This window comes from Micromonospora sp. SL1-18 (assembly GCF_047921505.1).
Lineage (GTDB): Bacteria > Actinomycetota > Actinomycetes > Mycobacteriales > Micromonosporaceae > Micromonospora.
On the sequence record NZ_JBLROA010000005.1, the window covers coordinates 55235 to 111263 of the forward strand.

Below are 56029 nucleotides of genomic sequence, written 5' to 3' on the forward strand. Positions count from 1 at the left end.
GGGTGCTGGAACGCGCGGTCCGGGACGCGGTGCCGGATTCCCCCACCGAGCTGCGCCTGCTCTACCGGGGCGAGCTGCTCCGGCTGGGCCGGGCCGAGCTGGACGCGATCCGGGACCGGGCCCTGCCGCGCGGCGCGCGCCGCAACGAGGTGCGACGGGGCGGCTTCGACGCCGTCCTCGCCGCCCTGTACGGACAGGCTCGCGGGCTGCGGATCGGCCGGCTGCCGGAGCAGCCCGCGTTCGAGGACGAGATCATCGAGCGGCCGGAGTTCCGCGAGTTCCTCAAGGCCTGGTGGCCCCGGCTGCACCCGCGGCACGTGCTCGGCTGGCTGGCCCGCCCCGAGCGGCTGCGCCGGTACGCCGGCGGGATCCTGGCGGCCGACGAGATCCGGCTGCTGACGCGGGCGTACCGGACCCTGGACGCCGAGGGGCCGACCATCGCCGACATCGCGCTGCTGGACGAGCTGGACGCGCTGCTCGGCAAGCCGGTGCAGCGGGCGAAGCCGAGGCGCGACCCGTTCCAGCTCGCCGGGGGCGTTCGCGAGCTGAGCACGTTCGCCGACCGGCAGCGGGCGGCCCGGGCCGCCGCCCGGGAGCGCCCGGAGGACTACCGCGACTACGCCCACGTGGTGGTCGACGAGGCGCAGGACGTCTCCCCGATGCAGTGGCGGATGATCGGCCGCCGGGGCCGGCTGGCCTCCTGGACCGTGGTGGGCGACCCGGCGCAGACCGCCTGGACGGGTGACGCGGGTGAGCTGACCCGGGCCCGGGACCAGGCGCTGGGGCAGCGCCGCCGGTACCGGTACGAGCTGACCACCAACTACCGCAACTCCGCCGAGATCTTCGCGGTGGCGGCGGCGGAGATCCGCCGCCGCTACCCGGACCTGGCGCTGCCGACCGCGGTGCGCTCCACCGGGGTGCCGCCGGTCGAGCGGATCGTGCCCGCCGCCGAGCTGCCGGCCGCGACCGTGGCCGCGGCCGGCGCGCTGCTGGCCGAGGTCGAAGGGACGGTCGGCGTGATCACGCCGGTGCCGCGCCGGGACGAGGTCGCCGGCTGGCTGGGCGACCTCGGCGGCGGCCGACTCCAGGTGGTGACCAGCCTCCAGGCCAAGGGCATGGAGTACGACGGGGTGGTGCTGGTGGCGCCGAGCGAGATCCGGGCCGATCAGGGTTCGGGCGTACGGACCCTCTACGTGGCGCTGTCCCGGGCCACCCAGCGCCTGACCACCCTCGACCCGGTCGGCTGACGACGGTCGGGCCCCGGCTCACTTGCATACATAGCGATGTGAGCATAAATTGGGCCCCGCCGGGGTGACGGGCGAAAGGGTGTGGGCGTGGGCGCAGGTCATGACCACAGCGGCACGGTCACCAACGCCGCACACCGCCACCGGGGTCGGCTCTGGGCCGCGCTCGGGCTGCTCGCCGCCCTCATGCTGGCCGAGGCGGGGACCGCGTTCGCCACCGATTCGCTGGCCCTGCTCTCCGACGCCGGGCACATGTTCACCGACGTGCTTGGCATCGGCATGGCGCTCGCCGCGATCACCGCCACCCGGCGGGCCAACACCGATCCGCAACGCACCTTCGGGCTCTACCGGCTGGAGGTGCTGGCCGCGCTCGCCAACGCGGTGCTGCTCGGCGCGGTCGCCGCCTACGTGTTCGTCGAGGCGGTACGCCGGTTCGGCAGGCCGCCGGAGGTGCTCGCCGGGCCGATGCTGGCCGTGGCGGTGCTCGGCCTGCTCGCCAACCTGGCCGCGTTCGCGCTGCTGCGGACGGGCGCGCAGGAGAGCATCAACGTGCGCGGAGCGTATCTGGAGGTGCTCGGCGACGTGCTGGGCTCGCTCGGGGTGATCGCCGCCGCCCTGGTCATCACGTTCACCGACTGGTGGTGGGCCGACCCGCTGGTCGCCGTCGCGATCGGGCTGTTCATCCTGCCGCGCACCTGGCGGCTCGGCAGGGCCGCGGTGCGCATCCTGGTGCAGGCCGCCCCGGAGCACCTCCAGGTGACCGCGGTGCGCGATCGGCTGGCCGCTGTGCCTGGGGTCGCCGAGGTGCACGACCTGCACGTCTGGACCCTCACCTCGGGCATGGACGTGACCTCGGCGCACCTGACCACGACGCCCGGCGCGGAGGTGGGCGAGGTGCTGGCCGCGGCGCGGGCCGCACTGCACGAGGACTTCCGGATCGATCACGCCACGTTGCAGATCGAACCCGGAGCGTCAACCGGCGCATGCGGACCTGTGGAGTGGTAATTAGGACAAACTTAAATTCAAGTGGCTATTGTGCATCTGTGCCGGCTTTAGCCCGATTCTCGGTCCCCGTCGCCGGGGGCCGGTCGGCGTACGGCCGGTAGGCTCGGTCGCGGTCTCCACCCGGCGGCGCGTTTCGGCGCCGGGGCGGCGGCCGTCGCCTAATCGCCAGCAGCACGGCGAGCCGGGGAACCACGTTCCTGGGGTGCATCCGCGTCAGCGGTAGGGATCTTCCGTCCCGAACCCGTCAGCTAACCCGGTCGGCGGTTGACGGAAGGACACGTGAATGCCACCTGTGGCACCTGTACGACGGACGGCCGCCCGGTTGGCGGCCCTGCTCGTCGCGACGCTCGCCCTCGGCGTCGCGGCCGCGCCGGTCTCCCCCGCCTCGGCGGCCGCCCCGACCGGCCTGCTTGCCGCCCCGCCCGGCGACGAGGGCGGCACCCCGGCGCTGCGCGCTCAGCTCGACGCGGCCAGCAAGGGCTGGCTGGACGCGCGGGCGGCGCTGAAGCGGTCGGTGCAGCGGCAGCAACAGCTCACCACCCAGCTCAAGACCGTCAACGCCGAGCTGGGCGTACGCGACGCCAAGGTCGGCGAGATCGCCGGGGTCGCGTACCGGACCGGGCGGCTCGGCACCGCCGCGGCGCTGCTCGACACCAGCAGCCCGGAGGGCTTCATGGACCGGGCCGCCACGCTGCAACAGGTCGCCGCGCACGAGGACCGCGCGCTGCGCAACCTGATCGACACCCGGGACCAGTCCACCCGCACCCAGGCCGCGCTCGACGGCGAGATCCGGGAGCAACGCAAGCAGGTCGCGGTGATGGCCAAGCGCAAGGAACAGGCGGAACACGCGCTGGAACTGGCCAACAAGAAGGCCGCCAGCACGAGCGGCGGGGGCAGCGTGCAGGGCACCTCGCGGGCCAACGCCAAGGCGGCACCGCGCAACGCCGACGGCTCCTGGCCCTCGGAGTCGTGCAGCGTGAACGACCCGACCCCGGCCAACGGCTGCATCACCCCGCGCATGATGCACGCGCTCCAGCAGGCCAAGGCGGCCGGGTTCACCCGCTACGTCTCCTGCTACCGGCCCAGCGGCTCGGGCGAGCACCCCAAGGGCCGGGCCTGCGACTTCGCCGCCCAGAAGGGCGGCTTCGGCGGGGTGGCCACCGGCGGCGACAAGACGTACGGCAACAACCTGGCCGCGTACTTCATCCGCAACGCCGACCCGCTCGCCGTGCTCTACGTGATCTGGTACAAGCAGATCTGGCTGCCCAGCAGCGGCTGGAAGGCGTACAGCGGCGGCAACGGCGACCCGTCCAGCGACCACACCAACCACGTGCACCTGTCGGTGTACTGAGGCTCGCCGGTGGCCCGCCGCCCGGCGGGCCACCTACGCCCACCGACGTACGTCGGAGGTCGCCGTGCGTCCGACGACGCGGGGCCGGCGAGGACCGAGCATCGGGGCATGAGCCGACTCTCACCCGCCGGACGCAAGGCCCTGCTCACCCTGCACCTGGTCACCGCGCTGGGCTGGCTCGGCGTCGACCTGGTGCTGCTGGCCCTCGGTGTCGCCGGCCTACGCGGAGCCGACCCCGAGGTGGTCTATCCAGCGGCGGGTCTGCTGGTCACGTACCTCTTCGCCCCGCTGAGCGTGCTGGTCTGGCTGGTCGGGCTGGCCAGCGCGCTGTTCACCCCGTGGGGGCTGCTGCGCTGGCGCTGGGTGCTGGTCAAGTTCGTGATCACCACGGCGATGCTGGGGTTGGTGCTGCTGCTGCTCACCCCGACCGTGCGCCGGCTCGGCGAGCTGGGGCCGGACCTCACCGCCCGGGACCGGCTGGACCTGGTCATCCCGCCGACGGTCTCCAGCACCCTGCTGATCGTCACGACCGTGCTGTCCACCTACAAGCCGTGGGGGCGGCTGCGCCCGGCCGCCCCGACGGCCCGACGTCCGGAGTTGTCGCGAACCGCCGGGCGGCGGAGCTGACTGAAGAGCCCGCGGGCTCTCAGTCAGCCGGCCCCTCCAGGGCGGCCCTGAGCCGACTGGCGAGGCCGAGGTGGGCCGCCCGGGCCTGCCGGAAGGCGTACCCGAACAGGGGCGCCGGGGCGGAGAGGGTGATCTCGACGTCGATACGCACCACGCCGCCGGGCTCGTCCAGCAGCCGGGTGTGGTTGCGGACGGTGGTGGCCGGCTGCTGGCGGGCCACCGTCTCCACCTCGTCCTCGGTGGCGACCAGCACGTCCGCCTGGTAGGTGACCGGGAAGTGCAGCGGCCCGAGCTCCAGCCGGTCGGTGATCGCGTAGCTGGCCAGGGCGCCGGGGCGGGGCGGCAGCGGACGGACCCGGACGATCAGCGGATGCAGCTCACCCTGCCGGGTCAGGTCGCTGAGCAGGGCGAGCGCATCCGCCCGGGTGCAGCGGGCCTGCACGGTGTAGCTGAAACTGTCGCTGCTGAGCACGCCGTACTCCCTTGCCGTCGGCGATCCGCACGATCGTCGCGTAACCGGGGTTCGGCTGGCAACGGTCGACGAAAGCGTACGGAACCGGGCGGCTCAGGCGCCGGGCAGTACCTCGGGAGTGCTGTCGGCGAGGTACGGCTCGGGAGCGCCGAAGAGACCCAGCAGGCCGGTGACCCAGAGCTGGCGGTGCACGAATCGGCTCGGCTCGGTGACAAGCAGCTTCACACCGCTGACCTCGGCGGTCTGGAAACCGGCAACCATCGCGCTGATGCCGACGGAGTCGAGGAAGGTGACCAGCCGCATGTTCAGCTCGACCCGGGACGGATGGCCCTTCGCGAGCACCTCGGCGATCGCTTCCCGCACTTCGTACGCGGTGTCGACGTCGATCTCGCCCCGCGGGGCGATCTGGACGACACCACCCGGTAACACCGACTGCACGATCGACAGGCTCACGCGAGCACCTCCACTCGCCCCTACGGGCGCCTCATCAGTACGCGGGCCGCGACCGAGAGTATTCCTCCGATGCCTCGGTCGCCACCCCTCGGGATGGGCAATTCGCGAACTGGGCACACCTGGGCATCCCAGTCCGGTTTCCTCCAGTTCCTGTTCTTCGCGTCGACAGACTCTCATACTCCAACGACCGACCGGGCAATGTCGATCCGCCGACCCAGGTTAGCGGCCCCGCGCCGGTCCGGCCCGGATCCGGTCCCGGCGCGTTCGGCTGGTTGGTCCCGCCGCACCCATCGACCACGCCTGACCTGGATGGTTTGCGGCGGCCCCGGGCGGGGCACTGCCCGGGTGAGCAGACCGTCCCACGATGCCCGACCGCCGGAGTCCGAAGTGGCCGCCGGATTCCACCCCCGAGGAGGTAACACCATGTTCGGAACTACCCTGCTGGAGCGCCGCGGCAAGCCCGAGCGGATCGCGGACCAGGCGTGGCAGCACCTGGCCTCCGCGGTCAGCTCCGCCGGGGACGGCGTCCGCGACGCCGCCCGCTCCGCCCGGCGCAACGGGTCGGGGCTGGCCGAGGGCGCCGGCGACCTGGTCGGCTCCGCCGCCGGCGAGGCCCGCCGCCGGGCCACCCACGCCGTCGACGCGCTCACCGGCCGCCGGCCGACGCTGCCCTGGGCGCTGCTGGTCGGCGCCGCGCTGGTCGGCGCCGCGATCGGCTGGGCCGCCGGCACCGCCGCCCGAGCCGCCGGAAGCCGGGTACGGGACGTCGAGGAGATCGAGTTCGTGGACGTGGACCGGCTGGACTCCCCGGACGGCCTGGACTTCTGACCCGCACCCGCCAACGGGGGTTCCGGCGAGCCTGAGGCACCGCAGTCGGCGCGGACGCGGCGGTGGCCGCCCCGCGGACGGGACGGCCACCGTACGGCCCGGTCAGCGGGCGACGGTCGCGGTGCAGGTGAGCGCGGGCACCGAGTTGGTCCCGCTCCAACTGGCGAGGAAGCCGAAGGTGGTGCTGGCTCCCGTGCCGAGGGCGCCGTTGTAGCCGGCGTCCTTGACCACCACGAGGCTGCCGTTCTGGGTGTACGTGCCGCCCCAGAGTTGGTTGATCTGCTGCCCGTTGGCGAAGTTCCAGGAGACCGACCAGGCGCTGGTCGGCAGGCCGTTGTTGCTGACCGTCACCTCGCCCTGGAAGCCGTCCGGCCACGAGTTGGTCACCTGGTAGGTCGCCGTGCAGCCGCCGGCCGGTGGCGGCGTAGTCGGGGGCGCAGTCGTCGGCGGCGGGGTGGTCGGCGGTGCGGTGGTCGGCGGCGGGGTGGTCGGCGGTGCGGTCGTCGGGGGCGCAGTCGTCGGCGGCGGCGTGCCGCCGAGCCGGTCCGCCACCAGGATGCCCCGCCCGTTGGTGCCGAGGTAGACCCGGCCGTGGACGCGCGGGTCGCCGGTCAGCGCCTCGCCGGCGTTGCCGTACTGGTGCTGGTCGTCGTTGATCCGCACCCAGCTTCCGCCGGCGTTGTCGGAGCGGTAGACGCCGTGCTGGCCGTCGACCGTGCCGATGACGAACAGCGCCGGGTACGTCTGCCCGGGCGCCGCCTTGCCGAAGCCGACGTTTATCGCGGTGCTCACGCCGGTGACCTTGGTGAAGCTGGTCCCGGAGTTGGTGGAGTGCCAGAGGCCACCCTCGCCGGCCAGCCAGACGTCGCCCTCCTTGCCGGGCAGCGCCTTGAACTTCACGCCGGTGGTGGGCAGGCCGGTGGCGGCGCTGGCCGTGAAGCCGGCCCCGCCGTTGGTGCTGACGTAGAACTTCCCGTTGCTGAACCCGTAGAACTTGTTCGGGTTGACCCGGTCGGACTCGACGGTGGCGTTGGCCGGGATGCCGGTCGACGCGGTCCACGAGTTGCCGAAGCCGACCGAGCGGACCACCTGCTGGCCGGCGTCGCCGGGCGCCCAGACGAACTGGCTGCCGTCGGCGGACACGGCCACTGTGCCGCCATTGTTAATCCCGCCCGGTTCGCTGCCCTGGAACCAGTTCGCCCCGCCGTCGGTGGAGAATGCGACGTGCCGGTCGTTGGGCCGGTCCGAGCTCTTGAAGTTGCCCGCCCGAACCAGCACCGACGGCTTGGTCTCGGCGTAGTCGAGGCTGGTGGTGCTGGTGAAGACCGGCTGGGTGAACATCATCGACGGCACCGCGGCCAGGTCGGTGTGCCGGAAGCCGCCGATGTCGCCGAGCCCGCTGATCAGCGGGGCGCCTGAGGGCGGGCTGATCAGGTCGAGTACGGCGGTCTCCTCCAGGCCCTTGACCATCGGCTTGACCGTGAACTGCCCACCGGTGTCCCACCTGGTCAGTTCGGTGGTGCCGTAGATGGTCGGAGTAGCCGAAGTACGCGTCGCCGCTGGACGACGGGATCGGGCTGATCTGCATCCAGGCGCCGGTGGCTCGGTTGAACTTCCACACGTCACCCTTGCCGCCGTCGTACGGGCCGCCGGTGTCGCTGGTGGCGATGTAGAGGTAGCCGCCCACCAGGTCGACGACGCCCTTGTGGGCGAGATAGCCGGTGGGCTGGCCGGGGATCCGCTCCCAGGTGGTACCGCCGTTGGTGGTGCGGTAGACCGGGTTCGCCTTGTCCGCCACGCCGATGTAGATGGTCTGCGTGGTGTTGCCGGCCGTGCCGGTGCTCTTGTCGAAGCTGACCCAGGTCAGGCCCTGGTTCTGGCTCTGGTAGCCGCTGCTGTCGTTCGGGTCCGCCCGGTAGTTGCCGACGCTCGGGAAGTTGGCCACCTTGGCCCAGGTCGCGCCGTAGTCGGTGCTGCGCCACAGGCCGTTGCCGCCCTCGGCACCGTAGTAGAGGATGCTGTTCTTGTTGGGGTCGACGGCCAGCCGCTCCCCCATGCCCCGGCCGGGCATGTTGCCGCCGTTCTTGAACGGCAGCGCGGTGGCCTGCCAGGTGGCGCCCTTGTCGGTCGAGCGCAGGATCGCGCCGTTGTTCGGGTCCCAACTGTTGGTGTACATGCCGACCGCGGCGTACACCCGGTTGGTCTGCACGGGGTCGGTGGCGAGGCTGACCACGCCGTTCCAGCCCCACTTGTCGGCGCCCACCCAGTCCAGCAGCGGCGCCCAGGACTGGGTGGACTGCTCCCAGCGGTACGCCCCGCCGATGTCGGTACGCGCGTAGATCAGGTTCTTCTCGGTCTGGTTGAAGACGATGCCCGGGACGAAGCCACCGCCGTCGATCCGGATGTTCTTCCAGCTGTACGGCTCGGACGCCGCGGCGGCGGCCGGGGTGGCGGGTGCGGCGGCGAACTGCACGACGACGGCCGCCGCGGTGGCGGCCAGCGCGGCCGCGCTCGCGCCGGCGAGACTTCTGCGCATCGGGCGGTTCCTCTCGGTTGCCCGTGGTGGGACTGGCACGTCGGATCGGGGGAGCTGCCCGGGCTCCCCGTCGGCAGGTCAGGCTCCCGCAGCCGAGGGACATTCACAGTAACCGTTGGGCCGTGAAATTTGGAAGCGCTCCCAACTGATTCGGGTCACCCCGGTCGGGTGAGGGCAGGTCACCCGGGCTCGGGACAGGATCGCGGGTGGTGGTGCCCGTGCGGGGTGGCGGGCGCCCGCGCCGCGAACCGATCCGGGAGGGAGGCCACCGATGGCCACCGCGACGATCACCCGTACCGACCAGGACATCCAGACCGACGTCCTCGACGAGCTCACCTGGGAACCCCGGGTACGCCCCAACGAGATCGGGGTGACCGTCAGCGAAGGGGTCGTGACGCTGACCGGCTGGGTGGACAGCTACGCCAAGAAGTGGGCCGCCGAGCGGGCGGCGCACCGGGTGTCCCGGGTTCGAGCGGTCGCCAACGACCTCGCCGTCCGGATCGCCACCTCCGCCGAGAAGAGCGACCCGGAGATCGCCACCGCGGCCAGCCGGGCCCTGGAGTGGGACGCCTTCGTGCCGATCGAGACGCTGGACGTGACCGTCGCCGACGGCTGGGTCACCCTGCACGGCGAGGTCGAATGGGAGTACCAGCGCCGCGCCGCCGAGCGGGCGGTCGGCCGGCTCACCGGCGTACGCGGGGTGAGCAACGGGATCACCGTCCGGCCGGGGACCCGCACCGACACGCGTGACCTGGCCCAGCGGATCGTGGACGCGCTCGCCCGCAACGGCGCCACCGAAGCCGAGGGGATCAGCGTCCGGGTGCACGGCGGCGACGAGGTGTTCCTGGAGGGCCTGGTGCACTCGATCCAGGAACGCGAGGAGATCGAGCGGGTCGTCTGGTCCGCCCCCGGCATCCATACGGTGCACAACCACGTGACCGTTTCGCGGTGAGACGGATGACCCGAGCCGGGTGATCCCGGCTCACCCCGTCGCGGACGAGGCTGGGAACCATGACTGATCCGAACGGGTTGATCACGCCCGGGCGCGAAGCGTCCGGGTGCCCCCGGCCGACGAGCCCGACCGGACGGGCCCTCGGGCGACCGGAGGTGGAGCGATGACGACGCCACTGCAGGTCACCAGCACCCGGCTGCACCTCCCGGTGACCGAGACGGACCACGTCCGGGGGCCGGCCGACGCGGCGGTCACCATCGTCGAGTACGGCGACTTCCAGTGCCGCTTCTGCGGGGCCGCGTACGCGAACCTGGCCGAGGTGCTGCGCCAGCGCGGCGACACCACCCGCCTGGTCTACCGGCACTTTCCCATCGCCAACGTCCACCCGTACGCGGAGGGCGCGGCGGAGGCGGCCGAGGCCGCCGGCCGGCGAGGGCGGTTCTGGGACATGCACGACTGGCTCTACCAGCACCAGGACCAGCTCGACCCGGTGCACCTGTCACTCGGCGTGGAGCAGCTCGGGCTGCCCCCCGACGACGTCGACGCGGAGGTGGGCGAACACATCCACGCGGACCGGATCCGGCGGGACTTCGTCAGCGGCATACGCAGCGGGGTGAGCGGCGTCCCGACCCTGTTCGTCAACGACGTCCAATACGACGGCGGCTACGACCTGGCGGACCTGCTGGCCGCCGTAGACGCCGCCGCCCCCGCCTAACCGCCCGGGTGGGGGTCGCGGGTGGGGGTCAGATCAGGCGGAGTTCGCGGGCGCGTTGGACCGCTTCCCGTCGCCGGGTCGCGTCGAGCTTGCGGTAGATGTTGCGGACGTGGGTCTTCACCGTGTTGACCGACAGGGACAACTCGCTGGCGATCTCCACGTTGGACAGGATGCTCTGCAGGTAGCGCAGGATCGTCAGTTCGCGCTCGGTGAGCGGCTCGTTCAGCGCCCGCTCCGGCCCGCCCGGCCGCTCGGCCGACTCGTCGGCCCGCCGCTCGTCCACCCCGCGTACCAGTTCGCTCACCGTCGCCCAGTGCGCCGTGCCGGAGTCAAGGTGCGCGGCGAGCAGATCGCGTACCCCAGGTTCGGCGTGGGTGAAGACCCGCCGGTAGCCCTCCGGCCCGGCCAGGTCGAGCACCTGCTCCAGGAGCCGCCCGGCGCGCCGCTCGTCGCCGCCGTCGCGGGCGAGGAGCGCGTCGAGCAGGCCGGCGGCGAGCCGGACCGGCAGCGGCCAGGACTGCGCGGCGGGGCCGGCCCAGTCGGGTAGCGCCTGTCCGGCGGCCCGCGAATCCCCGGCGCGCAGTTCCACCCGGGCCAGCGCCACCTCCAGCGCCGCCGCCTCCGCGCTCCCGGCGTCGCAGCCCCGCAGCGCGTCGGTGACCAGGACCCGGGTGGTGTCCACGTCGCCGATGCCGGCCCGCAGCTGCGCCTCGGCCGCGGTCAACCAGGCGGCCGGTTCCCGGCCCGGCACCCCCGGCCGGGCGTCGGCGACGGCCCGCAGGGCGGCCGCCGTCCGGCCGTCCGCGGCCAGCAGTTCGGCCCGGCAGAGCGCGGCCAGCGCCGCCGCCCCCGGCTCCGCGGTGGCCGGGCCGGCGAGGGCCAGGTTGGCCGCCGCCTCCGCCGGTTCGTCGCGGTGGCACGCCACCAGGGCCAGCGCGAGGTACGCGTACCCGCAGTCCAGCCGGGAGGACCAGCCCTGGCAGGCCGGCGTGTCGAGCGCCTCCCGCGCGGTGCGTTCGGCCGCCCGCAACCCGCCCCGGGCCGCGTCCAGCAACGCCGACCGGCTGGCGTCGACCAGCTCCGTACGCGAGCGCCCCGCCCGCCGGGCCGCGATCCGGGCCTCGGCGAACCGCTCCGCGGCGGCGGGGAACTCGCCCTCGGCCAGCGCCACCAGGCCGAGCGCGGTGCCGGCGACCGCCTGGGTGTCGGCGTCCTCCCCGCCCCCGGCCCGCGGGTCGTCCCCCGGCCCGATGGCGGTGCGGGTGGCGAGCAGCCGGGCAGCGGCTCGGCGTACCTCGGCGTGGTCCCCGGTGAGTCGGGCCAGGGTCAGCTCCAGCGCGGTGGCCAGCCGGTGGAACCGGTCCCGCCGCGGGGCGGGCAGGCCGCCGGCCTGCTCGGCGGCGCGCCGCAGGTGGTGGCCGGCCCGGTCGACGTCGCCGGCGTACGCCCGCTCGGCGGCGCAGGCCAGGGCCAGCTCCGGGTCCCGGCGGAGCGCGTCGGGGGGCGGCTCGGGCGGCGGTGGGCCGGCCGGCCCGTCCCGCTCGTACGGCGCCAGTTCCGGCCACCCGTCGATCAGCAGCTCGGTGGCCCGGTTCCACTCGCCTGCGGCCAGCGCGTGGCGCAGCGCCTCGGCCGGTCGGCCGTTGCCCGCGTACCAGCCGGCCGCCCGCAGGTGCAGGTCGCGCAACTCCTCGGCGGGGAGCCGACCCAGCTCGTCGCGGAGCAGGTCGGCCAGCAGCGGGTGGCAGCGGTACCAGGGCAGGGTGCCGCCGTCGTGCTGGAGGAACCCGCCGGTGCGGGCCAGGTCGGCCAGCAGCTGCCCGGCGTCGGCCCGACCGGTCACCGCGTCCGCGAGATCGGCGCAGACGGCGGCGGCTACCGCACTGTGCCGCAGCACCTCCCGGGCATCCGGATCCAGCGGGGCGAGCACCTCGTCGCGCAGGTACGCGGCGACGTCCGACCGGTCACCGCCGAACCGCTCGACGCCGCGGGCCGGGTCGGCCTGGCCGCGCAGCGCCAGCGCGGCGAAGCGCAGGCCGGCCGGCCAGCCGCCGGTCCGCTCCCGCAAGCGGGGCACCGCCGCGGCGGGCAGCGGCACCCCGTGCGCGACCAGCAGATCGGCCACCTCGTCGTCGGTGAACGCCAGTTCGTCCGGGCCGATCTCGGTCAGTTCCCCGGCCAGCCGCCACCGGTGCAGGGCCAACGGCGGGTCGGTCCGGGCGCCTGCCACCAGCCGCAGCCGCCCCTCGGTGTGGCGGAGCAGGAACTCCAGCCCGGCCAGCGCGGCCGGGTCGTGGATCCGGTGCAGGTCGTCCAGGACCAGCCGCACCGGGCGGTCCCGGGCGGCGAGCGCCGCCGCGAGCAGTTCGAGCTGGTCGGGACGGGGCGGAATGTCGGGCACCGGCGGCCGGGGCCCCTCGTCCGGTACGCCCTCCGCGGCGTCCCGCAGCGCCGCCGCCAGATACGACCAGAGCCGCTGCCCGGTGTCGCCCTCCTCCACCGCCACCCAGGCGGGCGACGGCTCGCCGCCGGCGCGCGCCCACGAGGCGAGCAGGGTGGTCTTGCCCCAGCCGGCCGGTGCGCAGACCAGCGTGACCGGCCCGGCCACCCCCCGGTCCAGCCGCTCCAGCAGCCGGGGCCGGACCAGCGCCGGCTCGGGCAGGGCCGCCGGGGCCAGCCGGGAGGCCAGCAGCGGGGGCGCCCCGGCCGCGGCCGATGATGCCGCCACGCCCACCTCCGGCACCGCCCCGCCCGGCCCGGCGGCACCGGCCAGCGCCGCGACGCCATCCCGCTCAGCCTCCTGCGACATCCGCCCCTCCCCATCCCTGTCCACCCCCGCCGCCCCTCCCCGCCCACCAGCGTTGATCAAGGAGTTTGCGTCTGAATGGGGATCAACTCAGGTGCAAACTCCTTGGTCAGCCGTGTCGTCGAGCGGGCGCCACGGGGGATGGGGGGGGTACCCGGCACGGAGCGGTTCACCCCTTCGAGGGGAGCTCCGGTCACCCGGGGCGGTCGCAACCTGGAGGCACGCGGGCGGCCGGCGGCGCGTGGCCGGCCGCCCGCCGAGGGGCGAGGACGGGAGGGGCAGGTGGCACGGATGGCACGGCTGGCCGGTGGCGGGATCACCCTCGCGGTGGCGGCGGGAGCGAACGCGGCGCGGGTCCTCGTCCGCCGAAGGGAACGTTGGCCACACGCGGTTGGCAGCGATCCGCGACCCGGACGGTGGCAGGTGGTGACCGTGGCGGGCCGGCCCGAGGAGGTTCTGCCGCGCGGACGGTGGCCGGAGCCGCTGCGCCGGCTCGAGGGCGCGGTCGAGGTGCACGCCCGGCCCGCGCCCGGCGGCCGGGGTACGGAACTGGCGGCCCGGCCGCTCGGCGGCGAGCTGCGGCTGCCCGGCCTGGCCGCCCACCTGGTCGGGGAGGATCCCGCCCGGTTCATCCGGCAGGTGCTACGGGAGGCCAAGCAGCTCGCGGAGACCGGGGAGGTGCTGCGGGCGGACCGCTCCCGGCTGGACTGCCCCGGGGTGGCCGGGTGAGGGCGCTCTGCTGGGAGGGCGCCGACGCGCTGGCGGTACGCCAGGTCCCCGACCCGGAGCTGCGCAACACCCAGGACATGATCGTCCGGGTCCGGCGGAGCGCCACCTGCGGAGCCGACCTGCCGCTGCTGGCCGGGCGAACCCCGTACCTGGCCGCCGGGGACGTGCTCGGGCACGAGTTCCTCGGCGAGGTGGTCGAGGTCGGCCCGGAGGTACGCCGGCACCGGGTCGCCGACCGGGTGGTGGTCTGCTCGGGGATCGCCTGCGGAGCCTGCTGGTTCTGCCGGCAGGGCCTCTTCGCCTGCTGCGACAACGGCACCACGGATGCGGCGGCGGCCGAGTCGGCGTGGGGTCAGCCCACCGCCGGCTGCTACGGCCATCCCGGCCCGCTGGGCGGCTTCGGCGGCAGCCACGCCGAATACGTGCGGGTGCCGTACGCCGACGTCGGCGCGTTCACCGTGCCGGACGAGGTCAGCGACGACCGGGCGGTGTTCGCCTCGGACGCCGCGCCGACCGGCTGGCTCGGCACCGAGCTGGGTGAGGTCACGCCCGGTGACGTGGTGGCGGTCTGGGGTGCCGGCGCGGTCGGCCAGCTCACCGCCGGGGCCGCCCTGCTGCGCGGGGCCGACCAGGTGATCGTCGTCGACGGCCACGACGACCGGCTGCGGATGGTCGAGCGGCACGTCGGCGCGGAACCGCTCGACTACCGGTACGTGGACGTCCCCGCCGAGCTGCGGGAGCGCAGCGGCGGCCGGGGCCCGGACGTGTGTGTGGAGGCGGTCGGCATGCCGGCCGAACCGCCGGGCCTGCTGGCCGGCCGGCTCGGTGGCGGCACGGACCGGCCGCTGGCGGTACGCGAGGCGGTGCACGCCTGCCGTAAGGGCGGCACGGTGGTGGTGCTCGGCACCTGGACCGGGTTCGTCGACACGTTTCCGCTCGGCGCGGTGATGAACAAGGGGCTCACCGTGCGCAGCGCCCGGCAGCACGGGCAGCGCTGGATCCCGATGCTGCTGGACCGGATGGCGCGCGACGAGCTGCGTACCGAGCACCTGGCCACCCACCACCTGCCGCTGGAGCGGGCCCCGGACGGGTACGCGCTGTTCCGCGACCGGGCCGACGGTTGCGTCCGAGCGGTCTTCTCGCCGTGACTCGCACCGCCGCGGGTGTCACACTCGGCGGGTGAACGACGACCGCCCGTACGACCTGGTCCTGCTCGGCGCCACGGGGTTCACCGGCGGCCTCACCGCCGAGTACCTGGCCCGGCACGCCCCGGCCGGACTGCGGTGGGCGCTGGCCGGCCGAAACCTGGGCAAGCTGGCCGGGGTACGGGACCGGCTGGCCGGGATCGACGCAGACCTGGCTGGGCTGCCGCTGCTGGCCGCCGACGTCACCGACCCGGCGTCGCTGCGGGCCGTCGCGGAGCGCGCCCGGGTGGTCGCCACCACCGTCGGGCCGTACATCCACCACGGGGAGCCGGTGGTCGCGGCGTGTGCCGCCGCCGGCACCGACTACGTCGACATCACCGGCGAGCCGGAGTTCGTCGACCTGATGTACGTGCGGCACCACGCCGAGGCGGTCCGCACCGGGGCGCGCCTGGTGCACGCCTGCGGCTTCGACTCGACCCCGCACGACCTGGGCGCCTGGTTCACCGTCAAGCAGCTCCCGCCGGACGGGCAGGTCACCGTCGACGGTTTCGTCCGGGCCGGAGGGCGCTTCTCCGCCGGCACGTACCACTCGGCGCTCACCGCGTTCTCCCGTACCGGGGAGGCCAACCGCGCGGCGCGGGCCCGCAGGGCCGCCGAGCCCCGGCCGGAGGGGCGCCGGGTCCGCGCCGTACCCGGGAAGGTGAGCCGGCCGCAGGAGATCGGCATGTGGGCGGTGCCGCTGCCGACGATCGACCCGCAGATCGTCCGCCGGTCGGCCGCGGCCCGCCCCGAGTACGGGCCGGACTTCCGCTACCGCCACTTCGCGGCGGTGAAGCGGCTGCCCACCATCCTGGCCGCCGGGGTGGGCCTGGCCGGTCTGGTCGGGCTGGTGAAGCTGCCGCCGGCCCGGCGCTGGCTGCTCGGCCGGCTCTCCTCCGGGCAGGGGCCGAGCGCCGAACAGCGGGCGAAGTCCTGGTTCCGGGTCCGGTTCGTCGGCACCGGCGGCGGCCGGACCGTGCACACCGAGGTGGCCGGGGGCGACCCCGGGTACGACGAGACCGCCAAGATGCTCGCCGAGTCGGCGCTCTGCCTGGCGTTCGACGACCTGCCGCCGACCGCCGGGCAGGTGACCACGGTGACCGCGATGGGCGACGCCCTGCTGGACCGGCTGGTGCGGGCGGGGATCACGTTCCGGGTGGTGGACGCTTGACCCTCGACCGGGTTGAGGGCCCAGGATCCGACGGCGTGGAGAGCGAACTGCGCAGCATCGGCGAGCTGGCCCGGGCCAGCGGACTCACGGTGAGCGCGCTGCGGTTCTACGACCGGTCCGGGGTGCTGGTGCCGGCGCTGGTGGACCCGGCCACCGGCTACCGCTGGTACACCGACGACCAGGTTGCCCCGGCCCGGCTGGTCGCCGGGCTGCGCCGGGTGGGGATGCCGTTGACCGGGATCGCCGACGCGCTGCGGCACCGGCACGAGCCGGCGGTGATGCACCGGCTGCTGGACGCGCACTGGCAGCGGCTGGAGGACGGCCTCGCCGACGCCCGCCGTGAGCTCTCCCGGATCCGTGCCCTGATCGATCCGGAGGAGATCACCATGACCACTCGTCTAGTGCTGAACCGCGCCGACCTGGCGGCCGCCGTCGACGCCGTCCGGTTCGCCGTCGGCACCGACCCCGAACTGCCGGTGCTGGCCGGCGTGCTGCTGGAGGTCGAGGCGGACGGCGTACGGCTGGTAGCCACCGACCGGCACCGGCTGGCCGTCGCCCGTGCGGCCGGGAAGGTCGACGGCCCCGAGGTCCGCGCGTTGCTCCCGGCGGACGCGGTGGACGAGCTGCGTGCCCTGCTGGACACCGGCGAGGGGATCACCCAGGAGGCCCACCTCACCGTCGCGGCGGACCGGGTCGAGGTCGAGATCGCCGGCCGCGCGCTGGCCGCCGCGGCGCTGCCGTGCGAGTTCCCGGACTACCGCCGGCTGCTGCACGGCTTGGTCCCCGGCGTGCCGACGTACCGGATCCCGGTGGACGTGGGCGCGCTGCGCGGCGCGCTCACCGCCGACGGCGCTCCGGTGCTGGTCCGCGAGCACGCCGGGGTACCCACCGAGGTGACCGTGCTCGGCCTGGACGAACGCGGCGGCTTGCGCCTGGTCGGGCCGAACGAGGCCACGGCGACACACGAGGCGGCGGAGCCGGACGGGGTGCGGGTCGGGGTGAACCGGGAGTACCTGCTCGACGCCCTGGACGCCGGGGACCGCGGCCAGCTCGTGCTGGAGCTGGACGGCCCGATCACCCCGCTGGCCGTCCGCCGCCCGGACGACGCGGACGCCTTCTCCATCCTCATGCCGGTCCGGCTCTGACCCGCCCGCGCCGCAGCGCCGGTCGCGCGCCCCTCAGGCCGGGCCGGGCCGGCGGGGCCGCGACGGTAGCATCTGGGGGTCCCACCTGACTGCCTGGACGGAGGCGTACGGAGCAGCATGCTCGACATGGAGTTGATCCGGAAGGATCGCGAGGCGGTGGCGACCGCGCTGGCGAAGCGTCTGGATCCCGCCGAGGTCAACCGGGCGCTGGACGAGATCCAGCGGCTCGACCAGGAACGTCGCGCCCTGATCGGTGAGATCGACGCCGAGCGGCAGCGCCGCAAGGCGGAGGCGCGGGCGTACGCGCAGGCCAAGCGTTCCGGCGTCGCGCCGGAGCCGGTCGCGCCGGAGGCCGAGCGCAAGCAGCTCGCCGAGCTGGAGTCCCAACTGGACGAGGTGCAGTCCCGGCTGCGCACCGCCATGAGCGAGCTGCCCAACCTGCCCGCCGACGACGTCGTCGCCGGCGGCAAGGAAGCGAACCAGGTCGTCAAGACCTTCGGCGAGCCGCCGGTGATCGAGAAGGTCCAGGACCACGTCGAGCTGTCCCGCCTCCTCGGCCTGGTCGACCACGAGCGCGGCGTGAAGCTCGGTGGCTCCGGCTTCTGGATGTACACCGGCCTCGGTGCCCGGCTGGAGTGGGCGCTGCTCAACTGGCTGATCGAGCAGGACATCAAGGCCGGGTACGAGTTCCTGCTCCCGCCGCACCTGCTGCTCGACAGCGCCGGCTTCGCGGCCGGGCAGTTTCCGAAGTTCTACGACGACGTCTACCACCTCGACCGGCAGTCCGCGCCGCGCGGGCAGTTCCTGCTGCCCACGGCGGAGACGGCGATCCTCGGGGCGTACCAGGACGAGATCCTGGAGACGGCGAAGCTGCCGCTGAAGGCGTTCGCCTACACCCCGTGCTACCGGCGCGAGGCCGCCGGCTCGCACTCCGACGAGCGCGGCACCGTGCGCGGCCACCAGTTCAACAAGGTGGAGATCTTCCAGTTCACCCTGCCCGAGCAGGCGGACACCGCGCTGGCGGAGATGGTCGCCCACGTGGAAGGCCTGGTCGAGCGGCTGGGCCTGCACTACCAGACCAGCCTGCTCGCGGCCGGCGACGCCAGCGCCGCGATGCGGAAGACCCTGGACGTCGAGGTCTGGATGCCGAGCACCGGCAAGTACAAGGAGGTGTCGTCGGTCTCCTGGGGCGGTGACTACCAGGCCCGCCGGGCGGCCATCCGCTACCGCGAGCCGGGCGGCAAGCAGACCCGCTTCGTGCACACCCTCAACGGCTCGGCGCTGGCCACCAGCCGGCTCTTCCCGGCCATCCTGGAGCAGTTCCAGCAGCCGGACGGCTCGGTGCTGGTGCCGGAGGTGCTCCGCGACAAGCTCGGCACCGACCGGCTCACCCCGGTCCGCTGATCCCGCGACGGCGGGGTCGGGCCACGCCCGACCCCGCCGTCGGCTACTCGGCTCCCTCCTCAGGTACGGACGGGACGAATCTTTGGCCTCGTGCGGCGATACATTCCACATCGGCGCGAAACTATCCTGACCATCGATGCCGCGTCCGGTCGCTGGACGACGCATTCGGAACCCCGCACCGGCATTGGTCGAGCGAGGGCTTCCCGTCGATTAAGGTGGGGTTCGTGCTGTTTGACCGATTGATCTCGCGGTGGGCCCTCGGCTGGCTGCTCGCCGCGCTCGGCGTACCGCTGCTGCTGGTGGCGGCGCTGCTGGTCGGCCGGGCGCTGACCGGCAGCCCGGCACCGGCCCCGGCCGCCGCGGGCGCCACGCCCGTCGTCACCACGCCGGCATCGCCGACCACGAGCCCGACGCCGGAGGAGTCCGTGCCGCCCGCGGCACCCGCCCCGGACAACCTGCCGGTGGTCACGTACGCCCCGGCGCCTCGCGGGTTCCCCGCCGACCCGGGCACAGGCGATATCCGGCCGCTCACCGAGGGGGCGACGCCGAGCCGGAACGTCGCCGCGTACGACGCGCCGGGCGGGCGGCCGCTGGCCTTCCTCGCCCCCACCATCAGCGGCGTCAAGCTGACCATGCCGATCGTCGACCGGCGGGTCGGTTGGACCGCCGTGCTGCTGCCCTCGGCGAACCGCCGGATCGCCTGGCTCCCGGTCGGCGGCTGGACCACGGTCGCCCTACGCGACCAGATCGTGGTGGAACGCCGGCCCCACCGCCTCACCTGGTACCGGGACGGCCAGGCGATGCGGTCCTGGGAGGTCAGCCTCGGCGCGCCCGGCCAGTCCACCCCGCTCGGTCGCACCTTCATCCTCGGCCGTACGCCCCCACCCCAGTCGGTCTACGGCGGCGTCGACATCTTCGCCCTGGGCGCGATCCCCGACGACCCGGACGCGGTGCCGACCGGCCTGCGCGGCGCGCACATCGGCCTGCACAGCTGGCACACCGACGCCACGCTCGGCAAGAACGTCACCAACGGCTGCATCCGGTTGACCCGCAGCGGCCAGCGCCAACTCCTCGCCGAGGTGCCGCCGGGCACCAGCGTTGTGGTGGTCGACCAGCTCACCACCCCACCGGCGACCGCCTGACCCGGCTCACCGGCCGAGCAGCCAGCCGTTCTCCTCGCGCGTGGAAGTGCGCGGTCATCGGAGACTGACGGCGGCCGGGCCGGGTAACCGCCGGGTCCGCGCACCGCGACACGGGGAGGTCACCATGGCGGCGCCGACGGAGCGAGTCGACACGATCGTGCTGATCCACGGGCTCTGGTTGACCCCGCGTAGCTGGGAGCACTGGGCCGAACGGTACCGGGCGCGGGGCTTCCAGGTGCTGGCGCCGGCCTGGCCCGGCTTGGAGGCCGAGGTCGAGGAGCTGCGGGCGGATCCGACCCCGATCGCCGGGCAGCGCATCGCGGACATCACCGACCACTACGCCCGGATCATCCGGGAGCAGCCCCGACCGCCGATCATCATGGGGCACTCGTTCGGCGGCCTGATCGTCCAACTCCTGGTCGCCCGGAGGCTGAGCGCCGCCGCCGTGGCCGTTCATCCCGTTCCGGTCGACGGGGTGCAGGAGTTCCCGTTGAGCACCCTCCGGTCGGTCTTTCCCGTCCTGGACAGCCCGACCCACCTGCACCGTGCGGTGCCGATGAGCCCGGACGACTTCCTTTTCGTCTTCGGCAACACGATGAGCCGGCAGGAGTCCGACGCGGCCTGGGAACGGTATGCCATCCCCGCAGCGGGGCACGTCCTCTTCGAGGCCGTCTTCGCCAACCTCGAACCGGGCGGAGTCACGAAGATCGACAGCCACGAGTCCGACCGGGCGCCCCTGCTGCTGCTCGCCGGAGACGCCGACCACGTCGTGCCGCCCCCGGTGGTCCGCCTCAACGCCGACATCTACCGGCCTTCCCGGGCCCTCACCGGCTACCAGGAGTTCCCCGGCCGGTCGCACTTCGCGATCGGCGGGCCGGGCTGGGAGGAGGAGGCCGACTTCGCGCTGGAGTGGGCGGTCGAGGCGGCCAACGAGTTCTCCCAAACCGTGGTGACCCAAGCCCCCGGCCGCCGCTGACGCCCCTGGACGATCATGGAGTTGCGGCACCGAATGAAACAGACCGATCAGTCGTGCAGTCCTTACGGCGCCTCAACCGTCAGGGCCCGCTCCCCCGCGTCGGCGGCTGACGGCTGGCGCGGTATGCGGGCGTCCAGCGGCTCGGCAAGCTTCCGCCACAGGAAATCCAGCACCAGCGCCCAGATGAACGCGTGCTGTTCGTTGTTGGCGGCGGCGCCGTGCCCGCCTTCGACGTTCTCGTAGTAGGACACGTCCTGGCCGTGCTCGCGTAGCCGGGCCGCCATCTTGCGGGCGTGCCCCGGATGTACCCGGTCGTCCCGTGTCGACGTGACGAGCAGGACCGGCGGGTACGCCGGCCCGCCGCGGATGTTGTGGTACGGCGAGTACTCCCGCAGGTAGGCCCAGTCCCCCGCCCGGTCCGGGTCGCCGTACTCGGCCATCCAGGAGGCGCCTGCCAGCAGCCGGTGGTAGCGCCGCATGTCGAGCACCGGCACCCGCGCGACGACCGCGCCGAAGAGCGCGGGGTAGCGGGTCAGCATCACCCCCGTCAGCAGCCCGCCGTTGCTGCCGCCCTCGATGCCGAGCTGCGCCGGCGTGGTGATCCCCCGTGCCACCAGGTCGGCCGCCACCGCGGCGAAGTCCTCGTACGCCCGGGGCCGGTTCTGCCGCATCGCGGCCCGGTGCCACTCGGGTCCGTACTCCCCGCCGCCCCGGATGTTCGCCACGACGTACGTGCCACCCCGGGCCAGCCAGCCCCGGCCGATCACGCCGCTGTAGTGCGGGAGCTGGGATATCTCGTACCCGCCGTACCCGGTGAGCAGCGTCGGCCCGGCAGGCGAATCCTGGTTCCCCACCACGAAGTACGGCACCCGCGTACCGTCGGCCGAGGTGGCGAAGAACTGGCGTACCGCCAGGCCCTCGGCGTCGAAGAACGCCGGCTCCCGCTTGAGGGTCTCGACGCCGCCGCCGACCTGTCCGAGCCGCAGCGTCGCCGGTTGGCGAAACCCTTCCGAGGCGAGCAGGTAGGCGTCGTCGTTGTCCGGGTCGGTGTCCACGATTCGGCTGTGGTCGTCCGCCGGCACCCCCGCGAGCGGCTCCCGCCGCCACTCCGGCTCGCCGGGCGTCAGCACCTCCAGCCGGCTCCGCACGTCGGCGAGGGTGGCCAGGATCAGGTGGTTCCTGGTCCAGACGTGGTAGCTCAGCGCCGTGTGGCCGTCCGGCCGGAAGAGCACGGTCAGGTCCCGCTCCCCAGCGAGGAACGCGTCGAATCTCGCCGCCAGCAGGGCACCCGCGGGATGGGTCACGCCGCCGACCTGCCAGGGCGAGCGGAGCCGGATCACGAGCCATTCCCGATGTACGTCCCAGCCGGCGTCCTCCGGCACCGCGATCCGGATCCGCTCCCCCGCCTCCGTCAGGAGGTAGCTCTCACTGCGGTAGAAATCCAGGCTGCGCCCGACGAAATCGCGCTCGAACCCGGGTGTCGAGTCGTGCGAGGCACCCACGCCCACGTCATCGACACGTCCCTCGTAGACGACTTCGGCCTCGGCCAGCGGCGTGCCTCGTCGCCACCGCTTGACGATGCGCGCGTACCCGGAGGTGGTCAGCGACCCCGGCCCGAAGTCGGTGGCGACGTAGATGTGGTCCGCGTCGATCCAGCAGACATCGCTCTTGGCCTCGGGAAGCGTGAAGCCGTCCTCGACGAAGGCCCGGCGGCCCAGGTCGAACTCGCGGACCACCACCGCGTCCGCGCCACCCCGGGAGAGGCTGACCAGACAGCGCTGGTAACCGGGGCGCAGCACCGTCACGGCGCTCCAGACCCAGTTCTCGCTCTCGTCAGCGGCCAACGCGTCGACGTCGAGCAGCACGTCCCATTCCGGCTCGGGCCGGCGGTACTGGTCGAGGGTGGTCCGCCGCCAGAGCCCACGAGGGTGCGCCGCGTCTCGCCAGAAGTTGTAGTAGAAGCCATCGCCCCGCCAGCCCGGGTCGGGAATGCGGTCGTCGGCGTCGAGCACCTGCCGGATCTCGGCCCGCAGGGCGGCGAACCGCTCGCCCCCGGTCAGCGCGGCGGCAGTCTCCGCATTGCGCTCCCGCACCCACCCGGCGGCTTCCACCCCATCAAGGTCTTCGAGCCAGAGGTACGGGTCATCACCCTCACCGGTCGCCACCTCGCCACTATCCCCGAAAAGTGAGCTGTATCCATGTCCGGCCGACTGTCGGCATAGCGACTCAGAACGGCCCGACCGGCATGGGTTCGCCGTCAGTGGGTATGACGGGGGTCATGAGGGCGAGCTTCCGGCTTGGCCGGATCGCGGGCGTACCCATCGGGGTCAACTGGAGCGTCCTGGTCATCTTCGGGTTGATCGCCTGGGCGCTGTCGGCCAGTCTGTTCCCACGTTCCTACCCCGGCAATTCGACCGCCGCGTACGTGGGTGCGGGGCTGGCCGCGTCCGTGGTGTTCTTCCTCGGCCTGCTCGCCCACGAGGTGGCGCACTCGGTGATCGCCAGGCGTAACGGGATCGAGGTCGAGGACATCACGCTCTGGCTCTTCGGCGGGGTGTCCAAGCTGAAGGGGGAGGCGAAGGATCCCGGCGCCGAGCTGCGGATCGCCGGAATCGGGCCGCTGGTGAGCCTGCTGATCGGGATCTTCTTCGGCGTGATCGCCGCGCTGGTCGCCTTCGCCAGCGGCCGCGGCCTGCTGGTCGGCGCGCTGTCCTGGCTGGCCGGCATCAACGTCCTGCTGGCGATCTTCAACGTGCTGCCGGCCGCCCCGCTCGACGGCGGGCGGCTGCTGCGCGCGGTGGTGTGGAAGGCCACCGGCGACCGGACGAAGGCATCGGTGGTGGCCGCCCGCGCCGGCTGGGGGCTCGGCATCCTACTGATCGCCGTCGGGCTCTGGCAGTTCTTCAGGGGCGCCGGGATTGGCGGGCTCTGGCTGGCGGTGATCGGCTGGTTCCTGATCGGGGCCGCCGGCGCGGAGGAGCGCCAGGCCCGGATGGGCAGCGCGCTGCAGGGGGTACGCGTCGCCGACGTGATGACCCCGCAGCCGCAGACCGCCAACGGGGAGATGACCGTCGCCGACTTCGTGGACCACCATCTGTTCGCGTACCGGCACACGGCGCTGCCCCTCACCGAGGACGGGCGACCCGTCGGCCTGGTCACCCTCGACCGGGTACGCGGCATCCCCGCCGACCGGCGGATGTCCACCACCCTGGCCGAGGTCGCCTGCCGCGCCGACGACCTGGTGCTCGCCAACCCGGACGAACAGCTCACCGACCTGCTTCCCAAGCTCAGCGCGTGCGCCGATGGCCGGGCGCTCGTGGTGACCGAACAACGCCTGGTCGGGATCGTCTCGCCCAGCGACATCAGCCGGGCGGTGCAGCGCGGCCACATGCGCGAGCAGATGGCCGCCGGACGCCGCTAGGCCGGGAAGTACCGGTCCAGCTCGTCGGTGCGGAACTTCCCGTCCGGGTCGAGGGCGCGCAGCAGGTTACGGAAGTCGTCGTACCGGGGGTACGTCGCGGCCGGGTCACACGCGAAGAGCTTGCCCCAGTGCGGGCGCGGCGCGAAGGGCGCCAGCCGTTCCTCCACCTCGGCCAGCACCGGGGCCACGGCCGCCGGGTCGCCGATCCAGGTGAAGTGGATCGCGAGGGTGTCCCGGCCGTGGTTCGGGCTGAGCCACAGCCCGTCCGCAGCGACCGTACGCAGCTCGCAGACCTGCAACACCGCGGCGATCCGTTCGGCGGCCGGGTCGAGCGCGGCGAGCGCGGCGACGGCCGCCGCACGCGGCAGGTGCCACTCCGACTGGAGTTCGTCGCCGCTGCTCGGGGTGAAGCCGAGCCGGAAGTGCGGCAGCCGCTCGTGCCACGCCCCGGGCTCGCCGAGCTGGGCGGTGCAGTGCTCCGCCGGCATGCCTGGCACCGGGTGGCAGGGCGCGTCGGCGGCGACGGTGTCCAGCCAGTCCGCCGGGAGGGGCGGCTCGTCGGCCCGCTGCTTGAGCCACACCTGGTCCAGCCGCGACGAGCGCCAGCGGGTGAAGACGCTGACGCTGTACGCCGCGTCGCAGGCGGCGTCGAGCGCGGCGCGCGGCAGACCGAGCCGGACGTACTGCCGCACGTCGAACGTGGGCACCACATCGAGGGTGACTCGATTGACCACGCCCAGCGCGCCGAGGTTGACCACCATCCCGGCGAACCGCGGATCGGTGCGGTCCAGGGTGAGCAGGTCACCGCTGGCGGTGACCAGCTCCAGCGCGGCCACGGCGGTGGCCAGGTTGCCGTGGGCGGCACCCGAGCCGTGGGTGGCGGTGGCGACCGCGCCGGCCACCGAGATGTGCGGCAGCGAGGCGAGGTTGGCCAGCGCGTACCCCTCGGCGTGCAGGCGGGTGGCGACGTCGCCGTAGCGCAGGCCGGCGGCGACGGTGACCGTGCCGCGGTCGCGGTCCAGCGCGACGGTGGGCGGCAGCCCGGCCACCGAGACCAGCTCCCCGGTGGTGTCGCCGAGGCGGTTGAACGAGTGCCCGGTGCCCAGTGCCCGGATCCGGTCGGCCGTGGCCACCAGCCGGCGCAGCTCGTCGATGCTGGCCGGCTCGTGCCGCGCCCGGGCGGCGTACCGGACGTTGCCCGCCCAGTTGCGGCCGGCCAGCGGCAGCGCCCCGTGGCTGCGGTGCAGCTCCATCGTCGTGCCCCCGATCCTGTGCCGTGGTCCCGGTGCATCATGCATCAACTGTCAAGGCACGGCCGGCCGCGGGCGTCGGCGGTGGGACCGGGCCCCACCGCCGATGGGTCAGAGCTGCCGCATGACCTCGGTGGCGACCAGCTCCAGGTGGTCCAGGTCGGCCAGGTCGAGCACCTGGAGGTAGACCCGCCGACTGCCGATCGCGGCGTACCGGCCGAGCTTGTCGACGACCTCGGCGGGCGTGCCGGCGAGGCCGTTCTCGCGCAGCTCGGCGGGCTGCCGGCCGATCGCCGCCGCGCGCCGCGCCACCTCGGCCTCGTCCCGCCCGCAGCAGAGCACCAGGGCGTTGGACCAGACCATGGTGGACGGGTCCCGGTCGATCTCGGCGCAGGCGTCCTTCACCCGCCGGAACTGGGCTGCCGAGTCCTCGACCGAGACGAACGGCAGGTTGAACTCGTCGGCGTACCGGGCGGCGAGCCGGGGCGTGCGTCGGGGACCTTTCCCGCCGATCAGGATGGGCGGCCGGGGCTGCTGCACCGGCTTGGTCAGCGCGGGCGAGTCGCTGACCGGGTAGTACTTGCCGGGGAAGTCGAACGTCGCGCCGACCGGGGTCTCCCAGAGACCGGTGATGACGGCGAGCTGCTCCTCCAGCCGGTCGAAGCGCTCTGCCAGCGGCGGGAACGGGATGCCGTACGCGCTGTGCTCCTCGGCGTACCAGCCGGTGCCGATGCCCAGCTCGACCCGGCCGCCGCTCATCTGGTCGACCTGCGCGACGGTAATCGCGAGCGGGCCGGGGAGCCGGAAGGTGGCCGCGGTCATCAGGGTGCCGAGCCGGATCCGGGCGGTGTCCCGAGCCAGGCCGGCGAGGGTGGTCCAGGCGTCCGTCGGGCCGGGCTCGCCGGTCACCGAGCCCATCTTCAGGTAGTGGTCGGAGCGGAAGAAGGCGCCGAAGCCGGTCTCTTCGGCGCAGCGTGCCACGGCGAGCAACTGGTCGTAGCTGGCGCCCTGCTGAGGTTCGGTGAAGATCCGCAGTTCCATGGCCCGAGCAATGAGCCGCCTCCCCCGCTCGGCGCGAAAGGCCGGGCCCGTTGTCGACGCCTCGCCCGCGGAGGAGCCCCGACCTCGCCACATTCCTTGACAGGCATATGAGCGGCAAGGCATATTAGGTGGGTGCCCGTCGACGCCTTCGCCGTCCTGGCCGAGCCCACCCGGCGCCGCATCCTCGACCGGTTGCGCCAGGCCGAGAGCAGCGTCGGTGGCCTCGTGGACGCGCTGAGGATGAGCCAACCGGCCGTCTCCAAGCACCTCAAGGTGCTCCGCGAGGCTGGCTTCGTGACCTGCCGCACCGCCGCCCAGCAGCGGATCTATCGGCTCAACGTGCGCCCGCTGCGGACCGTGGACGACTGGCTCGGGCCGTACCGGCGGATATGGACGGACCACCTCGACGCCCTGGAGCGCCATCTCGACAGTCAGGAGTGACGATGGACCGCGACAACTTCCGCCCTGGCCCGCTCGCCGAGGTCGCCCAAATACCGGTCGGCGACCGGTGGGACCTGGTGTTCGTCCGGGACCTGCGGCACCCGCCGGAGAAGGTGTGGGCCGCGCTGACCGAACCCGACCGGCTCGCCCAGTGGGCACCCTTCCTCGCCAGCCGCGACCTCGGCACGCCCGGCGACGCCACGCTCAGCACGGTCGACGGCGAGCAGCGCTTCGACGCGCCCGCGACCGTGCTCCACGCCGAACGACCGGCGCTGCTCGAATACACCTGGGGCGACGACCTGCTGCGCTGGGAGCTGACCCCGACGGACGCGGGCACCCGGCTGACCCTGCGGCACCGGATCGGCAAGCCCGACCTCGCCCCGATGGTGGCCGCCGGCTGGCACCTCTGCCTGGACGTCGCCGGCCATCTGCTCGACGGCGACCCGGTCGGCCCGATCCGCGGCGCCGAGGCGATGGACTTCGGCTGGGAGCGGCTGCGTGACGCGTACGCCGAGCGCCTCGGGCCGGGCCACCCGCGTGAGGCCGGCGAACTAACCTGAGGCGTGACCTCAACGGCCGTCTCCATCAGGGGGCTTCGGGTGGCCTGTTCACCGGCCTGGAGGTGCTGGTCGTCCTCACCCTGCCGACGGTCGCCGCGTTGCTCGGTGGCACCGGGTCGACCGAGCTCGGGTGGGGCCGGGTGCTGACCCGGCCGCGCTCTCCGCACTGGGCGTCGCGGCATACCTGAGGCTGGCCAGCGACCGGAACCGCGCGGCAATCTGACCCCGATCTCACCCGGCCACCGGGTTCCTGGACCGGTCATCGCACGAGGCGCCGCCGGGACGCCGGCGGTGCCTCCCGGGCCCGCCGCCCGCCGACCTCAATGCACGGCGGCCGGGACGTCCGGCAGGGTGATCGCCGTGGCGGCCTTGCGGATCGGCTCGGTGACCCGGCGGATCATGCGCTCCCGGCCGGGGAGGCGCGGCATGAGCCGCAGCATCAGCGTCTGGAACCGGATCTGCGCGGCCGAGCCGAGCACCATGCCCTTGAGGTTGCGCTCGGCGAGCTGCTGGTTGGCCGCCACGAACGGGCGCATCCGCCGCTCGTACGCGGCGAACCCGGCGGCCGGATCGCCGCCCGCCTCGGCCAGCGACGCCGCCAGCACGTACGCCCCGACCAGGCTCAGGCTGGTGCCCTGCCCCGAGGCGGGCGAGGCCCCGTACCCGGCGTCGCCGACCAGCGCGATCCGCCCGGTCGACCAGCGGTCCATCCGCACCTGACTCATCGCGTCGAAGTAGAAGTCCGGCGCGTCTGCCATCGCGTCGAGCAGCTCCGGCACCCGCCAGCCGCTCCCGGCGAACGCCCGGGCCAGCGCCGTCCGCTGCGCGGCGACGTCCCGGTGGTCGGGCTCCTCGGCCGGCGACGGGAAGAGGAAGAGCGCGCGGGCGTCCGGCGCGCCGGCGGTCCGGTAGACGCCGACCGTACGCCCCGGGGCGGGGTGCATCAGCTCGACGCGCTCCTCGCCGTACTCGGCCGGAACGGTGAAGATCGCGATGTGGTGCCCGAGCGGGCGCAGGTGCGCCGAGCCGGGCCCGAAGGCCAGCCGCCGGACCGTCGAATGCAACCCGTCAGCGCCGATCACCAGGTCGAAGCGGCGGTTCGACCCCCGCTCGAAGGCGACCTCCACCCCGTCTCCGGACGGGCTCAGCGCGGCGATCGAGTCGCCGTGGACGTACTCCACGTCGTCGGTGGCGTCGACCAGGATGCGGGCCAGGTCACCGCGCATGATCTCGACGTCGTCCCCCTCCCGGCCGCCGAAGAGCGCGGCGTCCATGGTGGCGAGTTGCGCCCCGTCGGCGTCGACGAAGCGGGCCAGCCGCATGCCGGTGTCGTGGCGGCTCACCTCTTCGCGCAGGCCCATCCGGTCCACCACGGTCAGGGCCGCGCCCCGGATGTCCACCTTGTAGCCGCTGTCGCGGAGGGCCGGGGCCCGCTCGACGACGGTCGGGCGGAAGCCGTGGCGGCGCAGCCACCAGGCGAGGGCAGGGCCGGCGACGCCGGCGCCGGAGATCAGCACATCGGTCATGCCGGCCACTGTACGTACGTGTTAGACAGTTGTGCAAGACGTTTGTGCGAGAAGTCCGCTACGCTGTTCCCATGGGAAATCGGGAGGACCTGCTCGCCGGGGCCAAGCGCTGCCTGATCGAGAAGGGCTACGCCGGCACCAAGGCCCGCGATGTCGCCGCCGCCGCCGGCACCAGCCTGGCCGCCATCGGTTATCACTTCCGCACCACGAAGGCGCTGCTCAACGAGGCCCTCATCGAGGCGATGGCGGAGTGGGGCGAGGAACTGGGACGCGTCCTCGCCGACGACGCCGGCCCGAACGCCACGCCGCAGGAGCGGTTCGAGGCGGCCTGGGAGCGGATCATCGAATCCTTCGACCGGCTGCGGCCGCTCTGGGCCATCCAGTTCGAGCTGATCTCGCAGATGGACCGCGCGCCCGAGCTGCGGGAGGCGTTCGCCACCGCCAACCGGCAGGCCCGAATCGGCCTCGCCGAGATCTTCCACCGGCTCGACCCGGCGGTCGACGAACCGGCCGCGCTCACCCTCGGCGCCTTCCACCAGGCCCTGCTCGCCGGATTGGCGACCCAGTGGCTGGTCGATCCGGGAGCGGCCCTGTCCGCCAAGGAGCTTACCCGGGCGCTACGGACCGTCACCGACGAGTTCCGCGCCGGCCAGGGCTGACTCGACACGGACAGCCCGCCGAATCCATACCACGGCGACTTCCGAGGACGGCCGATCCCGTTAAGGAAGCGTGCCCTCGGATGGGCCGGAACAGCCGGCCGGAATATGACAGTCCCATGACGGGAAATCACAAACACATGACGATTCTCAATCACCTGTTGTCACATTCGGGGACGAACGGCGACAGTGAACCCACGCCACGGACACCCCCGCCGGGGCGGAACGAAACCCCCAACTAGCGTTGAATCAACCGGTCCACACCGGGTACAGGCACGTCCGCCGAGCCTACGGACGACCGATTTTGACCCAGGCGAGGCGTCGATTTTTGTGGGCATATCCACAATCCCCGCAGGCCCGGCTGGCTTTTCGCTGATGACGTCGGTAGGTTTCCGGGCCAGCCCCCTGTGGCCTACTAAATGTGACCGATGTTGATACCGACGGACGAGACACGAAGATGGCCACCGATGGCGCGATCCGCCAGCGGTGTCACCGGAGAGGGGATCGTGCCCGCACTCACAGTGAAGTCGCTCTACAAGATTTTCGGCAATCGCGCTGACGAGGCGATGAGACGCCTCGCGAGCGGCGCCCCGCGCGCCGAGGCGCTGGCCGGCCTGCCGGCCACCGCCGCCGTGATCGACGCGAACTTCGAGGTACGCCCCGGCGAGATCTTCGTCGTGATGGGCCTGTCCGGTTCGGGCAAATCCACCCTCATCCGGATGCTCAACGGCCTGCTCCGGCCGACCCGCGGTAGCGTGCAGGTCGACGGCGTCGAACTGACCACGCTCAAGCCCGCCGCGCTGCGCAAGCTGCGGCGGGAGAAAATCAGCATGGTCTTCCAGCACTTCGCGCTCATGCCGCACCGGACGGTGCTGGAGAACGCGGGCTACGCGCTGGAGGTCGCCGGCCTGCCCAAGGCGGAGCGGCGCGAGCGCGCCCTGGACGCGCTGCGCATGGTCGGTCTCGAGGAGTGGGCGGACAAGCTCCCCCACAACCTCTCCGGCGGCATGCGGCAGCGGGTCGGGCTGGCCCGCGCCCTCGCGGCCGGCACCGACATCCTGCTGATGGACGAGGCGTTCTCGGCGCTGGACCCGCTCATCCGCCGGGAGGTCCAGGACCAACTCCTGGAACTCCAGGCCGAGCTGGGCAAGACCATCATCTTCATCACCCACGACCTGAACGAGGCCATGCGTCTCGGCGACCGGATCGCGGTGATGCGGGACGGCCGGATCGTCCAGATCGGCACCGCCGAGGAGATCCTCACCGACCCGGCCAACGACTACGTGGCGCAGTTCGTCGCCGACGTCGACCGGACCCGGATCCTGACCGCCTCGTCAGTGATGGAGAAGCCGCATCACGTGTTGGACGTCAACGCCGGTCCCCGGGTGGCCGCCCGCGCCCTGCGGGAGAGCCAGACCTCAGTGGTCTACGTGACCGGGCCGATGAAGCAGTTCCTCGGCACGGTCACCGAGGACGAGGTGCTGCGGGCGCTGCGCGAGGGCCGGCCGAGCCTCGACGGGTACGTCTCGACCGAACGGGTCCGCACGGTCGCCGAGGACACGGCGGTGGCCGACCTGTTCGCCGACTGCGCGGAGAGCCTGCACCCGGTGGCAGTCCTGGACGACCGGGGCCGGCTGGCCGGGGTGATCCCGCGGATCACCCTGCTCAGCGCCCTGGCCAGCGCGACCCCGGAGGGGGCGCCCACGGTGGACGGGGCGCCGGACGGGCCGGCGCAGTCCGGCGTCGAACTGGTCTCTGCGAAGGGAGAGCCGGCATGAGCATCGCGCAGTCCCCGCTCGACGCGTGGCTGCCCCGGTTGCCGCTCGGCACCTGGACCGAGTCCGCCGTCGACTGGGCCACGCGTACCCTCGGACCGGTCTTCGACGCGGTCGCGGCCGTGGTCGAGGCCCTGGTCCGGCCGCTCGATGCCCTGCTCACCGGCGTACCGGCGGTGGCGGTCGTCCTGGTCCTGGCCGCGCTCGGCTGGTGGCTGCGTGGCTGGAAGTTCGGCCTCGGCAGCGCAATCGGCCTCGGCCTGGTGGCCGGGATGCCGTACTGGGAGGAGACCATGAGCACCCTCGCCCAGGTGCTCGTGGCCAGCGTGCTCGCCCTGCTGCTGGCGATCCCGCTGGGCGTCTTCATCGCCGAGAACAAGCGGGCGTCCGCCCTGGCCCGGCCGGTGCTGGACCTCATGCAGACCATGCCGGCGTTCGTCTACCTGATCCCGGCGATCTTCTTCTTCGGCATCGGCACCGTACCCGGTGTGCTGGCCACGCTGGTGTTCAGCATGCCGCCCGGGGTACGCCTGACCGAGCTCGGCCTGCGTCAGGTCGACCAGGAGATCGTCCAGGCCGCGGAGTCGTTCGGTGCGCCGCCGTGGATGGTGCTGCTCCGGACCAAGCTGCCGCTGGCCCTGCCGACGATCATGACCGGGGTCAACCAGGTCATCATGCTGGCCCTGTCCATGGTGGTCATCGCCGGCATGGTCGGCGCCGGCGGCCTCGGCGACGTGATCATGTTCGCGCTCTCCCAGGTCGAGGTGGGCAGCGGCTTCGAGGGCGGGATCGCCGTCGTGGTCCTCGCCGTGGTGCTCGACCGGCTCACCGACTCCGTGGGCGACCGGTTCCCCTCCGCGCGGGCGCAACGCCTCGCGCGGCAGGCTGCCTGACCGTCGCCCTCCGCCGGCACCTCTGTTCCCGCGTACGCGGGTCTGCCGGCTGTTCAGAGAGGAAGGAAACTCTTGTTCACCACCCTGAAGCGCGTCCTGGCGCTCGCGGTGACCGCCACCCTGGCACTGGGCGGCGCCGCCTGCAGCGCGAAGTCGGACGGCGGGTCCGGCAACGGCAAGAAGATCACCATCGGCTACATGGCCTGGGACGAGGCCGTCGCCGCGTCCCATCTGTGGCAGCACATCCTTGAGGAGAAGGGCTACCGGGTCCAGCTCAAGAACCTGGAGGCCGGCCTGGTCTACGGCGGCCTGGCCAACGGCGACATCGACCTCTTCCTGGACGGCTGGCTGCCCCAGACCCACGCCTCCTACATGGAGAAGTACGGCGACAAGCTCGAGAAGCTCGGCGTCTGGTACGACGACGCCAGCCTCAGCATCGCCGTGCCGAAGTACGTCGAGGGCGTGGACTCGCTCGAGGACCTGGCCGCCAAGGCCGGCACCTTCGGCGGGCAGATGATCGGCATCGAACCGGGTGCCGGCCTCACCAAGGCCACCCAGGAGAAGGTGCTGCCCAGCTACGGCCTGGACGGCGCCATGAAGCTGAAGACCTCCTCCACCCCGGCCATGCTGGCCGCGCTCGACAGCGCGATCGCCGCGAAGAAGCCGATCGCGGTCACCCTCTGGCACCCGCACTGGGCGTACGCCAAGTACGAGCTGAAGGACCTGACCGACCCGAAGGGCACGCTGGGCGCCGCCGAGCAGATCAACACCTTCGGCCGGAAGGGCTTCGGCAAGGACTTCCCCGAGGTCGCGAAGATGCTGCAGCAGTTCAAGATGGACGGCCAGCAGCTCGGCTCGCTGGAGGACCTGATGTTCAACACGCACAAGGGGGACGAGAAGAAGGCCGTCTCGGAGTGGCTGAAGGCCAACCCCGACTACCTGAACGCGCTCTCCTGACCGCGCCCGGCTGGGGGCTCGCCGCTGCCGGCGGGCCCCCGGTCGGCGCGAGTCGACGCTCTTGACTCGTCAGCGGGCCCGCCGCCGGTGGTGCTACCGGCGCTGACCCCCTGACCAGCGGATATTCCCGGCGCGCCTGCTCCAGTTTGTCTCGGGTTCATCGGGCCATCACCGCGACCGCCTAGCGTCCCGCCTCGTTGCTCGCGACACCGCAAGGAGATGGGCGTGCTAGCCAAACGAAAACTCGGCCTCACACTGACCTCGGTCGCCGCGCTGATCTTGTCGGCGGGGCTCTCCGCCTCGGCGGGCGCGGTCGGTGGCGAACTTCAGCGGATCACGCCGGCGGTCGACGCGAGTCGCCCGCCCCAGGATCGGCTCGTCCTCGCCGTGATCGGGGACTACGGTGGCTGCGGCGTGGACCGCAACTGCGCCGCGGAGTACCAGGTGGCCGACATGGTGCACTCCTGGACCCCCGAAGCCATCCTGACCGTGGGTGATAACACCTACCAGCAGGGCCGGCCCGACGAGGTCGTCAAGGCTCAGGCGCCGTACAAGGCGGACATCGACGCCGGCAAGTTCTTCCCGATCATGGGGAACCACGACTACGGCAACGGCTGCACGCCGGAGAGCGTCCAGCCGAGCCTGGACTACTTCAAGGTCCCGGCGGCCTTCGTCGCCGGCTTCGGCAACGGGCTGCTCGACTTCGTCAACCCCGACGCCAACTGCCAGACGGCGACGGGCGGCTCGAAGCCATCGATCTACGACGCGTACCGCAACACGATCACCAGCAGCACGTCGGCCTGGAAGATCGCCGGCGGCCACCAGCCGATCTATTCCTCTGGCAAGGCCGGCAACAACCTGGACCGCGCGTGGATGATGACACCGGGCGTGGATCTGATCCTCGCCGGCCACGACCACCACGCGGAGCACATCGAGACGGCCGACGGTTACCACATCGCCATCACCGGCAACGGCGGCGAAGGCCTGACCCCGCTGTTCGGCGTCGCGCCGGGCAGCAAGTTCCGCGACGCCACGCACTTCGGAGCGATGCGGCTGACGGTGACCCCCGATTCGCTGAAGGCGGAGTTCCTGTCCCTGCCGGGCACCGTCGACTACTACTTCGTGCTGAAGAAGGACGCGCAGGGCCAGGCGTACCTGGCCGAGCGGTCCGACTGGGTCGACCCGAACCCCAACCCGGGCGGCGGCCCGGTCCCGAACAAGTACGCGGTCTCGTTCGACGTCGCGGCGGACAAGACCGACGGGCTGACCTACAAGAACTACGAGGACGGCCCATACGTGACGACCGAGGTCGACGGCCGCCGGGCCCTGGAGCTGCAGAAGAACCCCTTCGGCGGCGCCAACCAGCTGTACCTGTTCGTGGACGACACCGCGATCTCCGGCGGGCCGTACCAGGTCAAGGCCACGATCAGCTACCGTTCCCCGGTCACCGGCTCGTTCGCCTTCCAGTACGACTCGCAGCAGAGCGGCTCGGCCTACCAGCGCTCGACGCCGGTGACGATCGGCGCCGACCAGGTCAACCAGTGGCAGACGGCGACCATCGACATTCCCGACATCCAGTTCAACAACCGGCAGAACGGTGGCGCGGACCTGCGGCTGAACGCGGGCGCCAATCTTCCGCTCGCCATCTCGGCGGTCCGCATCGACGTGGTTCCGCCTTCTCCCCCGGTGACCTGGGTCTCGATGGACTTCAACGAGGAGCCCGAAGGGCTGACCTGGATCCCGTACGAGAGCGGCCCAGCGCACGAGATCGTCGTTGACGATCGGCCCGCCCTGCAGATCGACAAGAACACGTTCAACTCCGGCAACAACCTCTACCTCGCCGTCGACGACCGCTACATTCTCGGCGGCCCGTACGACGCCAAGGCGACCATCCAATACCGGTCCCCGGTCGCCGGCTCGTTCGTCCTCCAGTACGACTCTGCGGCCACCGGATCGGCGTACCAGAGCACGACCCGCGTGAGCATCACCGCCGCGATGGTCAACACCTGGCAGACCGTGACCCTCGACCTGCCACAGGTGATGTTCCGGAACCGGCAGAACGGCAACGCCGACATGCGGATCGTGGCCGCGAACAACCTGCCCCTCATTATCGGTTCGATGAGCGTGCAGCTGCTTGAGAGCCAGGCGCAGCTGCTGAAGAAGGCGCAGGACGCGGTCGCCGCCGCCGAGGCCAACCCGTCGGCGGAGACGATCACGGCCGCCGAGACAGCCATCGCGAAGGTCACCGACACCACCCAGGCCGCGGCACTGAACCAACGACTGACCGTCGTCAAACTCCTCGTCCAAACCCGCGACCTGCTCAACCGCATCGCCGCAACCGAACTGACCAACGCCGACCAGATCGACGCCGCCGTCACCGACCTCACCACGGCGACCACAATCCTCGGCCAGCTGCCGGCCGACCGGCAGGGCGACCTGCCAACCCACCTCAGTACGACGAAACGCCGCATCGCCGACGCCCTCGCCCAGTACCTCGCCAACCCCACCGAGGGAAAACCAGATCCGATCAAGCGGCCCTGGCTGGACCTCGTCATCTCCGACACCTACGACCAGTACGGCGAAACCGACCTGCACGACCGCGTCATGTCCATCGTGCGCAGCCACGCCACCGGCCAACAGGTCACCACCGCCATCAACGAATTCCTCGCCTCCCGCTAAACGGAAACAGGCTCGGGGCGGCGTCGAACCACCGACGCCGCCCCGAACCACCCCGACGGCCCGGCTGCTTTGCACTACGAATACCCGCTCGCCTCCACCAATCTGGCAAGCTTCGGTAGCCCCATCCGGTCCATGTCGGCAGTAGATCTTCCCGAAGACTCGGAGACCGGGCAGGATAGGCCGGCATGAAAGCACTGCGTCGCAGCCTAGCCGCGATCGTCGCGACGACGTTCGCGCTGCTGGCCACAACCGCGCCCGCGGCTGCCATCACCGGCGGCGAACCCGACGGCAATCGGCACCCCAATGTCGGGCTGATCCTGTTCTACGACGAGACCGGCCGCTACCGTTGCTCGGCCACCCTCATCTCGCCGACCATCGTGCTCACGGCCGCGCACTGTACCCAGGGCACCCTCGGTAAGACCCTGGTCACCTTCGACTCGGTCATCGCCGAGGCACCGCCGAGCCCGTTCCCGGTGGCGGCGAACCCCAGCGCCGGCTACACGGCCCAGGAGCTCGCCGCGGCGGGTTACCTGTCCGGTACGGCGTACACCCACCCGCAGTACTCGGACTTCACGGACATGGACAACTGGAACGACGCCGGCGTGGTCGTGCTGGACAAGCCAGTGACCGGCATCGCCCCCGCGACCGTGGCGCCGAGGAACTACCTCGACCAGTTCGCGCAGCCGAAGCTCAACAAGACCAACTTCGACCTGGTCGGGTACGGCACCGAGGTCCGCAAGCCGGAGTCGGGCCCGCAGAAGCCGCAGCCCATGAGCTACCCGCTGCTGCGTCGCTACACGACCTCGCCAGGGCAGAAGCTCACCCCGCAGATCCTGCAGATGAACGGCAACCCGAACGACGTCCGCGGCGGTGGCGGCACCTGCTTCGGTGACTCGGGCGGCCCGAGCTTCCTCAACGGCTACCTGGTCACGGTCACCAGCTACGGCTACACGGCCAACTGCCGTTACCTCGGCGGCTACCAGCGGGTCGACATCCCGGTGGTCCAGGACTGGCTCGCCACCATCCGGTAACAGCTCACCTGCCCACCCCTATGCCGGCGGGTGCCTCCCCATGGAGGCACCCGCCGTCGTTCGTCAGGGCCCAGGTGGCGCCGCGAACTGCCTCGTCAACGTCGTTTGCCGGGGCGTCCATCGATGCCTCCGCTTGTGCCCTTGAAAGTGCACATAGGCATAGGTACATTCTGAAGTCAACAAGAGTTGGAGGGCCGTCTTGGCCGAGGAGAAGCTGGAACCGGTACGCCGTCTGCGCCGCCCGGAACGCCGGGAGCAGATCGTCGCCGCAGCGAGCGAGGCGTTCGCGCGTAGCGGCTTCGCGGCGACGAGCCTGGACGACATCGCCGCCGAAGCAGGGATCACCCGGGCCATCCTCTACCGGCACTTCGACTCCAAGACCGACCTGTATCAAGCGGTCCTGGACCGCATGTGCGCCCGCCTGGAAGCCCATGTCCAAGAGCCGGTGGGCGGGTTCACCGGTGCCAGCATCGACGGGCTCCTCGAAGCGGCGGCCGAGTCGCCGGCCGGGTTCCGGCTACTGTTTCAGCACGCCCTGCGCGAGCCGGAGTTCAAGGAGCGCATCGAGAAGTTCCGCGCCGACATCACCGCCGCCGCGCATCTGCAGATCGCCGCCTCCGTCTCCGATGAGGCGCTGGCGAGGTGGGCGGCGCAGTTGGCGCCGGTGGTGGCGATCGAGGCGATCATTGCCTGGCTCGATGCCGGGCAGCCCGACCCGCGGCAAGCCGCCGCGCGGGTGCGGCAGGCGGTGGTGAGTGCCATCGCCGCCGCAGTCGCATCCGACGTGGATTGCACCCTTCCCGACCCCACGCGTATGGAGGGTCCACCGTCATGACCAACAACGCCAGAGCAGAGAGCCGCGAGACCCCGACCGCCCGGCAGAAGCGGGTGTGGGACAGGGCGGCCCCCAGCTACGACAGGCAGATCGCACTCTTCGAGAAGATCCAGTTCGGCGGCGGCCGGGAATGGCTCGGCGGCCGCGCCCGCGGCCGGATCCTCGAAGTCGCCATCGGCACCGGTCGCAACCTGCCCTATTACCCCGCCGACGCCGGCGTCACCGGCATCGAGCTGAGCCCCGCCATGCTGGCCGTCGCGAAGCGGCGCGCCGCCGACCTCGGCCGCAACGTCGACCTGCGCGAGGGCGACGCCGAGCACCTGCCGTTCGACGACGCCTCGTTCGACACGGTGGTCTGCGCGCTGTCGCTGTGCAGCATCCCCAACCCCGCCCTGGCGATCGACGAGATGAGACGTGTCCTCACCCCAGGCGGCAGGCTGCTGCTGCTCGACCACATCGGCAGCACCTGGCCACCGATCTACGCCGCCCAGTGGCTTCTCGAGCGGATCACCATCCGAGCGGCCGGTGAGCACTTCACCCGTCGCCAGCTACCTCTCGTGCGGGCCGCCGGGTTCGAGGTCGTCGAGGTGGAACGGCTGAAGGCCGGCACTGTGGAGCGCCTTCACGCGGTCAAGCCCGGCTGATCGGCTGCCGGAGCTCAGCGCGGCGTCTCCCCCGCCCCATTCCCCGAGTCTCAGCCGATGGGCACGGTCGACTCGCGTATCACGACGCGGCCGGGGAACTCCTCCGAGCTGGACAGGGCGACGCCGTCGATGGCCGCGAAGAGCCGTTGGCCGGCGACGGTGCCGAGGCGTTGGAGGTTCATGTCGATGCTGGTCAGGCGCGGGCGGGAGTGCGCGGCGACGGCTTCCCAGTTGTCGAAGCCGATCACGGAGGTGCTGCCGGGCACGTCGCGACCGAGGTCGCGCAGTGTCTCCAGGACGCCACGCGCGATCTGATCGCTGCCGCAGAAGATCGCGTCGACCTCGGGGTGCTGCCCGACGACCATGCGTGCCGCGGCTCGCCCCCAGGACTCGTCCCACGACCCGAAGTACGGCCGGTCGCCGACCAGGGTCAGGCCGGCGGCGGCGAGCGCCGCGGTCGCGCCTTCGGCGCGGTCGCGGGCCGCCTGGAAGCCGGCGTCCCCGGTGATGTGGGCGATGTTGCGCCGACCGCAGGGCAGGAGGTGGTCGACGGCGAGCCGGCCACCTCCCACGTTGTCGACGGTGATGGAGATGTCGTCCGGGTCCGCGGAGGGGGCGTAGACGTACACGACCGGAACGGGGATGGTGCCGGCCAGCGGTGGGCGGGGGTCGGTGCGGGATCCGACCACGATCAGACCGTCCACCGCCGGGACAGCAGCGCACGGACGTGATGCCTCTCCCGGATCGCGTCGCCGCGCGCGTCGCACAGGAAGACCGAGATCTGCCCCGCCCCGAAGGCGTCCTCCGCGCCCATGAGAATGGGAATCGAGAATCGCCCCTACGTCGACCACCGACGCCGCCCCGAACCACCCCCACACCCCAGCCGCTCGGGTGCTACCAGCGCCCGTGCGGCGCGTCAGGTGCTCGGCGCGACCGTGGCCGGGGTTTCCGCCGGCACCGGCGCGGACGCCCGCGTATGCCGGCGGGTCAGGGCGACCCCGACGAGCACGACCACCATCCCGACGGCGATCCGGAGGCTGAGACCCTCGTCGAGCACGATGGCCCCCAGCGCCACCGAGATCACCGGCAGCAGATAGCCGACGGTCGCGGCGTTGGTGGCACCCTCGGCGGCGATGATCCGGTAGGTGAGGTGGAAGGTGATCCCGGTGGCGACGACGCCCAGGATCACGACGGCGATCAGGGTTTTCGGGCTGATCTCGATCGGTGTCAGGCCGCCGGCCGGCAGGGTCAACGCGGTCAGGGCGGTCGCCGCGACGAGCTGCGCCGCGGACAGTGAGATGGTGGGGATTCCCTTGCCGACCAGGTTACGACCCATGAACGCGAAGCCGACGGCGTAGCTCGCCGCGGCGGTGACGACGGCGAGGGCGCCCCAGCCGCCCGACCCCGTCGTCCGCCACGGGGCGAGGATCAGCACGACCCCGGCGAACCCGAGCAGGAGTCCGGCCAGCCGCGCCGGCGGGAGTCCACGCTCGGATCCGATGATGACGCCGATCAGCAGGGACCACAGCGGGGTCGTCGCGTTCAGGACGCCGGCCACCGCCGAGTCGATGGTCTGCTGGCCGATGCTGAACATGGCGAACGGTACGGCGTTGCAGAAGAAGGCGGCCACGACGATGTGCCCCCAGACCGCCCGCTTCCGAGGCAGCCGATGGCCCGAGGCCAGGCATGCGACCAGCAGCGTGACCGATCCGAGGACGCACCGGCTGAGGGTGACCTGGACCGGAGTCAGGGCGTCCAGGGCCAGCTCGATCCAGAGGAAAGTTGATCCCCACAGCAGGGCGAGCACGCCTATCCGCGCCCATGCCCAGGTCCTGCCGACGACACCGTTCACCGTGATCTCCTTGACCAGTCCTCGTAGACGGTGCCGCACCTGACCTGGAAGGACAAGAAAAGGATTCTGCACTTCTGTTAAGTTCTGCTACATGCTTGATGTGCGACGTATGCAGGTCCTGCGAGCGGTGGCCACCAGCGGATCGGTGACCGCGGCGGCGGCGCACCTCGGCTACACCCCCTCGGCCGTCAGCCAGCAGGTGGCGGCACTGGAAAAGGAAGCCGGGATCGCGCTGCTCGAACGCGTCGGTCGGGGTGTGCAGCCCACAGCGGCGGGTCGGCTGCTCACCAGACACGCGGCCATCATCAGCCAGCACCTCGCCGAGGCCGAGACCGCGCTGGCCGACCTGCGCGCCGGGCGTACGGGCCGACTGACGATCCGTTATTTCGCCTCGGTCGGCCCGACCCTGCTGGCACCCGCCCTGGCTCGATTCAGGGGTGAGCACCCGGGCGTGGCGATCGACCCCAAGCTGAGCGATCCAGACGATCCACTGCCGGAGGTGGAGCAGGGCAACGCCGACCTGGCAATCGTGGTCCGCGGGCCGGGCGACGGAAGCCACCCGGGCATCCGGGTGGTGCACCTGCTCGACGACGCGTACCAGGCCGCGCTGCCCGCCGGACACCCGCTCGCCGCGCAACGGGTGATCGACCTGACCGACCTCGCCGGCGAGGCTTGGGTCGGCAGCGAGCCCCCCGGCCCCTGCCTGGAGCCGATAATTGACGCCTGCGCCGCGGCAGGCTTCAGCCCGGACTTCGTGGCGAAGTCGGAGGACTACGCCACGGCTCAGGGATTCGTCGCTGCCGGCCTCGGAGTCAGCCTCATCCCGCGACTGGGACTGGGCACCCGCCATCCCGGCGTCACCATCCGCCGGGTCCGCCGCCCGGAGCCGATCAGGCGGATCTACGCCGCGGTCCGGGAGATCTCACTGACGCAGCCGGCACTGCGCGCGCTGATCGACGCCCTCATGGACGCCGCGAAGGAGTGAAACAGGCGAGGCGGTTCAAGGCCCGCCAGGTCATCTGCAGCTACGGGCCGGAGTCCTCGCCTCGCAGTACTTGGACAGCGGCCACGACGTCCGTGACGGTGCGGTCAGGCGGGGTGAGTTTCGCCGGCCAGTCCTTCCCTCGGCTGATCCAAAGGGTGGCAAGGCCTGCCGCGCGGCCACCCTCGATATCAAGTACAGGGCTGTCACCGATCGCCCAGCCCCCGCCCGGCAGATCGAGGCCGCACCCGCGAGCTGCTGCCTCGAAGATCTCGCGTGCCGGCTTCCGGATGCCCAGCTCTCCGGACACTGCCCAGGCATCGACGCATCGGGCTGCGCTCTTTCCTCCGGACAAGCCGGCTGGCACCAAACATGGTGCCTCTTGTGTGCCAATGTGGCTTGCCTGTGTGCCATTGATGTGCCATATTGGCACCATGGACTTGACCTCGTATGTGAGCAACCTCGGACGTGAGTTCGCCACGCTTGCCGAAGCCGGCGGTGAGGAGTCGCGTGCGCTGGTCGAACGCCTGACCGGGTCGCTGGAGTCGGCGATCCGGATGACGCTGCTGGACGCGCTGTCGGCTGCCGCCGACGAGATCACCCGGGACCTGGCTCCGGGTTCGGTGGAGCTGCGCCTGCGCGGACGCGATCCGAGCTTCGTCGTGACCTCGCCACCCGCCGAGCCGCTCGGGCTCGCGACCGAGGACGCCGCGGCGACGGTCGATGGCGCGCCGGACAGCGATCTGCTGCTCCTCGCCGAGGACGGCCCCGCCGCGCGGATCAACGTACGCATGCCTGAGCAGGTCAAGGCCGCGATCGAGGAGGCCGCGGCCAAGGAGGGGCGCTCGGTCAACGCCTGGCTGGTCCGGGCAGCCGCCACCGCCTTGCAGCGCTCCGATCGCGATCAGCGTCCCGAGCCACGCGGCAGCGGAAAACGGACCCAGCAGCGCTTCACCGGCTGGGTGCGCTAGCCGCACCGCACGCCTTCCTCCACACCACGTCCCCCGACCTGCGGGGACGGCTCACCTACCTATGATGAGGGGACAACCATGCCCAATTTCGAGACGCCCGAACCGATCTCCGTCACGCTCGAACTCGGCGTCGGGAATGTGCGGATCGCCGCGAGCGACCGGACCGACACCGTTATCGAGGTCCGCCCGAGCGACGAGGCCGACGAGTCCGACGTGAAGGCCGCTCAACGGGTCCGTGTCGACTACGCCGACGGCATGCTCCGGGTCACCGGCCCGAAGGTGCGCGCGTTCGACTTCTCCCGCAAGACCAGGTCGGTCGACGTGTCCGTTGAGCTGCCGAGCGGGTCCCAGGTGTCGGTCGAGACACAGATGGGCGACGTCCGCTGCGCCGGCCGGCTCGGGGAGTGCGGGCTCAAGACCTCCGCCGGCAACGTCTGGGTCGAACGAACCGGCCCACTGCGCCTGAACACGTCGGCCGGCCACGTCACCGCCGACGGCATCACGGGCAACGCCGAGATCTCCACCGGCTCCGGCGCCATCCAGATCGGCGAGATCGAGGGCACCGCGGTGGTCAAGAACTCCAACGGCAACACCACGATCGACGCGGTCACCGGCGAGGTGCGGGTGCGCGCGGCCAACGGCGACATCCGCATCGAGCGGGCCGGCGCCGGCGTCGACGCGAAGACGTCCAACGGCGCCATCCGCCTCGGCGAGGTGGCCCGCGGTCAGGTCGTCCTCGGCACCGCCATGGGCGACCTGGAGATCGGCATCGCCGAGGGCACCGCCGCCTGGCTGGAGGTGAACACCACATTCGGGCACGTACGCAACCAGCTGAAGAACGCCACCCGGCCCGAAGAGGCCGACGAGACCGTCGAGGTGCGCGGCCGCACCGCCTACGGCGACATCACCATCCGCCGGTCCTGACCCGCGTCCGGCACTGGAGAAAGGGAAACCATGACCATCAGCCAATCCCGGCCGGCGATCACCGTGACCGGTCTGCGGAAATCGTTCGGCGACCAGGTCGTGCTCGACGGTCTCGATCTGACCGTGCCGCGGGGAACGGTCTTCTCGCTGCTCGGCGCGAACGGCGCCGGGAAGACCACCACGGTCAAGATTCTGTCCACTTTGATCAGTGCCGACGCCGGTGACGTCCAGGTCGCCGGGCACGACCTCGCCCGCGAACCGGACGCGGTGCGCGCCGCGATCGGTGTCACCGGTCAGTTCTCCGCGGTGGACAACCTGCTCACCGGCGAGGAGAACCTACGGCTGATGGCGGATCTGCACCACCTCGCCCGGGGCGAAGGCCGGCGGCGCGCCGCCCAGCTGCTCGAACAGTTCGACCTGACCGAGGCAGGCCGGAAGCCGGCATCGGCCTACTCCGGGGGCATGCGGCGGCGGCTCGACCTGGCGATGACCCTGGTCGGCAGCCCGCAGGTGATCTTCCTCGATGAGCCGACCACCGGACTGGACCCGCGCAGCCGCCGGAACATGTGGCAGATCATCCGGGATCTGGTGGCCGGCGGTGTCACCATCTTCCTGACCACGCAGTACCTGGAGGAAGCCGACGAGCTGGCCGATCGGATCGCGGTCCTCGACCGAGGCCGGGTGGTCGCCGAGGGAACCGCGGAGGAACTGAAGCGTCGTATCCCCGGTGGACACGTCCGCCTGCGGTTCGCCGACCCGCAGGGCCTCGACGCGGCCATGCACGTGCTGGGTCAGGCCTCATGCGACAACGACGCGCTTGCCCTGCGAGTGCCCAGCGACGGCAGCCTGCGCTCACTGAAGACCCTGATCGGCCGGCTCGACGACCGGGCCATCGAGGTCGACGAGCTGTCCGTGCACACCCCCGATCTCGACGACGTCTTCCTCGCCCTCACCGGCGACTCCACCAACGAGAAGGTGACCACCCGATGAGCGCCTCCACCCTCACCGGCCCGGCTCCGGCGAGCCTCCGTTTCCATCCGCTACGCGACTCGGCGACGATGCTGCGCCGCAACCTCAAGCGCATGCTGCGGTACCCGTCGATGACCGTGATGCTCGTCGGGATGCCCGTCGTCTTCCTGCTGCTGTTCGTCTACGTGTTCGGCGGCACGCTGGGCGCCGGCCTCGGCGGGCCGGCGCCCAGCGGCGGACGCGCCGAGTACGCCAACTACGTGGCGCCCGCGATCATCCTGATGACCGTGGCGGCCACGGTCCAGGGGACCGCGATCTCGATCGCCATGGACATGACCGAAGGCATAATCACCCGGTTCCGCACCATGCACATCGCCCGCGTCTCGGTGCTGACCGGACACGTCCTGGGCAGCGTGATCCAGGCGGTGTTCAGCCTGGCGATCGTGATCGGCGTGGCGTTGCTGGTCGGCTTCCGGCCCACCGCCGGGCTGGGCGCGTGGCTGGCCACGGCCGGTTTCCTGGTGGCGGTGGCCTTCGCACTCGTCTGGCTGTCCGTCGCGCTCGGCCAGGTGAGCAAGACCGTCGAGACCGCGAGCAACCTACCCATGCCGCTCGTTCTGCTGCCCTTCCTCAGCAGCGGGTTCGTCCCCACCGACTCCATGCCGGCCGGTGTGCGCTGGTTCGCCGAGCACCAGCCGTTCACGCCGATCATCGAAACCCTGCGCGGCCTGCTGATGGACAAGCCGATCGGGAACAACGGGTGGATCGCGCTCGCCTGGTGCGCCGTCATTGCGCTGGGCGGATACCTCTGGTCGAAACGACTGTTCAACCGCGAGTCCTCCCGGTAGACGGAGTTTGTGACCGCAGGTGGCAGGGTCCCGGCGATGCTGGGGCCCTGCCGCGGCCGATCCGAGGCCGATGCCCTCTTCGGTCACCTGACCGGCTCACGTTCGCTGATCTTGGGCATGTGCGGCTTCCTGACCTGCGGTTCCTCGCGCCGGAGCGCGGGGCTGAGGACTGCGAGGACAACCAGTGCCGCAGCCGCCACTCCGCCATGGCCACGGCTGGACCGGCGAATTGTGCGAGTCCGCCCGCCACGGCCGCACCCAATGCCTGGATGGTCATCATGCCGCTGCTCGACAGCCCGAACCCCTGCCCGCGCAGATCGTCCGGCAACGCCCTCAGCAGTCGCTGCTGCAGTCCGAGATGAACGGCGAAGCCGACTGACGCCACCGCGACGAGCATGGCAGCGACCAGCAGCCCGGGCCGAAACAGGAAGGCCAGGTAGGGCACGGCGAGAAGTAAGTAGAGCGGCACCACGAGCCGGACCCGGCGGTCGGCCGGAACGAACCGACCGACGACGAAATCGCCGCCCATGATGCCGATCGCCGCAGCGGTGAACAGCAGGCCGGCTTGGTCGCCAGCGTACGGGACGGCCAGCGCCTCGGCCCCGACGGTTCGCGCACCGCCACCTACCGTCACGGCAAGTTCGGCAGGACCAACAACCATGTGCGGACGCGCTCAGCATCCGGCCCGGCGGGCAGCTGATCGACAAGCGGCGCGAGTGAGGCAAGGAGGTTCTTGTGGCGGCGAAGGAGCAGGATCTGGTCGACCGGCAGCGCCTGCCAGCGTTCAGCCAACTCGCCCGCTTGGTCGGGCGTCAGCGTCACGGCCGCCAGGACGCTTCGGACCAGCGCGGCCCGCTCCCAGTTCTGGTCACCCGGCACCGACCCGAGTTCCTGGATCAGCACGGTACGCAGATTGAATCCGTCGGCAGCTGCGCTCCAGCGGTCGTAACCGGCGAACCGTTCGGCGCGGTCGGTCAGCGACAACGCCACCTCGGCCCATTCCCGGCGCGCCTCTGCGGTCAAGGTCCGGTCGCAGACGTGGAGCTGCGCGATCCATCGCGTCCTGAGCCACCAATTGATCGATCCGGGTGCGTTGTCCTCGCTCAAGGTGCTCATCCACTTGCGGACGCGGACACTCGACCACGCGGCCATGTCATCGGCGAGATCCTGGTGCGACATCCGCTCAGTGTGCCCCGGGAGTGCCTATTGGTTTCGTCGAGTGGCGAGTGCGGGTGACCGGTCCGGGTGGGGTGTGGTTGACGAGCATGGCGTGGAGGATGTCGACGCGGCGGCGGGCCAGGCGGACGATCGCGGCGTTGTGCTTCTTGCTGGCGGCTTTCTCGCCGTCGTAGTAAGACCCGGCTGGTCGGGTGGGAGGGGTTCGACCATACTGGTCCGCCATGGACCTGGACGAGTATCAGCGCGGCGCCCTCCGCAGTGCCGCTCCACGTGACAAGAGGAACGAGCTGCTCCATCTGGTGCTCGGGCTGGTCGGCGAATCGGGTGAGATCGCCGAGAAGTTCAAGAAGTGGGTCCGAGACCTCGACAGCGACGAGTCGCGGATCGATCGGGCCGACATCGCCAAGGAACTCGGTGACGTGCTCTGGTACGTGGCGGTGCTCGCCGACTACCTCGATCTGTCGATGGACGACATCGCGGCGGCCAACCTGGCCAAGCTGGCCAGCCGCCAGGGCCGTGGCGTGCTGGGTGGCAGCGGCGACAACCGCTGAGCCAGGGGTTTGTCTATCTGGTTGTCAGGCCGCATTCGGGGTGGGAACGGTTTCGGAGGGTAGTGGGGTGGGTCGACGGCTCGACGTCTCAGCAGGGTTTAGGCGGGCAGGCAGGGCCTTCGAAAGATCATCCGATGGGAGCCGTATGTCTTCACCCGCTCGCCGCGGCAGGTACACCTCCCGGGTACTTTTGCCATTCGAGCCGAGGTCACCGGCGGCGCGGCCCGCTTTGCGGGCCGCCTTGATCGGCTAAGTGCCGAACTCGGCAGTGGTACGTCCTGGCCTCACTGACCGATGTGGAATCGTCCGCCCGAGTAGTGCATCAAGGCGTGGAGAAGCTCGATGCTGGCGATCTGCGGCACGGTCAGCGACCCATCGGCGTCGATGAGGCGTCGTGCTGCGCTGGGGTGTTGGGCGATCATGGCGCGGCCTGCGGCCGTGAGGCAGATGTTCAGCGATGGGCTTGCCAGCGCCGCGAGAGGGCCCTCGACGAGGTTCAGTTGGGCGATGGCCGGCCAGGGTACGTGAAGATAGCGTCCCGGGCGCCACCGGCCGTGCTCGCCGAGATGGACCTGAAGTCCGTCGGGCGCGACGCGGAGCGCCGCAGGTTCTGGGAAGCGATAGTCGCGCTGCCTGATCGGGTGCATGACGATCGCCAGTGCGAAACTGGCACCGATCAGCGTGCCGAGAAGTCCGCCCCCGACACCCCCAACGGTTGTGCCGAGCTCACGACCGACTAACAAACCGCAGATGAGGGCGGCGAGTAGCCAGGGCCACCAGCGGATCGGCCGCACGTTGTTTCCGCCGAACTCGAGTCCTCTGCTTGGGAAGCGCGTGCGCATGCGGCTACTGTGCCCCATGCCCGGCTCGGGAGATCAAGCATCCTTCTGGCAACGGCTGATGGCTGGCTTTCGTGGCCCGGACACGCCTAGGCGGCCATGACCCTGGACGTCTACGCAGACCTGTTCGAGGACGACTTGGACCAGGTCGCGACCGCCTCGACCGGGCGGCGGCTCGTGCCGCTGCGGGCTCAGTGCGGACTGAGGGCGTTGGCCCCGATCTTGATGCCGTTCGTCCAGGTCGTCGGCACCTTGCCTGGTAAGGGCGTTTCCGTGGTGGACCGGATGTGGGCAACGTTTTGATCCACTTGAATCACCGCTCCGTCGACTGGCCGACCAACTGATCGCCAAGTGGGCTGCGCCGATACAGCACGTGCCGCACGTCGCGGGCACGAGTGATCATGCCCGTCGTGTGGAGGACCTGTAGATGTTGTGACACGGCGCTGGGTGTCACGGTGAGCCGGCGAGCGATCTCGACCGTTGGCAGCGGCTCGGCAAGGAGGTGGAGCAGTCGCGCTCTGGGCGCGCCGAGGAGCGACGTGAGAGCAGTCGCGTCGGCAGCCGGTGTTGGGGCCCACGGCGTCGCTGCTCCGCGGCAGGGGTATCCCAGCCACGGTGGTTCATCCGGGCTGACTGGTGGGGCGGGCTTGTGGGCGAACACGGACGGCACCAGCAGCAGTCCTCGGCCGGCGGCCACGATGTGGTGCCTGCCGATCATTTTGTCGATGTGCAACACGCCGTTGTGCCAGCACAGGTTCGGGTGCATGTCGGCGAAGAGCAGGCGCGCGCCGCCTACGGCCAGTTGTCGGGCGCGGTAGGTCAGGTCTGCTTCGAGTACGAGTCGCATCTGTGGCCAGATCGGCTTGAGCGCTAGGTCCCAGTAACGCTGCAGATGGTCGCAGATGGCATCGCGTAATGCTTGAACAGGAGCATCGTCGTCTGCGGTGATCGGCTGCCAGACGTCCGGCAGCCGGCCACGTGGGTACACGGCCAGCAGGTCGCGGCGAACGACATCCGGAGGTGCCCGGCGTACGGCGGCCAGTTCTTCTTCGAAGGTCGCGGCGAACTCCGTCGGCCGGGGCGTCAGGAAATCCGGCAGGCCACGGTCTGGCCCGACCACGGACATCAGCAGGTTGGCGCCGGGTGGATCGAGTCTGCCGAGTATCGACCTGCGCCAGGGCAGGTGTAGCGCATACAGACCGGGCTCGCGTAATACCCGCAGGCTGAGAACGGCCTCATGGATCGGTGAGATCGCGAAGCGGGTGTCCGCGAGATCTTCGACGCGGCAAGTTGCGCCTGGCTCCAACCCCGGCGTTCACGAAGATCGCGCACTGCGCGACCGAATTCGAACGCCAACCGCGCCGCGTCGTACTCCTCCGCGGCTCCAGGCTCAGCCATGCGCCGCTCCCGCATCGCGGCCCAATCGCTGCGCTATTCCTCGGCTGACAAGGACGCCGCCGAGGAGCCGCTGCACGGCCCGCAGGCGAAGAAGCTTTGAGTCAGCGCGGGGCGAGGACGCAGAACTCGTTGCCCTCCGGGTCGGCGAGGACCTTCCACGGGACGTCGCCCTGGCCGACGTCGACGAGTGCCGCGCCGAGGGTCTGCAGCCGGGCTGCCTCCGCCGCTTGATCATCACTGGGGTACGGCGCCACGTCGAGATGGACGCGGTTCCACACGGTCTTCACGCTGGGTGTGCGAAGGAACTCCAGATACGGGCCGACACCCTTGGCCGAGCGTAGCCTCGCATGATCGTCGGTCACCTCGTGCAGGGCCCAGTCCATCGCCTCGCCCCAGAACCGGGCCATGGCCCGCGGGTCCGCGCAGTCGACGACCACTGCGGCGATCGGCCCGGTGTCCCGGAAGACCTCCCTGGGCTCCAGCACGCAGAACACGTTGCCCTCCGGGTCGGCCAGGACCGTCCACGGGACGTCGCCCTGGCCCACATCGGCGGGCGTCGCACCGAGCTCCGTCAGGCGCGCGACCAACTCCGCCTGATGGGCCGCAGAGGTGGTGGCGAGATCGAGGTGCACGCGATACTTCACCGTTTCGGGGTCCGGGACAGTGACGACATCGACGCAGACGGCGACGGGGTCCGGGTAGACGAAGCCCACGGGTTCAACGTTGGTCACACCGGGTCCCTCGCTGGAAACACCCCAGCCGAGCGCCTGCGCCCAGAACCCGCCGAGCGCCGAGTCATCCCGAGCCTTGAAATTCACCTGAACCAGTCGCAGTGCCATGCCGCCGATCATATGCGCAGGTGAATGAGGAAGCCGCGCCCTCATTTGCCCGCTGAAGGCGGGGTCGTCGCCTGGCAGGAGGCGACGGCCATGCAACGCGAAGGCCCAGCTTGCAAGGAAGCTGGGCCTACGTCAATCGGACATATCTGACATGCGGGGTGGGGCGGGCGGGACTCGAACCCGCGACCGAGGGATTATGAGTCCCCTGCTCTAACCCGCTGAGCTACCGCCCCGCTACCGCGCCGGATCTTATCCCGACCGGTGGATCACGGGCCACCACCAAACTCAGCGTCGTCGCCGCCGTACGAGCACGATGGGCAACGCGAGGATAACAGCGGGCAGCCAGCCGACCGCGACCATGCCCCAGCGCACGCCGGCGTCGGGGTCAGCGGGCACGCCCCACCGCCGCACCGGTCTGGTCGCCGTCGCGGACGCCGCGGGACAGCCTGCTCGGCCACCAGATGACCGGCCCGAGGTCGTACGCGAGCGCGGGCACCAGCAGTGACCGGACGACGATGGTGTCTAGCAGCACCCCGATGGCGACCGCCACGCCCAGCTCGACCAGCGGCACCAGCGGCAGCACGGAGAGCGCGGAGAAGGTGGCGGCGAGCACGATGCCGGCGGAGGTGATCACGCCGCCGGTGACGGCGAGGCCGGCAAGCACACCGGCCCGGGTGCCCCGCCGGACCGATTCCTCCCGGACCCGGCTCATCAGGAAGATGTTGTAGTCGATGCCGAGGGCGACCAGGAAGACGAACGCGAAGAGCGGGAACGACTGGTCGACGCCGGGATAGTCGAGGAGATACCGGAAGATCACTCCGCAGAGGCCGAGCGTGGCCAGGAACGACAGCACCACGGTGGCGATCAGCAGGATCGGGGCGACCAGGGCGCGCAGCAGCAGCGCCAGGACGATTGCGATGACCAGCAGCACCACCGGGATGATGACGTTACGGTCCCGGGCGGAGGCGTCGGCGGTGTCCACGTCGACGGCGGTGAAGCCACCCACCACGGCGTCGGCGCCGGCCACCTTGTGCACCGCCTCGCGCAGGTTGCGGATGGTCCGCTCGGCGGCGTGACTGTCCGGCGGGTCGACGAGGGTGGCATCCAGCTGCACCCGCCCGTCGACCACCTTGGGTGGCGCGTTCGGCTCGGACGGCTCGCCCGGTCCCGCCCCGGTGAACGGTCGGACGGCCGACACCCCCGGTACGCCCTGGGCCACCTGGGCGACCTGCCCGGCGGTGGCCTGTTTCGTGAAGATCATGGCCGGGCTGCCGGTGCCGGCCGGGAAGTGCCGGGCGATGACGTCCTGCCCGGCGACCGAGTCGGTGCGCTTCGTGAACAGCTGCGACTGGCCGAGGGTGGTGATGCCGAGCTGGGTGAGTCCCAAGATCATCACGGCCAGCAGTACGGCGGTGACCAGCCAGACGGTCCGGGCCCGCCGGGCGACGAAGCCGGCGACCCGGCCCCAGATGCCGTGCTCGGCCTGCGCATCGGCGTGGTCGAACCGGGGCCGCCGGGGCCAGAACGCCCACCGTCCGCCGAGCAGCAGCAGCGCGGGAAGGAAGGTGAGCATCACCAGCAGGGTGGCGGCGATGCCGACGGCGGCGACCGGGCCGAGCGCCCGGTTGGAGTTGAGGCTGGACAGCAGCAGGCAGAGCAGGCTGGCGATGACGGTGACGCCGGAGGCGATGATCGCCGAGGCGGCCCCCTTCCACGCGGTTTTCAGCGCGGCCCAAGGCTGGTCGTGCCGGTGCAGTTCCTCGCGATAGCGGGCGATCAGCAGCAGCGCGTAGTCGGTGCCGGCGCCGAAGACGAGCACGGTGAGGATGCCCTGCGCCTGACCGTTCAGCTTGATGATGTCGTTGCTGGCCAGGTAATAGACGAAGATCGAGGCCAGCGAGTACGACATGCCGGCGGCGAGCAGCGGAAAGATCCACAGCACCGGGCTGCGGTAGACGATCAGCAGGATGACCAGCACCACGACCAGGGTGACCAGCAGCAGTGGCCCGTCGATGGCGCCGAAGATCTCGATCAGGTCGCCGAGCAGTCCGGCCGGTCCGGCCACGTCCACGGTGAGCCCGTCCCGGTCACCGCCGGCGATGTCGCGTAGCCGGGTGACGACCTGTCGGATCTGTTCGCCCTCGGTGCTGGCGACCGGGACGATCACCTGCACGGCCTGACCGTCCTGGCTGACGATCGGCGGCGGCAGCGGACTGACCACGCCGGGCACCTGGGCGAACCGGGCGGCGTCGGCCTGGACGCGCTGCTGGTCGGCCGGGGTGATGCCCGAGGTGCGCTCGTAGACGATGAGGGCCGGGGTGGTCTGCTTCGGCACGAAGCCGGTGGAGAGGTCCATCGCCCGGGTCGCCTCGGCGTTCGGGGGGAGGAAGGCGGAGTTGTCGTTGGTGGCGACGTCCCCGAGCTTGCCCGCGTACGGGCCGGCGATCACGCCGACAACCAGCCAGCCCAGCACGACCGCCACCGCGACCAGCGTCGCAGTCCGGCGGCTCGGTCCCCCGGCCATCTCCACCCGTCCTCGGCCCGATGCACAAGTCGACTCGGCGAAAGTTTGAGCCGACATCGCCCATCCTGCCGGGCAGAACAGCATCAGGTGGGTGAAACCAGGCGCTGCGGCGGGACCGGCCACCGGGCCGACACGAACGAGTAACGCCCGCCGGCCTGGGCCGACGGGCGCTGGGTGGAGTTGAGCTCCCCCGATTGGACTCGAACCAATAACCTGCCGGTTAACAGCCGGCTGCTCTGCCAGTTGAGCTACAGGGGACCGTGCGCCGCCCGATTGTCGGATCTCTCCGCACCGTGCGACGGGGACAAGAATACAGGACATCGGGGGGTGGCGCGCCAGGGGGTTACCCCGCCGCCCGCGCCCCGCACCGGAGCCGTCGCGGAGAGCCGGAATCCATCCGTAATTCGGACAAATTGCGTTCCCGACCCAAGAAGGCATGAGCGGAGAGCAAGATGGGTAGTTAGCCGCCGACAGAAGACTCAGGCGCGAGATGGTCGCTCCCGCCGGGCAGGGCCCGGCCGGGAACGGCAGCGCGTCAGGTACGGAAGGAGCCGCCATGCGCGGAAAGATCATGTTTCTTGGCGGGCTGGCTGCGGGATTCGTCCTGGGCGCCCGTGCCGGCCGGGAGAAGTACGAGGAGCTGATGGTCCGGGGCCGCAAGGTGCTCGACCACCCGACCGTCCAGGAGGCGGCGGGTGTCGCGCAGGCCCAGGCGACCCGACTCTATGCCGAGGGCAAGGACAAGCTGGGGCAGACCAAGCTCGGCGAAAGGCTCACCAGCGGCAACGGCAGCAAGCAGGGGCCGACCCCGGCCGACAAGCCGTTCGCCGGCACGCCCGCCGGGGCCGGCGCCAAGTCCGGTTCGAGCAGTGCGGGCTCGAGCCCCAAGTCGTCCGGCACGGGCAGCACCAGCAAGCCCTGACGCCATCCGAGCAGCGGGCCGGTCACGATCGGTGACCGACCCGCTCTCGTCTGTCCGAGCAGGACCAACCGACCCCTTTTGCTGTCCTCGAATGAAAGTGGGAGCGATTCATCCAAAACTTTTGCTCCCGGCCCTCTTTTCTTTGATCGCATACACAAATATCGTCTCGCATAGAACCTGGCCAGGCTCTCGTCACCCCCCGCGACCTCCTCAGCCTCGTCCCGGCGCTGAGGCGGACCCGCCCGACCAGAGCGAGGTTCGATGCGTAGACCCTTCGGCCGTAGGGCCGCCACCCATTTCAGCCTGCTCGCCCTCGTCGGCGCAACGCTCGTCGCGACGGCGCAACAGACCCCGACCCCAGCGCAGGCCGCGCCGGTGCTCACCGCCCCGGCACCCAACAGCAACGGCATCCAGTACAAAGTGCTCGTCTTCACCCGCTCGGCCGGCGGCAACAACGCCGCCACCGAGGCCGGTGTCGAGGCCATCAAGCAACTCGGGCAGGAGCGGCGCTTCACCGTCGAGGTCACCAACGACGCCCGCAAGTTCGACGAACCACACCTGAAGCAGTTCCGCACGGTGGTCTTCCTGAACACCGCCGGCAACGTGCTCAACAACGACCAGAAGGCGGCCTTCGAGCGCTACTACCGTGACGGCGGCGGCTTCGTCGGCGTCCACTCCGCCATCGAGGCCGAACCGGACTGGTCCTTCCTGACCAACCTGCTCGGTACCCGGGCCAAGGGCGCGCCGTCCGACGCCAGCAATGCGACGGTCACCGTCGCCGACCGCGTCCACCCGGCCTCGGAGGCCCTACCGCAGCGCTGGAGCACCACCGACCAGTGGTACAACTTCGCGGCCAACGTCCGGGGCGTCTCGCACGTGCTGGCCACGGTGGACGAGAAGACGTACACCGGCGGCAAGATGGGCTTCGACCACCCGATCACCTGGTGCAAGGACTACCAGGGCGGACGGTCGTTCTACACCGGGCTCGGGGCCACCCCGGAGAGCTACGACAGCGTCGACCTGCGCGCCCACCTCGGTGGCGCGATCCAGTGGGCGGCCGGCGTGACCGACGGCGACTGCGGCGCCACCGTGCTGGCCAACTACCAGATGACGGTGATCGGGGCGCAGCCCAACGTCAACGAGCCGATCGGCTTCGACGTGCTCCCCGACGGCCGGGTGATCCAGACCGACCGGCGCGGCGGCGTACGCCTGCACAACCCGGAGAACAACACGACCTCCGTGCTGGCCCAGATCCCGGTCTACACCCACAGCGAGGACGGGATGTACGGCCCGGCGATCGACAACGACTTCGCCACCAACAAGTGGGTCTACCTCTACTACGCGCCACCGCTGAACACCCCCGCCGGGGGCGCGCCGACCACCAGCACCGACCCCACCGCCTGGGACCAGTGGAAGGGCTACTTCCAGCTGTCACGCTTCAAGTTCGTCGACGGCGAGACCCCGTCGCTGGACCTGAGCACCGAGCAGAAGATCCTTCAGGTGCCGGTCGACCGGGGTGCCTGCTGCCACGTCGCCGGTGACATCGCGTTCGACTCGAAGAACAACCTCTGGCTGGTCACCGGGGACGACACCCCGGCCGGCGGCGGCGGGTCGGGCGGCTTCGCGCCGTTCAACGACTCGGTCAGCGCCACCGGCGTCTACCAGGCGCCCTTCGTGGACGCCCGGCGCAGCTCGGCCAACACCAACGACCTGCGTGGCAAGATCCTCCGGATCACGGTGGGCGAGGACGGCTCGTACACGGTACCGTCGGGGAACCTGTACCCCGCCGGCACGGAGAAGACCCGGCCGGAGGTCTACGCGATGGGCTTCCGGAACCCGTTCCGGATCACCCTCGACAAGAACGACGTCGCCTACATCACCGACTACTCCCCCGACTCCTCGACTCCGCAGGTCGGCCGGGGACCGGCGGGCACCGGCCGGATGATGGTGGTCGACAAGCCGGCGAACTACGGCTGGCCGATGTGTGTGCAGCCGAACCTGCCGTACATCGATGTGGACTGGACCACGAGCCCCGTCACGCCGAAGGAGCCGTTCGACTGCGCCGCGCCGAAGAACACCTCCCGGCACAACACCGGCCTGACCGACCTGCTCCCGGTGGAGAAGTCCGAGCTGTGGTACTCGTTCCAGGCGCCGACCCCGTGCCCGGAGTCGTACCTGTCGACGCCCACCAAGACCTGCCCGGTGCTCTTCCCCGAGCTCGGTACGGGCGGTGTCGGCCCGCACGGCGCGGCGAAGTACGACTACGACCCGAACCTGAAGTCGGAGACGAAGTTCCCCAAGTACTACGACCAGGCGATCTTCTTCGGGGAGTTCACCCGGGACACCCTCAAGGAGATCCGGCTGGACGACCAGGGCGAGATCCTGAAGATCAACGACCTGCTCAACTGCGGTGACGGGCCGCCGACTCCCGCCAAGCCGTTCCTCTGCGACAACCCGATGGACATGAAGTGGGGTCCGGACGGCAACTTCTACCTGCTGACCTACGGCGACGGGTTCTTCAACATCAACCCCGACGCCGCGATGGTGAAGTTCAGCTACGTCAAGGGCCTGCGGGCGCCCAACGCCGTAGTGTCGGCCACCCCGACCAACGGCCAGGCACCACTCACCGTCCAGTTCTCCAGCGAGGGCTCCAACGACCCGGACCCCGGCGACTCCATCACGTTCGCCTGGGACTTTGACGGCAACGGCACGATCGACTCGATCGACCCGAACCCGACGTTCACCTACACCAAGAACGGCGTCTACACGGCTCGGCTGACGG

53 protein-coding genes, 2 tRNA genes and 1 riboswitch (2 of these 56 cut by a window edge) are annotated in these 56029 nt (G+C 71.4%); of the genes, 35 read left to right on the top strand and 20 right to left on the bottom strand.

Going from position 1 to position 56029, the window contains the following annotated elements:
• The 4 genes from ACNAW0_RS03555 to ACNAW0_RS03570 form a co-directional block, all read left to right on the top strand.
• A protein-coding gene (locus tag ACNAW0_RS03555; protein WP_416286229.1) for a HelD family protein crosses the window boundary here: on the top strand, window positions 1-1247 show its 3' portion. It extends 871 nt beyond the left edge of the window; 1247 of the gene's 2118 nt are visible here — the last part of the coding sequence; the start codon falls outside the window, past its left edge; its stop codon occupies window positions 1245-1247.
• 87 nt (window positions 1248-1334) lie between these two features.
• Window positions 1335-2249: a cation diffusion facilitator family transporter gene (locus tag ACNAW0_RS03560; protein ID WP_416286230.1), complete on the top strand. Its 915-nt coding sequence runs from the start codon at window positions 1335-1337 to the stop codon at window positions 2247-2249.
• A 145-nt stretch (window positions 2250-2394) separates the two neighbouring features.
• Window positions 2395-2528, top strand: a riboswitch (cyclic di-AMP (ydaO/yuaA leader).
• Between the two features lie 4 nt (window positions 2529-2532).
• Window positions 2533-3600: a coiled-coil domain-containing protein gene (locus ACNAW0_RS03565; protein WP_416286231.1), complete on the top strand. Its 1068-nt coding sequence runs from the start codon at window positions 2533-2535 to the stop codon at window positions 3598-3600.
• A gap of 108 nt (window positions 3601-3708) precedes the next feature.
• Window positions 3709-4227, top strand: coding sequence for a hypothetical protein (locus ACNAW0_RS03570; protein ID WP_416286232.1), 519 nt, complete (start codon window positions 3709-3711; stop codon window positions 4225-4227).
• Window positions 4228-4246: 19 nt separating this feature from the next.
• Here ACNAW0_RS03570 and ACNAW0_RS03575 read toward each other — a convergent pair whose 3' ends face one another.
• Both ACNAW0_RS03575 and ACNAW0_RS03580 read right to left on the bottom strand, forming a co-directional pair.
• Window positions 4247-4699 carry an SRPBCC family protein gene (locus tag ACNAW0_RS03575; RefSeq protein WP_416286233.1) on the bottom strand — a complete coding sequence of 151 codons (453 nt, stop codon included), beginning with the start codon at window positions 4697-4699 and terminating at the stop codon, window positions 4247-4249.
• 93 nt (window positions 4700-4792) lie between these two features.
• A complete protein-coding gene (locus ACNAW0_RS03580; protein ID WP_416286234.1) occupies window positions 4793-5152 on the bottom strand; it encodes an STAS domain-containing protein in 360 nt (119 codons plus the stop codon).
• 423 nt (window positions 5153-5575) lie between these two features.
• Between ACNAW0_RS03580 and ACNAW0_RS03585 the strand changes: the two genes are divergently transcribed.
• Window positions 5576-5980 carry a hypothetical protein gene (locus tag ACNAW0_RS03585; protein ID WP_416286235.1) on the top strand — a complete coding sequence of 135 codons (405 nt, stop codon included), beginning with the start codon at window positions 5576-5578 and terminating at the stop codon, window positions 5978-5980.
• Between the two features lie 102 nt (window positions 5981-6082).
• On the opposite strand, the gene ACNAW0_RS03590 is transcribed toward ACNAW0_RS03585, so the two are convergent.
• On the bottom strand, window positions 6083-7258 hold the full coding sequence (locus ACNAW0_RS03590) for a cellulose binding domain-containing protein (RefSeq protein ID WP_416286338.1): 1176 nt from the start codon (window positions 7256-7258) through the stop codon (window positions 6083-6085).
• Window positions 7143-8453 carry a WD40/YVTN/BNR-like repeat-containing protein gene (locus ACNAW0_RS03595; protein ID WP_416286236.1) on the bottom strand — a complete coding sequence of 437 codons (1311 nt, stop codon included), beginning with the start codon at window positions 8451-8453 and terminating at the stop codon, window positions 7143-7145. Before ACNAW0_RS03595 ends, ACNAW0_RS03590 begins: the two co-directional genes overlap by 116 nt.
• Window positions 8454-8787: 334 nt before the next feature.
• On the opposite strand from ACNAW0_RS03595, the gene ACNAW0_RS03600 reads away from it, so the two are divergent.
• Together ACNAW0_RS03600 and ACNAW0_RS03605 are read left to right on the top strand one after the other, a co-directional pair.
• The gene (locus ACNAW0_RS03600; RefSeq protein WP_416286238.1) at window positions 8788-9468 is read left to right on the top strand and encodes a BON domain-containing protein; all 681 of its coding nucleotides are present in this window, start codon (window positions 8788-8790) and stop codon (window positions 9466-9468) included.
• 163 nt (window positions 9469-9631) lie between these two features.
• Entirely contained in the window at window positions 9632-10183 is a 552-nt protein-coding gene (locus ACNAW0_RS03605; protein ID WP_416286239.1) for a DsbA family protein, read from the top strand.
• Between the two features lie 28 nt (window positions 10184-10211).
• On the opposite strand, the gene ACNAW0_RS03610 is transcribed toward ACNAW0_RS03605, so the two are convergent.
• The gene (locus ACNAW0_RS03610; RefSeq protein WP_416286241.1) at window positions 10212-12992 is read right to left on the bottom strand and encodes a LuxR C-terminal-related transcriptional regulator; all 2781 of its coding nucleotides are present in this window, start codon (window positions 12990-12992) and stop codon (window positions 10212-10214) included.
• A gap of 279 nt (window positions 12993-13271) precedes the next feature.
• Here ACNAW0_RS03610 and ACNAW0_RS03615 point away from each other — a divergent pair, with 279 nt between their 5' ends.
• From ACNAW0_RS03615 to ACNAW0_RS03645, 7 genes are all read left to right on the top strand, one after another.
• Window positions 13272-13718: a hypothetical protein gene (locus tag ACNAW0_RS03615; protein WP_416286242.1), complete on the top strand. Its 447-nt coding sequence runs from the start codon at window positions 13272-13274 to the stop codon at window positions 13716-13718.
• Window positions 13715-14866 carry a zinc-dependent alcohol dehydrogenase gene (locus tag ACNAW0_RS03620; RefSeq protein WP_416286243.1) on the top strand — a complete coding sequence of 384 codons (1152 nt, stop codon included), beginning with the start codon at window positions 13715-13717 and terminating at the stop codon, window positions 14864-14866. The genes ACNAW0_RS03615 and ACNAW0_RS03620 overlap by 4 nt, the downstream gene beginning before the upstream one ends.
• A 31-nt stretch (window positions 14867-14897) precedes the next feature.
• Complete coding sequence (locus tag ACNAW0_RS03625; protein ID WP_416286244.1) at window positions 14898-16073, top strand: saccharopine dehydrogenase family protein; 1176 nt, start codon at window positions 14898-14900, stop codon at window positions 16071-16073.
• A 47-nt stretch (window positions 16074-16120) separates the two neighbouring features.
• On the top strand, window positions 16121-17218 hold the full coding sequence (locus tag ACNAW0_RS03630) for a MerR family transcriptional regulator (RefSeq protein ID WP_416286339.1): 1098 nt from the start codon (window positions 16121-16123) through the stop codon (window positions 17216-17218).
• 117 nt (window positions 17219-17335) lie between these two features.
• Window positions 17336-18622: a serine--tRNA ligase gene (serS, locus tag ACNAW0_RS03635; RefSeq protein ID WP_416286245.1), complete on the top strand. Its 1287-nt coding sequence runs from the start codon at window positions 17336-17338 to the stop codon at window positions 18620-18622.
• A gap of 224 nt (window positions 18623-18846) precedes the next feature.
• On the top strand, window positions 18847-19764 hold the full coding sequence (locus tag ACNAW0_RS03640; RefSeq protein WP_416286246.1) for a L,D-transpeptidase family protein: 918 nt from the start codon (window positions 18847-18849) through the stop codon (window positions 19762-19764).
• A gap of 124 nt (window positions 19765-19888) precedes the next feature.
• Window positions 19889-20740, top strand: coding sequence for an alpha/beta hydrolase (locus ACNAW0_RS03645; protein ID WP_416286248.1), 852 nt, complete (start codon window positions 19889-19891; stop codon window positions 20738-20740).
• Between the two features lie 62 nt (window positions 20741-20802).
• Here the strand turns inward: ACNAW0_RS03645 and ACNAW0_RS03650 are convergent, their stop codons facing one another.
• Window positions 20803-22905 (bottom strand): prolyl oligopeptidase family serine peptidase, encoded by a 2103-nt coding sequence (locus ACNAW0_RS03650; RefSeq protein WP_416286249.1) that lies wholly within the window; start codon window positions 22903-22905, stop codon window positions 20803-20805.
• A 113-nt stretch (window positions 22906-23018) separates the two neighbouring features.
• Here ACNAW0_RS03650 and ACNAW0_RS03655 point away from each other — a divergent pair, with 113 nt between their 5' ends.
• The gene (locus ACNAW0_RS03655) at window positions 23019-24161 is read left to right on the top strand and encodes a site-2 protease family protein (RefSeq protein WP_416286250.1); all 1143 of its coding nucleotides are present in this window, start codon (window positions 23019-23021) and stop codon (window positions 24159-24161) included.
• Here the strand turns inward: ACNAW0_RS03655 and ACNAW0_RS03660 are convergent.
• Both ACNAW0_RS03660 and ACNAW0_RS03665 read right to left on the bottom strand, forming a co-directional pair.
• Window positions 24158-25414 carry an FAD-binding protein gene (locus ACNAW0_RS03660; protein WP_416286251.1) on the bottom strand — a complete coding sequence of 419 codons (1257 nt, stop codon included), beginning with the start codon at window positions 25412-25414 and terminating at the stop codon, window positions 24158-24160. The genes ACNAW0_RS03655 and ACNAW0_RS03660 overlap by 4 nt on opposite strands.
• A gap of 108 nt (window positions 25415-25522) precedes the next feature.
• Window positions 25523-26452, bottom strand: coding sequence for an LLM class F420-dependent oxidoreductase (locus ACNAW0_RS03665; protein WP_416286252.1), 930 nt, complete (start codon window positions 26450-26452; stop codon window positions 25523-25525).
• 132 nt (window positions 26453-26584) lie between these two features.
• Here ACNAW0_RS03665 and ACNAW0_RS03670 point away from each other — a divergent pair, with 132 nt between their 5' ends.
• The 3 genes from ACNAW0_RS03670 to ACNAW0_RS03680 all read left to right on the top strand — a co-directional run bounded on the left by ACNAW0_RS03670 (window position 26585) and on the right by ACNAW0_RS03680 (window position 27641).
• Window positions 26585-26893 (top strand): ArsR/SmtB family transcription factor, encoded by a 309-nt coding sequence (locus ACNAW0_RS03670; RefSeq protein WP_416286253.1) that lies wholly within the window; start codon window positions 26585-26587, stop codon window positions 26891-26893.
• Between the two features lie 2 nt (window positions 26894-26895).
• On the top strand, window positions 26896-27453 hold the full coding sequence (locus ACNAW0_RS03675; protein WP_416286255.1) for an SRPBCC family protein: 558 nt from the start codon (window positions 26896-26898) through the stop codon (window positions 27451-27453).
• 62 nt (window positions 27454-27515) lie between these two features.
• Entirely contained in the window at window positions 27516-27641 is a 126-nt protein-coding gene (locus ACNAW0_RS03680; protein ID WP_416286256.1) for a hypothetical protein, read from the top strand.
• Between the two features lie 132 nt (window positions 27642-27773).
• Here the strand turns inward: ACNAW0_RS03680 and ACNAW0_RS03685 are convergent, their stop codons facing one another.
• Window positions 27774-28979: an FAD-dependent monooxygenase gene (locus ACNAW0_RS03685; protein WP_416286257.1), complete on the bottom strand. Its 1206-nt coding sequence runs from the start codon at window positions 28977-28979 to the stop codon at window positions 27774-27776.
• A 71-nt stretch (window positions 28980-29050) separates the two neighbouring features.
• Here ACNAW0_RS03685 and ACNAW0_RS03690 point away from each other — a divergent pair, with 71 nt between their 5' ends.
• From ACNAW0_RS03690 to ACNAW0_RS03725, 8 genes are all read left to right on the top strand, one after another.
• Complete coding sequence (locus tag ACNAW0_RS03690) at window positions 29051-29638, top strand: TetR family transcriptional regulator (protein ID WP_416286258.1); 588 nt, start codon at window positions 29051-29053, stop codon at window positions 29636-29638.
• A 464-nt stretch (window positions 29639-30102) separates the two neighbouring features.
• A complete protein-coding gene (locus ACNAW0_RS03695; protein ID WP_416286259.1) occupies window positions 30103-31413 on the top strand; it encodes a quaternary amine ABC transporter ATP-binding protein in 1311 nt (436 codons plus the stop codon).
• Window positions 31410-32303: an ABC transporter permease gene (locus ACNAW0_RS03700; RefSeq protein WP_416286260.1), complete on the top strand. Its 894-nt coding sequence runs from the start codon at window positions 31410-31412 to the stop codon at window positions 32301-32303. The genes ACNAW0_RS03695 and ACNAW0_RS03700 overlap by 4 nt, the downstream gene beginning before the upstream one ends.
• Before the next feature lie 72 nt (window positions 32304-32375).
• Window positions 32376-33260: a glycine betaine ABC transporter substrate-binding protein gene (locus tag ACNAW0_RS03705; protein WP_416286261.1), complete on the top strand. Its 885-nt coding sequence runs from the start codon at window positions 32376-32378 to the stop codon at window positions 33258-33260.
• A 225-nt stretch (window positions 33261-33485) separates the two neighbouring features.
• Window positions 33486-35939, top strand: coding sequence for a metallophosphoesterase (locus tag ACNAW0_RS03710; RefSeq protein WP_416286262.1), 2454 nt, complete (start codon window positions 33486-33488; stop codon window positions 35937-35939).
• 185 nt (window positions 35940-36124) lie between these two features.
• Entirely contained in the window at window positions 36125-36970 is an 846-nt protein-coding gene (locus tag ACNAW0_RS03715) for a S1 family peptidase (protein WP_416286263.1), read from the top strand.
• Between the two features lie 199 nt (window positions 36971-37169).
• The gene (locus ACNAW0_RS03720; protein ID WP_416286264.1) at window positions 37170-37805 is read left to right on the top strand and encodes a TetR/AcrR family transcriptional regulator; all 636 of its coding nucleotides are present in this window, start codon (window positions 37170-37172) and stop codon (window positions 37803-37805) included.
• A complete protein-coding gene (locus ACNAW0_RS03725; RefSeq protein WP_416286265.1) occupies window positions 37802-38449 on the top strand; it encodes a class I SAM-dependent methyltransferase in 648 nt (215 codons plus the stop codon). The genes ACNAW0_RS03720 and ACNAW0_RS03725 overlap by 4 nt, the downstream gene beginning before the upstream one ends.
• A gap of 50 nt (window positions 38450-38499) precedes the next feature.
• Here ACNAW0_RS03725 and ACNAW0_RS03730 read toward each other — a convergent pair whose 3' ends face one another.
• The 3 genes from ACNAW0_RS03730 to ACNAW0_RS03740 all read right to left on the bottom strand — a co-directional run bounded on the left by ACNAW0_RS03730 (window position 38500) and on the right by ACNAW0_RS03740 (window position 40301).
• Complete coding sequence (locus tag ACNAW0_RS03730) at window positions 38500-39153, bottom strand: substrate-binding domain-containing protein (protein WP_416286266.1); 654 nt, start codon at window positions 39151-39153, stop codon at window positions 38500-38502.
• A complete protein-coding gene (locus ACNAW0_RS03735; RefSeq protein WP_416286267.1) occupies window positions 39141-39263 on the bottom strand; it encodes a hypothetical protein in 123 nt (40 codons plus the stop codon). The genes ACNAW0_RS03730 and ACNAW0_RS03735 overlap by 13 nt, the downstream gene beginning before the upstream one ends.
• Window positions 39264-39365: 102 nt before the next feature.
• Window positions 39366-40301 carry a DMT family transporter gene (locus tag ACNAW0_RS03740; RefSeq protein WP_416286268.1) on the bottom strand — a complete coding sequence of 312 codons (936 nt, stop codon included), beginning with the start codon at window positions 40299-40301 and terminating at the stop codon, window positions 39366-39368.
• 109 nt (window positions 40302-40410) lie between these two features.
• Here ACNAW0_RS03740 and ACNAW0_RS03745 point away from each other — a divergent pair, with 109 nt between their 5' ends.
• Complete coding sequence (locus tag ACNAW0_RS03745) at window positions 40411-41286, top strand: LysR family transcriptional regulator (RefSeq protein WP_416286269.1); 876 nt, start codon at window positions 40411-40413, stop codon at window positions 41284-41286.
• Between the two features lie 40 nt (window positions 41287-41326).
• Here ACNAW0_RS03745 and ACNAW0_RS03750 read toward each other — a convergent pair whose 3' ends face one another.
• On the bottom strand, window positions 41327-41719 hold the full coding sequence (locus tag ACNAW0_RS03750; protein ID WP_416286270.1) for an HAD family hydrolase: 393 nt from the start codon (window positions 41717-41719) through the stop codon (window positions 41327-41329).
• Between ACNAW0_RS03750 and ACNAW0_RS03755 the strand changes: the two genes are divergently transcribed.
• The 4 genes from ACNAW0_RS03755 to ACNAW0_RS03770 all read left to right on the top strand — a co-directional run bounded on the left by ACNAW0_RS03755 (window position 41718) and on the right by ACNAW0_RS03770 (window position 44995).
• On the top strand, window positions 41718-42254 hold the full coding sequence (locus tag ACNAW0_RS03755) for an Arc family DNA-binding protein (RefSeq protein ID WP_416286271.1): 537 nt from the start codon (window positions 41718-41720) through the stop codon (window positions 42252-42254). The two genes, ACNAW0_RS03750 and ACNAW0_RS03755, sit on opposite strands and share 2 nt — an antisense overlap.
• A 78-nt stretch (window positions 42255-42332) precedes the next feature.
• On the top strand, window positions 42333-43178 hold the full coding sequence (locus ACNAW0_RS03760) for a DUF4097 family beta strand repeat-containing protein (RefSeq protein ID WP_416286272.1): 846 nt from the start codon (window positions 42333-42335) through the stop codon (window positions 43176-43178).
• A 30-nt stretch (window positions 43179-43208) separates the two neighbouring features.
• Complete coding sequence (locus ACNAW0_RS03765) at window positions 43209-44168, top strand: ATP-binding cassette domain-containing protein (RefSeq protein WP_416286273.1); 960 nt, start codon at window positions 43209-43211, stop codon at window positions 44166-44168.
• Window positions 44165-44995, top strand: coding sequence for an ABC transporter permease (locus tag ACNAW0_RS03770; RefSeq protein WP_416286274.1), 831 nt, complete (start codon window positions 44165-44167; stop codon window positions 44993-44995). The genes ACNAW0_RS03765 and ACNAW0_RS03770 overlap by 4 nt, the downstream gene beginning before the upstream one ends.
• 630 nt (window positions 44996-45625) lie before the next feature.
• Here ACNAW0_RS03770 and ACNAW0_RS03775 read toward each other — a convergent pair.
• Entirely contained in the window at window positions 45626-46174 is a 549-nt protein-coding gene (locus ACNAW0_RS03775; RefSeq protein ID WP_416286276.1) for a hypothetical protein, read from the bottom strand.
• Between the two features lie 221 nt (window positions 46175-46395).
• Between ACNAW0_RS03775 and ACNAW0_RS03780 the strand changes: the two genes are divergently transcribed.
• Complete coding sequence (locus tag ACNAW0_RS03780) at window positions 46396-46725, top strand: nucleoside triphosphate pyrophosphohydrolase family protein (RefSeq protein ID WP_416286277.1); 330 nt, start codon at window positions 46396-46398, stop codon at window positions 46723-46725.
• A 284-nt stretch (window positions 46726-47009) separates the two neighbouring features.
• On the opposite strand, the gene ACNAW0_RS03785 is transcribed toward ACNAW0_RS03780, so the two are convergent.
• Window positions 47010-47567, bottom strand: a complete 558-nt coding sequence (locus tag ACNAW0_RS03785) for a hypothetical protein (protein ID WP_416286278.1) — start codon at window positions 47565-47567, stop codon at window positions 47010-47012.
• Window positions 47568-47663: 96 nt separating this feature from the next.
• On the opposite strand from ACNAW0_RS03785, the gene ACNAW0_RS03790 reads away from it, so the two are divergent.
• Window positions 47664-47867, top strand: a complete 204-nt coding sequence (locus ACNAW0_RS03790; protein WP_416286279.1) for a hypothetical protein — start codon at window positions 47664-47666, stop codon at window positions 47865-47867.
• Window positions 47868-47877: 10 nt separating this feature from the next.
• Here ACNAW0_RS03790 and ACNAW0_RS03795 read toward each other — a convergent pair whose 3' ends face one another.
• The 5 genes from ACNAW0_RS03795 to ACNAW0_RS03815 all read right to left on the bottom strand — a co-directional run bounded on the left by ACNAW0_RS03795 (window position 47878) and on the right by ACNAW0_RS03815 (window position 52583).
• On the bottom strand, window positions 47878-48870 hold the full coding sequence (locus ACNAW0_RS03795; protein WP_416286280.1) for an ArsR/SmtB family transcription factor: 993 nt from the start codon (window positions 48868-48870) through the stop codon (window positions 47878-47880).
• Between the two features lie 193 nt (window positions 48871-49063).
• The gene (locus ACNAW0_RS03800) at window positions 49064-49801 is read right to left on the bottom strand and encodes a VOC family protein (RefSeq protein WP_416286281.1); all 738 of its coding nucleotides are present in this window, start codon (window positions 49799-49801) and stop codon (window positions 49064-49066) included.
• Window positions 49802-49960: 159 nt separating this feature from the next.
• Window positions 49961-50034, bottom strand: a tRNA-Ile gene (locus ACNAW0_RS03805).
• Between the two features lie 152 nt (window positions 50035-50186).
• Window positions 50187-52325, bottom strand: a complete 2139-nt coding sequence (locus tag ACNAW0_RS03810) for an MMPL family transporter (RefSeq protein WP_416286282.1) — start codon at window positions 52323-52325, stop codon at window positions 50187-50189.
• 185 nt (window positions 52326-52510) lie between these two features.
• Window positions 52511-52583: transfer RNA gene (locus ACNAW0_RS03815), tRNA-Asn, on the bottom strand.
• 298 nt (window positions 52584-52881) lie between these two features.
• Between ACNAW0_RS03815 and ACNAW0_RS03820 the strand changes: the two genes are divergently transcribed.
• Both ACNAW0_RS03820 and ACNAW0_RS03825 read left to right on the top strand, forming a co-directional pair.
• The gene (locus ACNAW0_RS03820; RefSeq protein WP_416286283.1) at window positions 52882-53247 is read left to right on the top strand and encodes a hypothetical protein; all 366 of its coding nucleotides are present in this window, start codon (window positions 52882-52884) and stop codon (window positions 53245-53247) included.
• Window positions 53248-53508: 261 nt separating this feature from the next.
• Window positions 53509-56029: the 5' portion of a ThuA domain-containing protein gene (locus tag ACNAW0_RS03825; protein WP_416286284.1), read on the top strand. It continues 815 nt past the right edge of the window; the window shows 2521 of its 3336 coding nt (coding positions 1-2521); the start codon lies at window positions 53509-53511; its stop codon lies off the right edge, out of view.

Bases quoted from the DNA above. Each gene is read 5' to 3' on its own strand.
- ACNAW0_RS03775 (WP_416286276.1), bottom strand. From the start codon at position 46,174: ATGTCGCACCAGGATCTCGCCGATGACATGGCCGCGTGGTCGAGTGTC.
- ACNAW0_RS03760 (WP_416286272.1), top strand. From the start codon at position 42,333: ATGCCCAATTTCGAGACGCCCGAACCGATCTCCGTCACGCTCGAACTC.
- ACNAW0_RS03800 (WP_416286281.1), bottom strand. From the start codon at position 49,801: ATGGCACTGCGACTGGTTCAGGTGAATTTCAAGGCTCGGGATGACTCG.
- ACNAW0_RS03585 (WP_416286235.1), top strand. From the start codon at position 5,576: ATGTTCGGAACTACCCTGCTGGAGCGCCGCGGCAAGCCCGAGCGGATC.
- ACNAW0_RS03610 (WP_416286241.1), bottom strand. From the start codon at position 12,992: ATGTCGCAGGAGGCTGAGCGGGATGGCGTCGCGGCGCTGGCCGGTGCC.
- ACNAW0_RS03700 (WP_416286260.1), top strand. From the start codon at position 31,410: ATGAGCATCGCGCAGTCCCCGCTCGACGCGTGGCTGCCCCGGTTGCCG.
- ACNAW0_RS03685 (WP_416286257.1), bottom strand. From the start codon at position 28,979: ATGACCGATGTGCTGATCTCCGGCGCCGGCGTCGCCGGCCCTGCCCTC.
- ACNAW0_RS03690 (WP_416286258.1), top strand. From the start codon at position 29,051: ATGGGAAATCGGGAGGACCTGCTCGCCGGGGCCAAGCGCTGCCTGATC.
- ACNAW0_RS03780 (WP_416286277.1), top strand. From the start codon at position 46,396: ATGGACCTGGACGAGTATCAGCGCGGCGCCCTCCGCAGTGCCGCTCCA.
- ACNAW0_RS03645 (WP_416286248.1), top strand. From the start codon at position 19,889: ATGGCGGCGCCGACGGAGCGAGTCGACACGATCGTGCTGATCCACGGG.
- ACNAW0_RS03755 (WP_416286271.1), top strand. From the start codon at position 41,718: ATGGACTTGACCTCGTATGTGAGCAACCTCGGACGTGAGTTCGCCACG.
- ACNAW0_RS03655 (WP_416286250.1), top strand. From the start codon at position 23,019: ATGAGGGCGAGCTTCCGGCTTGGCCGGATCGCGGGCGTACCCATCGGG.
- ACNAW0_RS03770 (WP_416286274.1), top strand. From the start codon at position 44,165: ATGAGCGCCTCCACCCTCACCGGCCCGGCTCCGGCGAGCCTCCGTTTC.
- serS (WP_416286245.1), top strand. From the start codon at position 17,336: ATGCTCGACATGGAGTTGATCCGGAAGGATCGCGAGGCGGTGGCGACC.
- ACNAW0_RS03735 (WP_416286267.1), bottom strand. From the start codon at position 39,263: ATGGGCGCGGAGGACGCCTTCGGGGCGGGGCAGATCTCGGTCTTCCTG.
- ACNAW0_RS03675 (WP_416286255.1), top strand. From the start codon at position 26,896: ATGGACCGCGACAACTTCCGCCCTGGCCCGCTCGCCGAGGTCGCCCAA.
- ACNAW0_RS03810 (WP_416286282.1), bottom strand. From the start codon at position 52,325: ATGGCCGGGGGACCGAGCCGCCGGACTGCGACGCTGGTCGCGGTGGCG.
- ACNAW0_RS03695 (WP_416286259.1), top strand. From the start codon at position 30,103: ATGGCGCGATCCGCCAGCGGTGTCACCGGAGAGGGGATCGTGCCCGCA.
- ACNAW0_RS03745 (WP_416286269.1), top strand. From the start codon at position 40,411: ATGCAGGTCCTGCGAGCGGTGGCCACCAGCGGATCGGTGACCGCGGCG.
- ACNAW0_RS03715 (WP_416286263.1), top strand. From the start codon at position 36,125: ATGAAAGCACTGCGTCGCAGCCTAGCCGCGATCGTCGCGACGACGTTC.
- ACNAW0_RS03820 (WP_416286283.1), top strand. From the start codon at position 52,882: ATGCGCGGAAAGATCATGTTTCTTGGCGGGCTGGCTGCGGGATTCGTC.
- ACNAW0_RS03725 (WP_416286265.1), top strand. From the start codon at position 37,802: ATGACCAACAACGCCAGAGCAGAGAGCCGCGAGACCCCGACCGCCCGG.
- ACNAW0_RS03665 (WP_416286252.1), bottom strand. From the start codon at position 26,452: ATGGAACTGCGGATCTTCACCGAACCTCAGCAGGGCGCCAGCTACGAC.
- ACNAW0_RS03605 (WP_416286239.1), top strand. From the start codon at position 9,632: ATGACGACGCCACTGCAGGTCACCAGCACCCGGCTGCACCTCCCGGTG.
- ACNAW0_RS03750 (WP_416286270.1), bottom strand. From the start codon at position 41,719: ATGGTGCCAATATGGCACATCAATGGCACACAGGCAAGCCACATTGGC.
- ACNAW0_RS03660 (WP_416286251.1), bottom strand. From the start codon at position 25,414: ATGGAGCTGCACCGCAGCCACGGGGCGCTGCCGCTGGCCGGCCGCAAC.
- ACNAW0_RS03785 (WP_416286278.1), bottom strand. From the start codon at position 47,567: ATGCGCACGCGCTTCCCAAGCAGAGGACTCGAGTTCGGCGGAAACAAC.
- ACNAW0_RS03570 (WP_416286232.1), top strand. From the start codon at position 3,709: ATGAGCCGACTCTCACCCGCCGGACGCAAGGCCCTGCTCACCCTGCAC.
- ACNAW0_RS03600 (WP_416286238.1), top strand. From the start codon at position 8,788: ATGGCCACCGCGACGATCACCCGTACCGACCAGGACATCCAGACCGAC.
- ACNAW0_RS03790 (WP_416286279.1), top strand. From the start codon at position 47,664: ATGACCCTGGACGTCTACGCAGACCTGTTCGAGGACGACTTGGACCAG.
- ACNAW0_RS03765 (WP_416286273.1), top strand. From the start codon at position 43,209: ATGACCATCAGCCAATCCCGGCCGGCGATCACCGTGACCGGTCTGCGG.
- ACNAW0_RS03565 (WP_416286231.1), top strand. From the start codon at position 2,533: ATGCCACCTGTGGCACCTGTACGACGGACGGCCGCCCGGTTGGCGGCC.